51 protein-coding genes and 3 pseudogenes (1 of these 54 only partly in view) are annotated in these 51,854 nt (G+C 41.9%); 25 read left to right on the top strand and 29 right to left on the bottom strand.

What is annotated here, in order from left to right; translation table 11 throughout:
* From HWQ43_RS29415 to HWQ43_RS29425, 3 genes are all read left to right on the top strand, one after another.
* Positions 1-283 carry the final stretch of a GTP-binding protein gene (locus HWQ43_RS29415; RefSeq protein ID WP_292740219.1) on the top strand. 689 nt of this gene lie to the left of the window's left edge, so 283 of the gene's 972 nt are visible here — the last part of the coding sequence; its start codon lies beyond the left edge, outside the window; its stop codon occupies positions 281-283.
* A gap of 93 nt (positions 284-376) precedes the next feature.
* A complete protein-coding gene (locus HWQ43_RS29420; protein ID WP_292740221.1) occupies positions 377-1,435 on the top strand; it encodes a hypothetical protein in 1,059 nt (352 codons plus the stop codon).
* A 78-nt stretch (positions 1,436-1,513) separates the two neighbouring features.
* Complete coding sequence (locus HWQ43_RS29425; protein ID WP_292740223.1) at positions 1,514-1,786, top strand: hypothetical protein; 273 nt, start codon at positions 1,514-1,516, stop codon at positions 1,784-1,786.
* Positions 1,787-1,887: 101 nt separating this feature from the next.
* On the opposite strand, the gene HWQ43_RS29430 is transcribed toward HWQ43_RS29425, so the two are convergent.
* Entirely contained in the window at positions 1,888-2,112 is a 225-nt protein-coding gene (locus HWQ43_RS29430; protein WP_292740225.1) for a hypothetical protein, read from the bottom strand.
* A 3-nt stretch (positions 2,113-2,115) separates the two neighbouring features.
* On the opposite strand from HWQ43_RS29430, the gene HWQ43_RS29435 reads away from it, so the two are divergent.
* Positions 2,116-3,720 carry an NAD(P)H-quinone oxidoreductase subunit N gene (locus tag HWQ43_RS29435; RefSeq protein ID WP_292740226.1) on the top strand — a complete coding sequence of 535 codons (1,605 nt, stop codon included), beginning with the start codon at positions 2,116-2,118 and terminating at the stop codon, positions 3,718-3,720.
* A gap of 73 nt (positions 3,721-3,793) precedes the next feature.
* On the opposite strand, the gene HWQ43_RS29440 is transcribed toward HWQ43_RS29435, so the two are convergent.
* The 4 genes and pseudogenes from HWQ43_RS29440 to HWQ43_RS29455 form a co-directional block, all read right to left on the bottom strand.
* The gene (locus tag HWQ43_RS29440) at positions 3,794-5,197 is read right to left on the bottom strand and encodes an ATP-binding protein (protein WP_292740228.1); all 1,404 of its coding nucleotides are present in this window, start codon (positions 5,195-5,197) and stop codon (positions 3,794-3,796) included.
* Positions 5,198-5,283: 86 nt separating this feature from the next.
* Positions 5,284-5,826: a methanogen output domain 1-containing protein gene (locus HWQ43_RS29445; RefSeq protein ID WP_292740230.1), complete on the bottom strand. Its 543-nt coding sequence runs from the start codon at positions 5,824-5,826 to the stop codon at positions 5,284-5,286.
* A gap of 281 nt (positions 5,827-6,107) precedes the next feature.
* Positions 6,108-6,557 (bottom strand): annotated as a pseudogene (locus HWQ43_RS29450) (FIST N-terminal domain-containing protein); the annotation flags it as partial.
* A 42-nt stretch (positions 6,558-6,599) separates the two neighbouring features.
* A complete protein-coding gene (locus HWQ43_RS29455; RefSeq protein WP_292740232.1) occupies positions 6,600-7,919 on the bottom strand; it encodes a response regulator in 1,320 nt (439 codons plus the stop codon).
* Between HWQ43_RS29455 and HWQ43_RS29460 the strand changes: the two genes are divergently transcribed.
* Complete coding sequence (locus tag HWQ43_RS29460; RefSeq protein WP_292740234.1) at positions 7,908-8,150, top strand: hypothetical protein; 243 nt, start codon at positions 7,908-7,910, stop codon at positions 8,148-8,150. The genes HWQ43_RS29455 and HWQ43_RS29460 overlap by 12 nt on opposite strands.
* Positions 8,151-8,786: 636 nt before the next feature.
* Here HWQ43_RS29460 and HWQ43_RS29465 read toward each other — a convergent pair.
* Entirely contained in the window at positions 8,787-9,482 is a 696-nt protein-coding gene (locus HWQ43_RS29465) for a response regulator (RefSeq protein ID WP_292740236.1), read from the bottom strand.
* Between the two features lie 234 nt (positions 9,483-9,716).
* Between HWQ43_RS29465 and lipA the strand changes: the two genes are divergently transcribed.
* Positions 9,717-10,637 (top strand): lipoyl synthase, encoded by a 921-nt coding sequence (lipA, locus tag HWQ43_RS29470; RefSeq protein ID WP_292740317.1) that lies wholly within the window; start codon positions 9,717-9,719, stop codon positions 10,635-10,637.
* A gap of 187 nt (positions 10,638-10,824) precedes the next feature.
* On the top strand, positions 10,825-10,962 hold the full coding sequence (locus tag HWQ43_RS29475) for a photosystem I protein PsaX (RefSeq protein WP_292740238.1): 138 nt from the start codon (positions 10,825-10,827) through the stop codon (positions 10,960-10,962).
* A 21-nt stretch (positions 10,963-10,983) separates the two neighbouring features.
* On the opposite strand, the gene HWQ43_RS29480 is transcribed toward HWQ43_RS29475, so the two are convergent.
* A complete protein-coding gene (locus HWQ43_RS29480; protein WP_292740240.1) occupies positions 10,984-11,850 on the bottom strand; it encodes a branched-chain amino acid ABC transporter permease in 867 nt (288 codons plus the stop codon).
* A 206-nt stretch (positions 11,851-12,056) separates the two neighbouring features.
* On the opposite strand from HWQ43_RS29480, the gene hrmK reads away from it, so the two are divergent.
* Together hrmK and larE are read left to right on the top strand one after the other, a co-directional pair.
* A complete protein-coding gene (hrmK, locus tag HWQ43_RS29485) occupies positions 12,057-13,886 on the top strand; it encodes a hybrid histidine kinase/response regulator HrmK (RefSeq protein ID WP_292740242.1) in 1,830 nt (609 codons plus the stop codon).
* 164 nt (positions 13,887-14,050) lie between these two features.
* Complete coding sequence (gene larE, locus HWQ43_RS29490; protein WP_292740318.1) at positions 14,051-14,878, top strand: ATP-dependent sacrificial sulfur transferase LarE; 828 nt, start codon at positions 14,051-14,053, stop codon at positions 14,876-14,878.
* Between the two features lie 25 nt (positions 14,879-14,903).
* Here larE and HWQ43_RS29495 read toward each other — a convergent pair whose 3' ends face one another.
* Both HWQ43_RS29495 and HWQ43_RS29500 read right to left on the bottom strand, forming a co-directional pair.
* Positions 14,904-15,260, bottom strand: a complete 357-nt coding sequence (locus HWQ43_RS29495) for a DUF4864 domain-containing protein (protein ID WP_292740244.1) — start codon at positions 15,258-15,260, stop codon at positions 14,904-14,906.
* Between the two features lie 66 nt (positions 15,261-15,326).
* Positions 15,327-16,382 carry an SGNH/GDSL hydrolase family protein gene (locus tag HWQ43_RS29500; RefSeq protein WP_292740246.1) on the bottom strand — a complete coding sequence of 352 codons (1,056 nt, stop codon included), beginning with the start codon at positions 16,380-16,382 and terminating at the stop codon, positions 15,327-15,329.
* 949 nt (positions 16,383-17,331) lie between these two features.
* On the opposite strand from HWQ43_RS29500, the gene HWQ43_RS29505 reads away from it, so the two are divergent.
* A complete protein-coding gene (locus HWQ43_RS29505; protein ID WP_292740248.1) occupies positions 17,332-17,526 on the top strand; it encodes a hypothetical protein in 195 nt (64 codons plus the stop codon).
* Between the two features lie 73 nt (positions 17,527-17,599).
* Here the strand turns inward: HWQ43_RS29505 and HWQ43_RS29510 are convergent, their stop codons facing one another.
* The 6 genes from HWQ43_RS29510 to psaA form a co-directional block, all read right to left on the bottom strand.
* On the bottom strand, positions 17,600-18,505 hold the full coding sequence (locus tag HWQ43_RS29510; protein WP_292740250.1) for a site-specific DNA-methyltransferase: 906 nt from the start codon (positions 18,503-18,505) through the stop codon (positions 17,600-17,602).
* Positions 18,506-18,763: 258 nt separating this feature from the next.
* A complete protein-coding gene (locus HWQ43_RS29515) occupies positions 18,764-19,111 on the bottom strand; it encodes a type II toxin-antitoxin system PemK/MazF family toxin (RefSeq protein WP_292740252.1) in 348 nt (115 codons plus the stop codon).
* Positions 19,111-19,317: a hypothetical protein gene (locus HWQ43_RS29520; protein WP_194142884.1), complete on the bottom strand. Its 207-nt coding sequence runs from the start codon at positions 19,315-19,317 to the stop codon at positions 19,111-19,113. The genes HWQ43_RS29515 and HWQ43_RS29520 overlap by 1 nt, the downstream gene beginning before the upstream one ends.
* Entirely contained in the window at positions 19,307-19,651 is a 345-nt protein-coding gene (locus HWQ43_RS29525; protein WP_292740255.1) for a hypothetical protein, read from the bottom strand. The genes HWQ43_RS29520 and HWQ43_RS29525 overlap by 11 nt, the downstream gene beginning before the upstream one ends.
* Before the next feature lie 117 nt (positions 19,652-19,768).
* Positions 19,769-21,994 (bottom strand): photosystem I core protein PsaB, encoded by a 2,226-nt coding sequence (gene psaB, locus HWQ43_RS29530; RefSeq protein ID WP_292740257.1) that lies wholly within the window; start codon positions 21,992-21,994, stop codon positions 19,769-19,771.
* A gap of 120 nt (positions 21,995-22,114) precedes the next feature.
* Positions 22,115-24,373 (bottom strand): photosystem I core protein PsaA, encoded by a 2,259-nt coding sequence (gene psaA, locus HWQ43_RS29535; RefSeq protein ID WP_292740259.1) that lies wholly within the window; start codon positions 24,371-24,373, stop codon positions 22,115-22,117.
* 538 nt (positions 24,374-24,911) lie between these two features.
* Between psaA and HWQ43_RS29540 the strand changes: the two genes are divergently transcribed.
* A complete protein-coding gene (locus HWQ43_RS29540) occupies positions 24,912-26,612 on the top strand; it encodes a hypothetical protein (protein WP_292740261.1) in 1,701 nt (566 codons plus the stop codon).
* Here the strand turns inward: HWQ43_RS29540 and glsA are convergent.
* Positions 26,589-27,503 carry a glutaminase A gene (gene glsA / locus HWQ43_RS29545; protein ID WP_292740263.1) on the bottom strand — a complete coding sequence of 305 codons (915 nt, stop codon included), beginning with the start codon at positions 27,501-27,503 and terminating at the stop codon, positions 26,589-26,591. The genes HWQ43_RS29540 and glsA overlap by 24 nt on opposite strands.
* A 393-nt stretch (positions 27,504-27,896) precedes the next feature.
* Here glsA and HWQ43_RS29550 point away from each other — a divergent pair, with 393 nt between their 5' ends.
* The 6 genes and pseudogenes from HWQ43_RS29550 (at position 27,897) to HWQ43_RS29575 (ending at position 32,889) form a co-directional block, all read left to right on the top strand.
* On the top strand, positions 27,897-28,370 hold the full coding sequence (locus HWQ43_RS29550) for a hypothetical protein (protein ID WP_292740265.1): 474 nt from the start codon (positions 27,897-27,899) through the stop codon (positions 28,368-28,370).
* Between the two features lie 359 nt (positions 28,371-28,729).
* Positions 28,730-30,244: a thioredoxin-like domain-containing protein gene (locus tag HWQ43_RS29555; RefSeq protein WP_292740320.1), complete on the top strand. Its 1,515-nt coding sequence runs from the start codon at positions 28,730-28,732 to the stop codon at positions 30,242-30,244.
* A 56-nt stretch (positions 30,245-30,300) separates the two neighbouring features.
* Positions 30,301-30,867: pseudogene (locus tag HWQ43_RS29560) on the top strand (HAD family hydrolase); the annotation flags it as partial.
* 123 nt (positions 30,868-30,990) lie between these two features.
* Positions 30,991-31,344 (top strand): DUF952 domain-containing protein, encoded by a 354-nt coding sequence (locus tag HWQ43_RS29565; protein ID WP_292740322.1) that lies wholly within the window; start codon positions 30,991-30,993, stop codon positions 31,342-31,344.
* A gap of 69 nt (positions 31,345-31,413) precedes the next feature.
* A complete protein-coding gene (locus HWQ43_RS29570) occupies positions 31,414-31,737 on the top strand; it encodes a hypothetical protein (RefSeq protein WP_292740267.1) in 324 nt (107 codons plus the stop codon).
* Positions 31,738-31,971: 234 nt separating this feature from the next.
* A complete protein-coding gene (locus HWQ43_RS29575) occupies positions 31,972-32,889 on the top strand; it encodes an RluA family pseudouridine synthase (protein WP_292740324.1) in 918 nt (305 codons plus the stop codon).
* Positions 32,890-33,148: 259 nt separating this feature from the next.
* Here the strand turns inward: HWQ43_RS29575 and HWQ43_RS29580 are convergent, their stop codons facing one another.
* The 3 genes from HWQ43_RS29580 to HWQ43_RS29590 form a co-directional block, all read right to left on the bottom strand.
* Complete coding sequence (locus tag HWQ43_RS29580; protein ID WP_292740269.1) at positions 33,149-33,916, bottom strand: phycobilisome rod-core linker polypeptide; 768 nt, start codon at positions 33,914-33,916, stop codon at positions 33,149-33,151.
* 434 nt (positions 33,917-34,350) lie between these two features.
* Positions 34,351-34,899, bottom strand: coding sequence for a hypothetical protein (locus HWQ43_RS29585; protein ID WP_292740271.1), 549 nt, complete (start codon positions 34,897-34,899; stop codon positions 34,351-34,353).
* Positions 34,893-35,510, bottom strand: coding sequence for a phycobiliprotein lyase (locus HWQ43_RS29590; protein WP_292740326.1), 618 nt, complete (start codon positions 35,508-35,510; stop codon positions 34,893-34,895). The genes HWQ43_RS29585 and HWQ43_RS29590 overlap by 7 nt, the downstream gene beginning before the upstream one ends.
* Before the next feature lie 298 nt (positions 35,511-35,808).
* Between HWQ43_RS29590 and HWQ43_RS29595 the strand changes: the two genes are divergently transcribed.
* From HWQ43_RS29595 to HWQ43_RS29610, 4 genes are all read left to right on the top strand, one after another.
* Positions 35,809-35,976, top strand: a complete 168-nt coding sequence (locus HWQ43_RS29595) for an NblA/ycf18 family protein (RefSeq protein ID WP_292740328.1) — start codon at positions 35,809-35,811, stop codon at positions 35,974-35,976.
* Between the two features lie 277 nt (positions 35,977-36,253).
* Positions 36,254-36,811, top strand: coding sequence for a bleomycin hydrolase (locus tag HWQ43_RS29600; protein ID WP_292740273.1), 558 nt, complete (start codon positions 36,254-36,256; stop codon positions 36,809-36,811).
* A gap of 78 nt (positions 36,812-36,889) precedes the next feature.
* The gene (locus HWQ43_RS29605; RefSeq protein WP_292740275.1) at positions 36,890-37,384 is read left to right on the top strand and encodes a bleomycin hydrolase; all 495 of its coding nucleotides are present in this window, start codon (positions 36,890-36,892) and stop codon (positions 37,382-37,384) included.
* A 205-nt stretch (positions 37,385-37,589) separates the two neighbouring features.
* A complete protein-coding gene (locus tag HWQ43_RS29610; protein ID WP_292740277.1) occupies positions 37,590-38,198 on the top strand; it encodes a HEAT repeat domain-containing protein in 609 nt (202 codons plus the stop codon).
* Positions 38,199-38,239: 41 nt separating this feature from the next.
* Here HWQ43_RS29610 and HWQ43_RS29615 read toward each other — a convergent pair whose 3' ends face one another.
* Positions 38,240-39,181, bottom strand: a complete 942-nt coding sequence (locus HWQ43_RS29615) for a HEAT repeat domain-containing protein (RefSeq protein WP_334702281.1) — start codon at positions 39,179-39,181, stop codon at positions 38,240-38,242.
* A gap of 6 nt (positions 39,182-39,187) precedes the next feature.
* Positions 39,188-39,421, bottom strand: a complete 234-nt coding sequence (locus HWQ43_RS29620) for a hypothetical protein (RefSeq protein ID WP_292740279.1) — start codon at positions 39,419-39,421, stop codon at positions 39,188-39,190.
* A gap of 605 nt (positions 39,422-40,026) precedes the next feature.
* Between HWQ43_RS29620 and HWQ43_RS29625 the strand changes: the two genes are divergently transcribed.
* Both HWQ43_RS29625 and HWQ43_RS29630 read left to right on the top strand, forming a co-directional pair.
* Complete coding sequence (locus tag HWQ43_RS29625; protein WP_292740281.1) at positions 40,027-40,209, top strand: hypothetical protein; 183 nt, start codon at positions 40,027-40,029, stop codon at positions 40,207-40,209.
* Between the two features lie 183 nt (positions 40,210-40,392).
* Complete coding sequence (locus HWQ43_RS29630) at positions 40,393-41,664, top strand: HEAT repeat domain-containing protein (protein WP_292740283.1); 1,272 nt, start codon at positions 40,393-40,395, stop codon at positions 41,662-41,664.
* Between the two features lie 149 nt (positions 41,665-41,813).
* Here the strand turns inward: HWQ43_RS29630 and glgA are convergent, their stop codons facing one another.
* From glgA to HWQ43_RS29650, 4 genes and pseudogenes are all read right to left on the bottom strand, one after another.
* Entirely contained in the window at positions 41,814-43,256 is a 1,443-nt protein-coding gene (glgA, locus tag HWQ43_RS29635) for a glycogen synthase GlgA (protein ID WP_292740285.1), read from the bottom strand.
* A 136-nt stretch (positions 43,257-43,392) separates the two neighbouring features.
* Positions 43,393-44,364: a hydroxymethylbilane synthase gene (gene hemC / locus HWQ43_RS29640; protein WP_292740287.1), complete on the bottom strand. Its 972-nt coding sequence runs from the start codon at positions 44,362-44,364 to the stop codon at positions 43,393-43,395.
* Positions 44,365-44,560: 196 nt separating this feature from the next.
* Positions 44,561-45,298 carry a phycobilisome rod-core linker polypeptide gene (locus tag HWQ43_RS29645; protein WP_292740289.1) on the bottom strand — a complete coding sequence of 246 codons (738 nt, stop codon included), beginning with the start codon at positions 45,296-45,298 and terminating at the stop codon, positions 44,561-44,563.
* 351 nt (positions 45,299-45,649) lie between these two features.
* A pseudogene (locus tag HWQ43_RS29650) lies at positions 45,650-45,790 on the bottom strand (phycobilisome rod-core linker polypeptide); the annotation flags it as partial.
* Positions 45,791-46,144: 354 nt separating this feature from the next.
* On the opposite strand from HWQ43_RS29650, the gene HWQ43_RS29655 reads away from it, so the two are divergent.
* Together HWQ43_RS29655 and HWQ43_RS29660 are read left to right on the top strand one after the other, a co-directional pair.
* Complete coding sequence (locus tag HWQ43_RS29655) at positions 46,145-47,116, top strand: YegS/Rv2252/BmrU family lipid kinase (protein ID WP_292740291.1); 972 nt, start codon at positions 46,145-46,147, stop codon at positions 47,114-47,116.
* Positions 47,117-47,216: 100 nt separating this feature from the next.
* Positions 47,217-48,767 carry a metallophosphoesterase gene (locus HWQ43_RS29660; RefSeq protein WP_292740293.1) on the top strand — a complete coding sequence of 517 codons (1,551 nt, stop codon included), beginning with the start codon at positions 47,217-47,219 and terminating at the stop codon, positions 48,765-48,767.
* A gap of 292 nt (positions 48,768-49,059) precedes the next feature.
* Here HWQ43_RS29660 and HWQ43_RS29665 read toward each other — a convergent pair whose 3' ends face one another.
* The 4 genes from HWQ43_RS29665 to HWQ43_RS29680 all read right to left on the bottom strand — a co-directional run.
* Positions 49,060-50,148: a glycosyltransferase family 1 protein gene (locus HWQ43_RS29665; RefSeq protein ID WP_292740295.1), complete on the bottom strand. Its 1,089-nt coding sequence runs from the start codon at positions 50,146-50,148 to the stop codon at positions 49,060-49,062.
* Positions 50,148-51,005 carry a glycosyltransferase family 1 protein gene (locus HWQ43_RS29670; RefSeq protein WP_366932932.1) on the bottom strand — a complete coding sequence of 286 codons (858 nt, stop codon included), beginning with the start codon at positions 51,003-51,005 and terminating at the stop codon, positions 50,148-50,150. The genes HWQ43_RS29665 and HWQ43_RS29670 overlap by 1 nt, the downstream gene beginning before the upstream one ends.
* 227 nt (positions 51,006-51,232) lie before the next feature.
* A complete protein-coding gene (locus tag HWQ43_RS29675; RefSeq protein WP_292740297.1) occupies positions 51,233-51,637 on the bottom strand; it encodes a sugar phosphate nucleotidyltransferase in 405 nt (134 codons plus the stop codon).
* Positions 51,627-51,854: hypothetical protein (locus HWQ43_RS29680; protein ID WP_292740299.1), on the bottom strand; the 228-nt coding region annotated here is incomplete at its 5' end. The genes HWQ43_RS29680 and HWQ43_RS29675, both read right to left, overlap by 11 nt.

A 51,854-nucleotide genomic window follows, 5' to 3' on the forward strand; every position in this document is an offset into this window, starting at 1 on the left:
TGTGGCTTTAGTAGAAGCAGGTGCAGTCGATGGAGAAAAATTAAACGCTTGGATTTCCGAGTTACTGCGTACCCAAGGCCCAGATATTTTTCGGATGAAAGGCATTTTAAATATTGCTGGAGAAGAGAATCGATTTGTATTCCAAGGAGTACACATGATATTCGATGGCAAACCCGATCGCCCCTGGAAACCAAGCGAAACCCCCAAAAACGAACTAGTCTTCATCGGTCGTAACCTTGATGCAGTCCAACTCAAGCAAGATTTTCTCGCTTGTCTAGCTTAAAAAGCGGGTTAGGAGTTATGAGTGATGAGTTATGAGTTAAAAATTCCTAACTCCTAAATTCTAACTCCTAACTCCTAACTTCTATACATAACTATGAACTCCACAACCAAATCTAAGGAATTTGAACAACACTATTCGGGGACACTTTCAGATTATGTAACTGCGATCACTTGGTCGCCACAAGGTCAAACTTTAGCAGCAACTTCCGCGGCGGGGGAAGTTGTTTTGTGGAATGATGGCGAACTCACAAGTTTACAAACTGGTAATGGTAAATCAGTAGACTGTCTAGCTTTTTCGCCAGATGGGAAATTTTTAGCTGTTGGTGGACAAGATGGACAGGTAAAAATTTGGCGTGACACTGAATTAATCGCCACCTTGGAAAATGCCCCCGCATGGGTTGACAAGCTAGCTTGGAATTACACCAGTAACCAACTGGCTTTTAGTTTGGGGCGTTACGTCCAAGTTTGGGATGCAGATACTCGTGAAATTGTCGTGACACTGAATTTTGACAATTCTTCAGTATTGGGTATAGATTGGCGCATTGACGGACAATACTTAGCCATTAGTGGTTATAAAGGAGTCAAAATTTGGCATAGTCAAAACTGGGATGAAGAACCATACAGCTTAGATATGACTACTGTCAGTTTAGCGATGGCTTGGTCGCCTGATGGCAAATTTCTGGCTTCTGGCAACATGGATCGTAGTGTCACCGTTTTGGAATGGAACAACCCCGATCCTTGGGTGATGCGCGGCTTTCCTGGAAAAATTCGCCAATTAGCATGGTCAGAAGCTACTACAAAAGTGGGTGCGCCAATACTGGCATCTTCTAGCGTTGAAGGTATTGTCGTGTGGGAGAAGTTAGAGGATGATACTTTAGGTTGGGAAGCGCGAGTATTAACAAATCATGTGGGCGTGATTAATGCGATCGCCTTTGCACCTAAAAGCTTCCTTCTCGCTTCTGCTGCTGCTGACGGCTGGTTGTGTTTGTGGAACAAAGCTAAGGAAGTATTCCAAATTATCACAGGTGTCTCAGCAGGATTTTCTAGCCTAGCTTGGCATCCCCAAGGTAAGTTACTGGCCGCAGGGGGTGAACAGGGCGAATTACTTATATGGTCAAAGGTTTTGCGGGGTCAAGGATTCGGGCGTAGTTAAGCAATGCTTGGTAATTAAAATTGAAGCTGGGCAATTTATTAGCTATGCTGTATCAGCAAAGCTATCTTTGTGTGAATTATGAAAATTGTCAAACTGATTTTACTTGCCTGTCCCGCATTTATGGTATTCATGCTGCTGGTAGTCAATCCAGCAAACGCATCTAGCCTAAAATCTGCTTATGCTACCCAAATTATGATGGTGGTATCTACACAACAAATTCCCGATCTGGCAACACCAACTTTGATTCAAACATCAAATCCGATAATTGATCAACTTGGTTGCAATTGTGCCAACTGTGTTCAGTCTAAATTTCAGTCGCTACAAGGCAAGCTGCCATCAGTCGGTTTTTAATAAAGTTAGGAGTTATGAATATTGTTGGGGCACAGCAATGCTGTGCCCTTATTAATTTTATCAGCTTTTTGTACGTAACTATCGCACTGATTGCAGCATAATTATTGATGATATTCGCTAAAAGTCACGCCTGAAAAACGAGGTAGGAAAATTGTTAAGTGAATCCCTGGATACTGAGAAAGCTGCTGGTAAAGTAGTAAGGTTGGTGCAATCGCCATCTGCATCCAAGCTGTTAAGCTCTTGTTAAAAGAGCTAGTCCGGGGATTAGAAAACTTGCTAGAGTGAACAGAGTTAGCCTTAATGTCTAATCGCCAAAACCTATACATCTCATGGATTTTGCTAATATTGCATCCCAGCTAAATGCTGGAACGATTTTACCAGAGGGGATTGTTATTCTCACCCTCTTGGGGGTTTTGATTGTTGATTTGATTTTGGGGCGTACATCCGCGCGCTGGATTGGATATCTAGCGATCGCAGGTTTATTTGCTTCGATTGTCGCCCTATATTTTCAATGGGACTCTCCTAATCCCATCGGTTTTACCGGTAGCTTTAACAGTGATGACCTGAGTATTGTCTTTCGCGGTATTATTGCCTTGTCTGCGATCGCGACTATACTGATGTCAATTCGCTACGTTGAGCAGAGTGGCACCGCTTTAGCCGAATTCATCGCTATTTTGCTGAGTGCTACTTTAGGAGGGATGTTTTTATCCGGGGCTAGTGAGTTGGTGATGATTTTCATCTCCCTAGAAACCCTGAGTATATCCTCTTACTTGTTGACAGGTTATACCAAGCGTGACCCCCGCTCCAACGAAGCGGCGCTGAAATACTTGTTAATTGGAGCTTCCAGTACAGCAATATTTTTGTACGGTGTATCACTGCTGTATGGACTATCTGGAGGACAAACCGAACTAAGTGCGATCGCAAATGGCATTGCCACAGCGAAAGTCGGACAATCTTTAGGTTTAGTGATTGCCCTAGTTTTTGCGATCGCAGGTATTGGCTTCAAAATCTCCGCTGCACCCTTCCACCAATGGACACCAGACGTTTACGAAGGCGCTCCCACCCCAGTCATCGCCTTTTTATCTGTCGGTTCCAAAGCAGCTGGGTTTGCCCTAGCTATCCGCTTGCTGACAACAGCCTTCCCTCTTGTTGCTGACGAGTGGAGGTTTGTCTTCACAGCTCTAGCCGTTCTCAGCATGATCTTGGGTAACGTAGTCGCCCTAGCTCAAACCAGCATGAAACGGATGCTAGCCTATTCATCCATTGCCCAAGCTGGGTTTGTGATGATTGGCTTGATTGCTGGTACACAAGCAGGATATGCCAGTATGATATTTTACCTACTGGTTTACCTGTTCATGAACTTGTGCAGTTTTACCTGCATTATCCTGTTCTCACTACGCACCGGAACCGACCAGATTGCCGAATACTCTGGTTTATATCAAAAAGACCCACTCCTAACACTGGCGTTGAGTATCTCCCTGCTTTCCTTGGGTGGTATTCCACCATTGGCTGGGTTTTTCGGCAAGATTTACTTATTCTGGGCTGGTTGGCAAGCAGGACTTTATTGGTTAGTTTTGCTGGGCTTAGTTACCAGCGTTGTCTCCATCTACTACTACATTCGCGTAGTTAAGATGATGGTAGTCAAAGAACCCCATGAAATGTCCGACGCAGTGAAGAATTATCCACAAGTGCGTTGGGATTTGCCTGGGCTAAGACCTTTGCAAGTCGGGTTGGTAGTAACATTAATTGCCACTACCGTAGCAGGGGTTTTGTCAAATCCACTGTTTACATTGGCTAACAATTCCATCTCCAATACTCCATTTTTGCAAGCAACAATCAACAGTAATGTAAAAGCACAAAATCTCCTGCTTTTACCAAAATTAGATTCGGTTAGTCAGTCTCAATCTTCAGTTGATTCTACTGCTAAGATTTAACCGAGTCTCAACTAAACTTTGTACTCACAGACACGCCTGTTTGCAAATTAGCAGACAGGCGTTGTCATATCTTTTAACTGAAATTTGATGAGACTGATTGAATAGGTATCTTAATTACAAATTCTGCACCTTTTCCTGGAACAGAAAAACAATTAAGTTGCCCGTTATGTTTTTCAACTATAATCTGATAACTTATATATAGCCCTAGTCCAGTACCTTTGCCCACAGTTTTAGTGGTAAAAAATGGATCGAATAGCTTTGAGCGAACTTGTTCATTTATTCCCAAACCATTATCAGCAACACTAACGGCTATCCATTTTTCATTGAGTAGCTCAGTTTTAATTTGAATTTGGGGATTATTATTTATCAGTTTTTGACTTTCAATTTTTTGTGTATTTACTTCTGAATACTGACTCTTGAGTGCCGATGCTTCCAATGCATCAATCGCATTAGCCAGAATATTCATAAACACTTGATTGAGTTGACCAGGATAGCAAGTTACATTCGGTAGTTGACTATATTTTTTGATGACTTTGATTTCTGGGTACTCATGCCTAGCTTGCAGGCGATGCTCCAAAATCATTAAAGTACTATCAATTCCTTCATGAATATTGACTTGCTTAAGTTCTGCTTCATCCAGCCTGGAAAAATTACGTAGTGATTTAACAATTTCCTGAATGCGTTCTGCTCCCACTTGCATTGACTGGAAGAGTTTAGTTATATCTTGAATCAAAAAATCTAAATCTATTTCTTCTACTTGCTGTTGGATTTCTGGAAGAGTATTTGGAAAATTTTGTTGATAAACTTGTACTAATTTCAGTAAATCCTGAGTGTATTTATGAGCGTGGTGAAGGTTTCCATAAATAAAACTCACGGGGTTATTAATTTCATGGGCAATACCAGCGACCATCTGACCTAAACTAGACATTTTCTCAGCTTGGATAAGCTGAGTTTGGGTAAGTTGTAGTTCATTTAGTGTGTCTTGTAAAGCAGTTGTACGTTCCTCAACCCGAATTTCTAGCTCTTGATTCGCTTTCTTAAGCGCTTCCTCTGCTTGTTTTCGTCTCTGAACTTCTTTGGCTAACTCATCAATTTTTTCGTTCAACAGAACGAAATTACTACTGGCTAAAACTCTATTTTCCAAGCGTAAGAGAATTAAAGCTGAAGATTCAGGAGACCAAGGTTGAATAACTGCTCCTTGACTACGACATATTAAGGTTTGTCCATCATTCATTCGTAAAGTCAAAGAGCCAATTACCATTGCCCTACTACTTGAACAAGCTTGTAAATACTTTACAATATCGTTGCTAGACTCAGTTACGAGTTCAAAGAGCATTCTTCCCCGCAGTTCTTGACGGCGTAACCCCAGCATATCTGCTACTGGTTGATTCGTCGCTAACAACTCACCCTCTCCACTTACCATAAGTAAAGGTTCTGGTAAAACTCTGGCAAATTCAAGAAATTGTTCAGGAGTCATGGAGCTTTAACTTTCACGGTTTGACTCTACTTTACATATCTGCACTAAGCTTATATCCTGGAGTTATTTTGTTTGATGCTGAAGATTTACACAGATTCTAGTCCCCTAAAATATTCTCTACCTTCTGCATCTTCTGCCTCTTCTGTAAGTTTTAAGTAAACAATAACTTTACATCCAGAATAACCTTGTGCTATCGTTTCTTGCAATTCTACTTTCGCATATCCTAGATTATTGGCTGCGATCGTTCCAAAAACGTTTGAAGTCATCATGCACATGGCAGGGCGATTAAGTACTTTGTCGCCAAATGGGCAAACACGGTTGCCAAAGACAATTTTTTCATCATTCTGCTCAATGATATAAAAATCGCCCTGGATTCGTTTTTTTAAATCAATCAGGACATCAGCTACCTGCCTACGAGAAAGGTTAGAGATTTCCAGGGCAGATTTATAATCTTGGTTAATCTGCCTTCCCATCCTTTCACCAACAACGCTAATAAATCCCGAAGCTTCTTCTAAACCAACTACATCCTGTAAAGTACCAGATAATTCTCTGATTAGTGTACGTAAAAATATGTCGCGTTCTAAAGAAAGATTAAGCGTAGCTATTGAGTGCTTGGGTACATTGATCATAAATTTTGAGGATACAATTTTGTAAGTACAGTTATAGAGTTCCCCAAAATATCTCTAAAGTAACTACTTAATCTTTTTCTTCTGAGAATTTGATGTTTGTTTTCGATTCTAATGAAAAATAATGTCCATAATAAATTCTGAGCCTTATCATTGTGACAGTTTATGGTTATTGCATAGTCTCTTCTAGGGTACGTCCCCATTACCTGTCTAACCCTCCTTAAAAAGTGGGGAATTAGAGCAAGTCTTAAAAAGGTTAGCCAGCAAAATATTAAGTGTTTCCCAGCTAGCTTTAAGCCATTCAATATAGAGACACCACTAGTTGTGAGGCTCTCTGGATGAGTTAAGCATAGCTTTGGAGGTGCGGTACTTTTTGCTTTCGCTTGCTCCACAGCTTGTTTAGTTGCAGTAATTGGATCGTTTGAAACTTTTCGTCCAACTCCTGCATAAATTTCAACTTCATCTGAGCAAAACAACATCAAAGTGATTGAGTCCTGCTGAAAGTCTAAGACTGAAGAAATTTCTCCATCTGTTGTTCCACCAATCAACTCAATCCCCGAAAAAGCCCGATCGATTTGCTGCAAAATGAGAGAATGATCAAAGTCAATTGCAGCAAAAATAATTCTAGCTTTTGGTATATCTCCTGCAAGAGAAGTAGCACGTTGCTGAAGAACTTATTCAACTGCTGATAGAGAATTTGGATCGTTACTGTGACCTACTACTGCCTTAAACATAAATTTATTTATTATATTAACAAACGCAACTTACTATAATTATTAAATGGGAAGTTTAATGATAAATTCTGAACCTTGCCCTATTGATGAATTTACCTCTAGAGTTCCTCCATGTTTTTCGACAACAATTTGACGGGCAATTGATAATCCTAATCCTGTACCTTGACCCACAGACTTGGTGGTGAATAAATAGTCAAAGATTTTTTGTTGAACATCAGCCGACATTCCGACGCCATTATCTTTAATCCTAATCAAGATATAATTTTTATCTTCAGTGAGAGTGGTTTGAATCAAAATTTGATTAGGATTTGCTTCAATCTCAATATAGGTAAGTCCTACATTAGACTCCTCCAAAGCATCAATAGCATTAGCTAATAAATTCATAAACACCTGATTTAGTTGTCCGATAAAACATTCTAATTCTGGCAATATATCGTAATCTCTAATTACTTGAATATCAGGTCGAACTTCGGATGCTTTTAAACGGTGTTTAAGAATCATAATTGTACTGTCTATGCCATCATGAATATTGCAAGACACTTTGCGATCGCTATCTGCTCGAGAAAAGGTTCTCAAACTAGTACTAATGTTGCGAATGCGCTGAACTCCCTCTTTCATTGAGGTAATTAAATTAGGTAGATCGGCAAGTATATACTTCAAATCTATCGTTGCAATTTCCTCTTGAATTTCTGGAACTGGATTAGGATAGTACTGCTGATAAAGGTCAATAATCTTAATCATGTCTTGGAAATATACTGAAGCGTGTCCAAGATTGCCATGAATGAAACCAACTGGATTATTAATTTCATGAGCAACTCCTGCTACTAATTGACCAAGGGCAGACATTTTTTCTGTCTGTACAAGCTGAAGTTGAGACTCTTGTAGGTCTTTTAATGCTCTCGATAATGCTGATGTCCTTTCTAAAACTCTTTTTTCTAAAGTTTTTGTGAGATTTCGTAATTGAAGATGGGTTTTAATTCTAGCTAATAATTCTTCTTCATGAAAAGGTTTTGTGATGTAATCGACTGCTCCTATGTTTAGACCCTTTACCTTACTAGGAGTATCCGAATTGGCTGTCATAAAAATTACGGGTATATCACAAGTAGCTGAATTTTCTTTCAATCTTTTACAAGTTTCAAACCCATCTATTCCTGGCATCATAACATCTAATAGAATTAAATCAGGAAGTTGGAATTCAACCTGTTTAATTGCTCTTTCTCCATCATTTTCTGTTATAACTTTAAAGCCGACATTAGTTAATATATCGAAGACAATTTCTAAATTAGTAGTAGTATCATCTACCACTAAGATTAAACTATCTTCTGGGGTATAAAGCATTTTTATATCTGGTTGCTCATTCATATATTTAAATTAATTTTATTTATTGTTATTTATTCCCTATTTGCCCTGCGATCGCCGCTAAGTCACCTCTATTTTATTGGCAGACTGACTGCAAATTTATCGTCTGACAACCCTATAGTTCCCAAAAAGTCTGATAACAGCAACATTCTCACACTAAATTATCTACAGCTTTTTGCTGAGGCGATCGCTAATGGACATCAATCACCAATTTTAATTTTCACCAAAGTTTAAAATCCTTTTTTATGAAGGCGATTGCTCTGAAATTACTTACTATTACCCTTGTTTTTTAGAAAATTAGCGCTAAGAACAATAATTTATATTGTCCATTTTCATCCCATCTCAATAAGCATGTTGATGGTTTATGACTGTTGATACATTGGGGTTAGTGCTGCGTGTGTTCGTCACTCTGCCGCCAGTGTGTCAGAGCGGTCAGGTGGCAAACAATTACTCAAGCGTGTCAAAAAAAATGAGTGACAAAGTTTCTCGCTTGACGCCTCAAAACTTTTCAAACATCCTGTTATTTCCGCGCAAAGACTATCCTCATCATGGAATAGGATTTTTTTGTTTAATTTGTATTAGAAAATATGACTTTTAATATATTTTTTTACTCAATATCTGAATCTTGAACTGTAAAGTTTCCTTATCAACTTAAGTACATATCAAAACCTCAACTACAACCCTTCTCCGAACTTACGAAAAGGGAAGATAAAGCACAGCTTTACTGGGCTAAGGTAAAGCTGTACCTCACTAAATAATGATGATTTGTCAACATAAGTGTTTTTGAACTAACTATTTTTACCCGCTTTTAATCGGACACCAGTATATATGGTGTATTTTTGGCTGCGATAATAATAACGAGCACAAATACTACTTGATTTTTTGTTTAATAAAAGTCACAACCTGAGTTAGCTGTTTCTTCAAACCATCAATTTCTGCTTGCATTTTGACAATTTTCTCATTCAATGCATTAATTTCTGCCTCGGAGACTCCTCCAGTACTGGGGGTTACGACGCTAGGGGTTACGACGCTAGGGGTTGCGATGCTAGGGGTTGCGATGCTAGGGGTTGCGATGCTAGGGGTTGCGACACTAGGGGTTACTACCGTACTATTGGCGACACCAGAATTTAATGATGTGCCATTTTTTACAGAAGCTCCTGCTCCTACTGAAACTAGTTCTGGGCGTGGCTGTTTGGCCTTAGCCATAGCTAACTTAATCGCGCCAATTAATTGCTTCTGATCAAAAGGCTTGCCCAGAAATTCAAAATATTCAAATGGTTCTGTGATTTTCTCAGTCACCTCTTCCTTGCGACCAGACATAATCACTAAAGGAATTTTCCTTAATTCTGGGTGGGCTTGAACTTGCTGAAAAACTTCCCAGCCACTCATTTTGGGTAACAGGAAATCCAGCATAATCAGGCTGAGTTTTTCCTGAAGGATGAAATTCAGTCCTTCCACACCGTCTTTCGCTTCCAGTACCTCAAAATTGCCCGGAGGCAACATTTCTCGTACTTTTACCCTGACAACTGTAGTGTCATCGATAACTAAAATCTTGTTGCTTGCCACGACTGTTTGCTCTAACAGAAACTATAAGTGTAAATAGCGGCTTTGCCGATTGTCCTTGAGAATCCTCCCACTATATACAAAATTTCTAGCAATTGGGGGATAGTATATTTCGGTATAAATGACATTACTAGAGGTGTTTTGTAAAACTTTTGCTCGCGCTCTTTTAAATTTGTGTCATTGTGATATTTAATCAACAGACCACTACATCTATATCCGCATCTTGCTTGGATGTCTATGATTTCGTCAGAACAAGCCGAACTAAAGTCTGAAATTAAGGCAATGCCTAGCTGGTTACGTCGCCCGATTGGCAAGGCCAGTGAAATCTCTACGGTACAACGCATTATTAAGCAGCGCCAAATTCACACGATTTGCGAAGAGGGTCGCTGTCCCAACCGGGGGGAGTGCTATGCCCAAAAAACTGCGACTTTCTTACTAATGGGGCCGACATGTACACGGTCTTGTGCTTTTTGTCAAGTAGATAAAGGTCATGCACCGATGCCTCTTGATTTAGAGGAACCCGAAAAGGTCGCCCAGGCGGTGCAGCTTTTGGGATTGCGTTATGTGGTGCTGACTTCTGTAGCTCGTGATGACTTGCCCGATCAGGGTGCAAGGCATTTTGTAAAGACGATCGCGACTATTCGCCAATTGAACCCAGAGACTCAAATAGAAGTGCTGACTCCAGATTTTTGGGGTGGTGCTGGTGTTGGAGAGTCAGGTCAACGCCAGCGGATAGGGATGATTGTCAAAGCTAAACCAGCTTGTTTCAACCACAATATCGAGACAGTGCAACGGTTAACTGGGCCAGTGCGCCGGGGAGCCAAGTACGATCGCTCGCTCTTGGTGCTGGCTATGGTTAAAGAAATCGATCCGACAATTCCCACCAAATCAGGTTTGATGCTGGGACATGGAGAAACAGTTGATGAAGTGATTGAAGCAATGGCTGATTTAAGGGCTGTGGGGTGCGATCGCTTGACTATTGGGCAGTATATGCGTCCTTCTTTAGAACATTTGCCAGTCCAAAAATATTGGACTCCAGAGGAATTCGATCGGCTTGGCAGATTAGCATGGGAAATAGGATTCAACCATGTTCGTTCTGGGCCTCTGGTTCGCAGTTCCTATCATGCTGGAGAGGAGGGAGTGGAGAATGAGGAGTAGGGAGCAGGGGGAGCAGGGGAGGCAGGGAGAGCAGAGAAAAAATAACTAATGCCCAATACCCAATGCCCCATTCCCCAATGCCCAATGCCCAATTTCCAACTTCACACAAATATTCTTAAAGAATTTGGGTATTTGGTACGCCAGTTTGGTATTTCTTAAAAAGTCATGACATAAGGAGAATCGCATTATGACTGCTAAAGCTAAGAATTCGCCAGTTGCCGACAGCGGAGCTAAACCTCCCTACGCCTATCGCACAGGCTGGGCACTATTCTTATTGGCGATCAATTTCCTGGTAGCAGCCTACTATTTCCACATTATTGAATAATTAGAAGTGGAATGGTGCTGCTCAAATCGTTCCTTTGAATAAACCTTTGGGACGAATGAGCAGCACCAAAATCATGATCAACAGTGCGACACCTTGTTTATACTGGGAACCCAGCCAAGGGGTGCTGACTTCTTGGACAATGCCAATGATAAAAGCTGCTGCGATCGCACCGTAGGGATTGCCAATTCCACCAAGTATTACTGAGGCAAATAATGGTAATATTAGGAACCATCCCATATTCGGGCGCACGGCTGTAATTAATCCATACATACTGCCGCCCAATGACGTAAGAGTGCCAGCAATTACCCAAGTCCAGAAAATTACTCGATCGACATTGATACCTGAAACTCTGGCTAAGTCCAGATCGTCGGCAACTGCTCGCATCGCCTTACCAATTTTGGTATTTTGCAGCAGGTAATGCAGCGCCAAAATTGCTAGCACCGCCAATCCTAATACCAATAATTGATTTTGCGGTATCTTTAAACCCAAAATATCTAAAGCCTGAGTAACAGGTAAATTATAATTTTGGTTCTTACCACCCCAGATAAAGATAATTCCATTGCGAAGAAATAAGGCAAGTCCAATAGAAATAATAATTAGCGTAGTCGAAGTAGCACGAATAGAGCGCATCTTTGACCACAGTAACTTTTCCGATAACAGCATTGCTGCTACTGTTCCCGCCGCCGCTAGGATCATCGACAGCCAAATATTGACTCCAATGGTGTTTATCAGCCAAGTCAGATATGCTCCTAAAGTGAGAAAGTCACCATGAGCAAAGTTCGATAGCCGTAAAATGCCATAAGTAAGAGTCAGTCCGACTGCGGCTAAAGCAATAATGCTCCCCACCGCAATCCCATTAACGATTAGTTGGGCGAATTGTGTATCCATAAGTCTTCAGTTGCGTTTAAAAATTTTAGGTTAGTGGTTCATACAATAATTTTTTTTGGACTAGCAGCTAAACTCGACATCATAAGTTATGGTTTATAACAACATAAGTTGTAGTTTATAAATAAAAAAGAATTGTCCGCTAATATACATAAAATCCTGTTGGGATTTTTATGCGAAGCTAAACTTGTTCAGCGGTCTAGTTGACCATGCAGCAGTATTCAAGCTTACCAGACCAGAACTCACTGATAGATGCAACGCCAAAACTTTTGATAACAATTGAGCAACTTCGCGCGCAGCTGTGGCTGGAGAGCAGCTTAAACCAGTTGCAAAGTCGCCTTAATGATTGCTTGCTTTCTGCTTGTAACACTGTCCCACAGCCAGAAATCGCACAAGCGGAAATTTTCCAAATCGTAGTTAACGAGATTAACAGTGCTGTTCATAGCAGTAATCTGGCACTTACAGAATGTGCCGTAGGCATCGCTATGTGTCAACCACAAGAAGCTGTTGCCACAGTTTGCTATGTTTCTCATTCTCCATCCCCAAATTCACCACCTTTGTTTCTAGAAGTGCTTACAGCAGAAAACAAGCTGCTGTTGAGATTGCAAGAAGTCATAAAACTTGAAGATTTGCAACAACTTGAGAATCAACAACTACCGAGCGCTTGGAGGTTAGCTGATGATTCTGGCAGTGTTATGGGCTGGCTAATTATCGCTACAACGCCCCTAAGCTCTCATTGTGAGTCGCTTGTAGAATCACAAGTTCAACTCAGATCGCAATTGATGGCAAGGTCTGCCAAATGCTGTACTACAGCCTTAATACAACTTAGACACATCCTGTCTTGGCCGCAACGATGTCAACAGTTAAGTAACTCTAATCAAGAATTGGAGCGCACTAATCAACTGAAAAATCAATTTCTGGCAAACACCAGTCACGAAATTCGCACACCGCTTAGTTCCATTATTGGTTTTACCCATCTGCTTTTAGCTCCAGGGTACGAACCAACTAAAGAACGTCAGCAAGAGTATTTAAATATTATTCAGTCTAGCGGTAAACACTTACTAGCTTTGATTAATGATATTTTGGATCTCTCCAAAATTGAAGCAAATCAGCTAGAAGTACAGTGGGAAACAGTAGATGTGCCACTCCTATGTAGCAATGTTTTAGCATTGGTGAAAGAGAAAGCCGCTAACAAGGGTTTGAGACTGTGCCTAGAACTTGAACCTGATATTAAAACTCTAGTAGCTGACCCCTTACGACTTAAGCAAATGTTGTTGAATTTACTCTTCAACGCCCTAAAGTTTACCAGCAAAGGAAGTGTTGGCTTACAGATTGCTTCCAAAGGTGTATTTGTGCATTTTACAGTTTGGGATACTGGCACTGGCATTTCCCAAGAAGACCAAGTTCAACTGTTTCAACCATATTTCCAAATTGCCAAGACCGTAGCAGATGGTATTGAAGGTACTGGTTTGGGTTTAGCAGTGACTCAGAAACTCGCCCAAATTCACGGTGGTTCGGTGAAAGTAGAATCGGAAATAGATCGTGGCTCCCGTTTTACTCTTGTACTTCCCCTTAAGCAAGAACTGGGAGTAGGAGGAGATGAGGAAGATGAGGAAGCAGGGGAAGCAGAATTTTCCTCATTTCCTCCGCCTTTGACACCTAGTTATTCTGTAGAAGTTTTGCTGGTAGAAAATGATTTACCCAGTGCCAATTTGATACAAATTTATCTACGTAATTTGGGATATCAAGTGACTTGGGTTAAGAATGCTGCCGAGATGTGGGAAGCTCTAACACAGTTAGATCCAGCAGTAATTTTAATGGATGTTTGTCTGACAGATGGAAATGGTCTTAACTTGGTACAACAACTGCGAGAAAATCAGCAATATCGGAAGATTCCGGTAATTGTTCAAACAGCAATGGCGATGAAAGGCGATCGCGAAACCTGTCTAAATGCCGGAGTAAATGACTATATTTCTAAACCAATTGATTTACCACTTTTAGCCAGTCTGGTAGCCAAGTACAGCAAACCGGCAATATAGAGAGGCAGGGAGCAGGGGGAGATGAGAAAGCAGGGGAGGCAAGGAAGGCGAGGAGAATAAATAACCCATTCCCAATGTTCAATGCCCAATGCCCAATGCCCCATAACAAATGACTACAATATAAATTGTTGGGTGCTGTAGGGTTTTGGCAGGATTGGAAAATGATGCTGACAGAAAAATTTGAGCAATTAAGAGCCTTATTTAGAGAAATGGAGCAGGCGTTGATTGCCTACTCTGGTGGTGTTGATAGCACTTTGGTTGCCAAAATTGCTTATGATGTGTTAGGCGATCGCGCTTTGGCTGTGACTGCTGTTTCTCCTTCACTGTTACCAGAAGAATTGGAAGACGCGAAAATTCAAGCTGCAACAATTGGGATTCCTCATAAAATCGTCCAGACTCACGAGATGGAAAATCCCAATTACACTTCTAACCCGGTTAATCGCTGTTATTTTTGTAAAAGTGAGTTGCACGACACTCTCAAACCTTTAGCTTTAGAACTGGGTTATCCTTACGTGGTAGATGGGGTAAATGCCGATGATTTGCATGATTATCGCCCAGGAATTCAGGCGGCTAAGGAAAGAGGGGCGCGATCGCCTTTAGCAGAAGTGGGTGTCACTAAAGTTGAAGTTCGCCAACTTTCGCAACAACTCGGTTTACCTTGGTGGGATAAACCTGCTCAACCTTGCCTCAGTTCCCGGTTTCCTTACGGTGAAGAGATTACTGTCACTAAGTTGCAACGAGTCGGCAGAGGAGAAATTTATCTGCGAAAGCTAGGTTGGCAGAATTTACGCGTGCGATCGGAAGGGGATACAGCACGTATTGAATTACCACCAGAACAAATCAAAGAGTTTGTCTTAGCTAACGATTTACAAACATTAGTTTCGGCATTTCAAGATTTTGGATTTATCTACGTAACCTTAGATTTAGAAGGTTATCGTAGCGGTAAGTTAAATCAGGTTTTAAATAGGGAAGCCTTGGGCGTTAAAGTATAGTATTTTAGTTCTATAAATATAAAGTTTATTTACCTTCTAGAGAAACTAGAAAGCAACCGTTAATCCTCCAGATATTATTGGGCTGTTTTTCCATAAAATATAAAGCCCTCAAGGGAACTCCATCAGGAGCAAGTAGCAGCACTGGTTGAGTTATGTTTTCCTGGATGGTTGTTATCTTCTCAAAAAAGACAGAACGAGGACGGTATACTGCTGGGTAGCTTGTCTTTACCATCTGCATAAAATTTTCTGGCGTTCCTAATTGCGCCTGAATCGCCGGGCTAGCAAAGGCAAAAGCGCTTTGGGCATCATCTTTTTTAAAGGCTGCCAATTGGTATTCAATTACAGAACGTATGTTGATGGCGTCAGTATCAGTAACTTCCATAAATTTAAAAATTGCGTAGGCGCAGCCCGTCGTAGATATCGCTCCAAGTGTCGGCAAAGCGATCGCTCAATTCTCACGCTGAGTGAGTTTGTATTCTATCTGCTGTAGTGCTGTTCGCCACACATCATATCCTTCTTGAGACAGGTGCAACCCATCTGTGGTTAATTCTGGGCGCAAATTGCCTTCCATATCGGTAAACCAGCTATAAATATTGAGATAATTAGCGCCTTCTTGTTTGGCAATCACGGTTAGCTGGATGTTGAGGTGACGAATACGGCTATTGGAAATTTTTGGTAGACGAGTAGGCAAAATTGATTGGACAATGATTTGAGCTTTGGGGTGAGTCTGGCGTAAACGCCGGACAATCCGGCGATAATTATGCAAAATTGTTTCATCACTAGCACCTTTTCGTAGGTCGTTAATCCCAGCCATGATGTAAATAACATCTGGCCGCGTTGCTGAAAATGCCCCCAATCTTTTTAAAACGCCAGTAGAAGTATCTCCAGATATGCCTTGATTCAGCCACAATTTACCAGCAGGCAGTTTTTCTCTCGGAAACCACATGCTCAAAGAATCACCAACTAAAATACTTAGATGATTGGCACCTTGACCTTGAGCGATCGCTCTAGCTTCTAAAGCTAGTAAACTTTTCCAGTCGTCGTAAGTTAGTTGACGTTTCTTGATCGACTCCCACAATGATTGCAAATTATCACTATCTACGCGTGTATAAATCTGACCTGTTTTCAGAGCTGCCAATCTTTGGTAGTAAAGTTGATTTCCAGATGTCAATAAGAGGCTAGTTGCTTGGGTGCTGGGGTTGAGTGATGACTCTGTTGATACTGGTAATGCCTGACTGCTAAATTCTGGTACGCTAGGGACGTTTTTCTCACTTACTATTGGCCGCGAACTTTTTAGGGGTTGGAACGCTTGGCCGCTGAGTTCGGGTAAGGAGAGATCAACGCTGGGGATAATTTTTGTACTGACTATTGTCTGTGAACCTTGTTTTAAATCCCACAGGAATCTAGAACTTTCTGGCAGGACAATTGACAGATGTGGAAGAGCCGATGCTGGTATTGCTAATCCTGTTAACAAGCCTGCTGCCAACAGATAGGGGTCCCTCATCGCTTTCTCTCTCCTCTACTCACTGCTTTTCCTTATGACGGCATTAATTGCCTGTATTCAGGAAAATTTTACTTCGGTTAAGTTATTATTCTTATTTACGCTGTATAGTTCTGTAAAGCGTGTTCATGAGATTATATTTGACAATTTACGATCTCTTTAAAGTACGGTTTTCCCGGTGGTATACAAGTCTCGTTTATGTGAATACTTCTACTGAGGGCACTGTTTTCTTCAGCCGACTACTTTTCATAACTCAGTTGTCACAAATATTGCAAGTCTTTGCAAACTAGGCGATTAGTGAGTGATTTTTGAGGATCTCAGGACAGAGGTTTTTGCTTTTGGTATTGCTAATATGTGAAATAAACATCAGATTTTAGGTTTCTAAATTTCAGTTAATTGTCGCGATCGCGTGAGAGTTGGCTAGACCGAGAACGCTAGGGGAATACGTATACATTTTCGTTTTGTCATCTGAAATTAAGCAGTGCATTTGCACCAGTTATTAAAGATGTGATTAGTTCAAATTACAGCTTCGAGAACTAGCACAAGTGAAAGTGTGGTCACTAAAATAAATTTCCGACCATTATAGGGTAATTTGCAGCACAGTTACAATTTATGCGCGTCGTCACAAAACGACAACAGTTGACTTTCCTGCTATATCCAAATTAGCTCATATCTTTAATATGCCGATTGAGGACTTAGTGGAAATTTAGGAAAAAATAGGCGAAATTTTAACTGTTGATATTATTGATATCATACGATAACGTGTCCTCAATGAGCAAGTATCAGGTTTGCCATACTGAGAATTTGATAACTCACTAGACGTAATTTAAAATTTATGTTTACTCATTGAAGTATGAGTTGAAACACATTTAAATTAAGTTTTAACTCTAGAGAATAACCTCATTGAAAGTGCTAAGATTTAGGCTGAATCATTAGTGTTTCCTTTTCTTCTGTGGCAAGAGCTAGTACAGCGATTGGTGTCAGTCCCATTATTAAAGAGATTGTGCAAAAACAGGCACATTCCACACGTTTGACCCTGAAAGAAGTTATTCTCATGGGGATGTTAGCTATTGATAAACTCGATGATCGAGGTCGTCAAGAACTAGCAGATCAAGTTCATCAAATGCAGGTGAATGGAGAAATTTAATTGAGTAGTTATGAGTTAAGAGTTATGAGTTATAAATTTTAACTTCTCACTCCTGACTATTTACTTAATTTGGTTATTGGCTAAATCGATAACGACTTCCCATTACATAATGCTCATTAATTTCAAAAGATATCCATCGGCGTTGCAGAGTTTCAGCAACAAAGCCGGTTGTATTAGAACCTGCAAATGGATCTAATACCATATCACCTTCATCAGTTAAGAATTTGATAAAGAACTCAGCGAACCCTTGAGGAAAACGTGCTGGATGGGGTCTAGTTTCTGCTGTTTTGCAGCGGCGTAAATAAGCACTATTAGATTCAGTATTAGCAATTTCTAGCAAATTTGGCGGGATTGCACCCTGGTTATCCTTTTGGAATTTATCAGAAATATCATGTCCGCTAGGACGTATTTTTGCTTTATAGCCATTTTTGAGTAACTGTTTCATACTTTGGCTATAGGGCTTTAAAACTTTTCTGTTATCTGCTTTAGGATGGGGTGTTTTAGACAACCACCAAACTGTATTTACTGAATCTTTCACACGAATCCGCCTGATTGTCACCCACTCCGCAGGGCTTGGCAGTCGAGCCGGATTATAGTGGTAAAATTCTTGAGCAAGAAAGAAACCTACTTCTTTGCATAATTTGACTAAAAGTTCGTATTGATAGATACTTCGCACGGGATTGCCAGGTAAGTAAGCGCCGCCTAAATCTAATACGAATGAGCCATTATCTGCCAGTACTCTTTTAAATTCATAAGCAAAAGGTAGGAACCACTCAATATATTTGTCAGCAGTTTCGTTACCGTATTCTTTTTTGCGAGTGAGTGCGAATGGAGGTGAGGTGATAATTAAATTAATACTATTATCATCAATAAATTTAATAAGTTTAAGGCTATCACCTAAATATGCGGCTCCGTTCTGCTGGGTATAAAAAGGATTCAAATTTATTTCTTTTGGTGGTGTTATTGGTTCTTCTTGCAAAATTTATAAAATTAACTTGTTTTGGTATTGTTCAAGGATTTAATTTTAACAGTTATTTTTTTAACGCAAAGGGACACAGAGGAAAGCGCCAAGTAACGCAGAGGGGCATATTAACTTTGGATGCCTTGATGGACGGTTTCCCGTGACATATATATATTTCGGGGTTCCATAATGCGTTCTTGTCACTTTCTCATCGTTAGGTGATGCATACGGCGGTAAACTACGCAATTTTCCCGCTTCTTCATAACACACTTGAGATTACGTCAATTTCAGAGCTTGAAGAATTACTGTATTCAACTGCTGGACTTGACTTGCTCCTAATTTACCTATCCTTCTGGTGATTAGTCTACGCTCTATGGTAGTTATTCGAGTCACCCTAACTTTAGAAGCAACCCGTAATCCAGTACTAGTAAAATCTGAATCTGAAGGTTTTAAAATGAACTCTTCTGGACTCAAACTACTTATATTTTGAGATGAAATAAAACATAAAGTGACATCATCGCCTATAGTGTCTATCCATAAAACTAAACCAGGGCGTAGCTTTGTTCCATTCAAGTCTGTAAATGGAAATGGAACCAAGACGATATCACTTTTTTGGAGAGACATTAGATAGGTTCTCCATCGTCAAGTGAGTATATATCTGGTTCATTTTCAAGAAAGTTAAAGGCTCCTCCAGTCTGGGCAAGTTGCATTAAGTCACTGGTTAAAGGCTCTGATAAATCGAAAAATAGTTTTTCTTCCAAAAGCGATCGCTCATCATTAGAGAGAGATAATATAACTTGCAACAGTGATTCAACAAGTTTAGTGTTCATTTCGTATTTCGGTTTGTTTTACATACATTTTTTCTATTAACTCCCTTTCATTTTTTCCTTTTGGGATATGTATGAGAGATAACGAGATACCGATTTCTTGTTCATCTTCTCGATCAAGTGATTCAAATTGCGTGAATTCATCCTCCATTAAGAAGTAACGTGCTTCTTCTTCATTAGAAAATGTGTATTTAGAACCATCACAATCTAATATTTCAGCGGATAAATCATCGTAAGTTCTTAACCTTGCCCAATTTAAGTTAGGAAAACTACATGACATCAGCCACCAATTTTCTTTGATAATTAGATTTTTGTTTGAATTGCATTTTCTTTCCATTTATTTTTATAGCACCTTCAACTTCCATTACTGTAATTTTATTAACTAATTCTACAAAAAATCCCCCACCTTGCGGCAGGGGATTTTTGTTACTTATCTACAAAACTAGGAGCCGAATTAACCGAACTTACCAGCAGTAGAAGCAATCAAGAACGCGGCGTAAGTCACGACGTAGCCAACAGTGAAGTGAGCTAGACCAACTACACGAGCTTGAACGATGGACAGAGCCACGGGCTTGTCTTTCCAGCGAACTAGGTTAGCTAGAGGAGTGCGTTCGTGTGCCCAAACAAGGGTTTCAATCAACTCTTGCCAGTAACCTCTCCAGGAGATTAAGAACATGAAGCCAGTAGCCCAAACTAGGTGTCCAAATAAGAACATCCAAGCCCAGACAGACAGGTTATTCACGCCGTAGGGGTTGTAACCGTTAATCAACTGAGCAGAGTTAGCCCAGAGGTAATCGCGGAACCAGCCCATGAGATATGTAGAGTTCTCATTGAACTGAGCTACGTTGCCTTGCCAAATACCTAGATGTTTCCAATGCCAGTAGAAGGTCAACCAACCAATGGTGTTGAGCATCCAGAATGTAGCGAGGTAGAAGGAATCCCATGCTGAGATGTCGCAAGTACCGCCACGACCGGGGCCGTCGCAAGGGAAGGCATAGCCGAAGTCCTTTTTATCGGGCATCAGCTTAGAACCACGGGCATCCAAAGCACCTTTGACCAAAATCAAGGTGGTGGTGTGGAGACCTAAAGCGATCGCATGGTGTACCAAGAAGTCGCCAGGGCCAATTGTCAAGAACAGGGAGTTAGTACCAGCATTGATGGCATCTAACCAACCTGGAAGCCAAACGTTAGCGTAGTTAGGCCATGCTGTGTAAGCAATACTATCGGGGTTAGATAGCAATGTATCTAAACCGTACAATACCTTACCGTTAGCAGCTTGGACAAATTGAGCAAACACTGGCTCAATCAAGATTTGCTTTTCAGGAGTGCCGAAAGCAACTACCACGTCGTTGTGTACGTACAGACCAAGGGTGTGGAAGCCTAAGAAAAGGGATACCCAGCTAAGGTGGGAAATAATCGCTTCTTTGTGCTTCAACACGCGCTCAAGGACGTTGCCCTTATTTTGCTCTGGATCGTAATCACGAACCCAGAAGATTGCTCCGTGGGCAAATGCACCAAGCATCAGGAATCCAGCAATATACTGGTGATGCGTATACAACGCTGCCTGAGTTGTGTAGTCCTTCGCAATAAATGCGTAGGAAGGCATGGAGTACATGTGCTGCGCTACCAGGGAGGTTACAACACCTAGCGCTGCTAAGTGCCAACCCAATTGGAAGTGCAGGGAGTTGTTGTAGGTGTCGTAGATACCTTGGTGAGGTAAGTTGAACGGGCCTTCAACAGGAATACCAAAGAAACTCTTGGCATTCAAGGCTTCCTTGAGACTGTGACCAATCCCAAAGTTTGTCCGGTACATATGACCAGCAACGATGAATAAAACTGCGATCGCTAGGTGGTGATGAGCTATGTCAGTCAACCACAAAGCTTCTGTCTGGGGATGGAAACCACCCAAGAAACTCAGAATTGCAGTTCCTGCACCTTGCGATGTCCCGAAGATATGTCCAGGAGTGTCAGGGTTTTGAGAGTAAACACCCCAGTTGCCTGTAAAGAATGGTGTTAAACCTGCTGGGTGGGGTGGGGTATTCAGGAAGTTATCCCAACCTACGTGCTGACCGCGAGATTCGGGGACAGCAACGTGAATTAAGTGACCAGCCCACGCCAAGGAACTAACACCAAACAAACCTGCTAGGTGGTGGTTTAGGCGATGTTCAGCGCTCTTAAACCATGCCAAGCTAGGACGGTACTTGGGTTGCAAGTGCAGCCAACCAGCAAACAGTAATACAGCAGCGAATAACAGCAAGAACACTGAACCGTTGTACAGTTCGCCGTTATTCCGCATACCGATGGTATACCACCAATGGTAGAGACCAGAGTAGGTAATGTTTACCGGATTGCTAGCACCAGCTTGGGTAAAAGCTTCGATTGCTGGTTTACCAAAGTGGGGGTCCCAAATCGCATGGGCGATGGGACGGATGTGAAGGGGATCTTTAATCCACTGTTCAAAGTTACCTTGCCAGGCTACGTGGAACAGGAGGCTGGATGCCCACAGGAAGATGATTGCCAAGTGACCGAAGTGAGTTGCGAAAATCTTTTGGTAAAGATTTTCTTCCGTCATGCCATCATGGGTTTCAAAATCGTTGCCTGTAGCGATCGCATACCATATCCGACGAGTCGTCGGGTCCTGTGCGAGATCCTGGCTAAATTTCGGAAATTTTGTCGCCATAGGTTTAATAAATCCTCTGACCTTTAGCCATCAAATACCAGCGTCTAGAGTCCTGAGTTCTGAGTACCAAGTTTTGAGTATTTTCTCAGCACTCAGCACTCAGCACTCCACAACTGATTGCTACCCTACTGAAAGGATGTGTGCATGGAAGAATGCCCAGGTTGTGGCAATTCCTCCCAAGAGGTAGTGAGCTACCCCTACAGCTCGACCCTGAATAATGCTCAGGGCGCGAGGCTGAATTGCTGGTGCTACCTTCAGTTTGTTATGCGCCCAAACAATGGACTCAATCAGTTCTTGCCAGTAGCCGCGACCACTGAACAGGAACATCAAGCTGAATGCCCAGACAAAGTGAGCGCCTAAGAAGAGTAGACCATAGGCAGATAGCGCGCTGCCATAGGAATTGATGACTTGTGTAGCTTGTGCCCACAAGAAGTCTCGTAACCAACCGTTGATGGTAATAGCACTTTGGGCAAAGTTACCACCAGTGATGTGAGTTACAGTCCCATCTCCATCTACGGTTCCCCAAACATCTGATTGCATCTTCCAGCTGAAGTGGAAAATTACAATAGACAGGGAGTTGTACATCCAGAAAAGTCCGAGGAATACGTGATCCCAACCAGAGACTTGACAGGTACCGCCACGACCAGGGCCGTCGCAAGGGAAGCGGAAGCCCAAGTTTGCTTTGTCTGGAATCAGACGAGAGCTACGGGCGTACAGCACACCTTTGAGCAGAATTAGGACGGTGACGTGAATGGTGAAAGCGTGAATGTGGTGAATTAGGAAGTCCGCTGTACCCAAAACAATGGGTGCAGCTGCCACTTTACCGCCAACAGCCAAGACACCGCCGCCAAAGACATAGCTAACTGGTTCTAGGGCATTGGGTGCAGTTGTACCAGGAGCCAAAGCGTGGATATTTTGTATCCACTGGGCAAATACTGGCTGCAATTGAATCCCTGTATCAGAGAACAAGTCTTGAGGACGACCCAATGCACGCATTGTGTCGTTGTGGATGTAAAGTCCAAAGCTATGGAAACCGAGGAAAATACACACCCAGTTCAGGTGAGAAATAATCGCGTCACGATGACGAATCACCCGATCCAGCAAGTTGTTTTGATTCACAACTGGATCGTAATCCCGCACCATGAAGATCGCAGCGTGAGCTGCTCCACCAACAATCAAGAAGCCGCCAATCCAAATATGGTGAGTGAATATGCACAACTGTGTAGCGTAATCAGTTGCCAAATATGGATAGGGGGGCATCGCGTACATGTGATGCGCGATGATGATGGTTAGCGAACCCAAGAAGGCTAGGTTAGTAGCCAACTGAGCGTGCCAAGATGTGGTCAGGTTTTCGTACAGACCTTTGTGACCTTCACCAGTGAAAGGGCCTTTGTGGTTTTCTAGGATCTCTTTAATGCTGTGACCAATACCCCAGTTGGTACGGTACTGATGACCAGCAACGATAAAGAGAACTGCGATCGCTAAGTGGTGATGAGAAATATCAGTCAACCACAAGCCGCCTGTTACCGGGTTCAGACCGCCCTTGAAGGTGAGGAAGTCAGCATACTGACCCCAGTTCAAGGTGAAGAAAGGTGCTAAACCAGCTGCAAAGCCAGGGTACAGTTCGGTCAACAAGTCTTTGTTCAAGATGAACTCGTGGGGCAGAGGTATGTCTTTGAGAGCAACACCTGCATCCAAAAGCTTGTTGGTCGGTGCGGACACGTGGATTAAGTGACCTGCCCATCCCAAGGAACCACAACCTAGCAGTACTTGCAAGTGATGATTCAGCATCGACTCCACATTCTGGAACCATTCCAGTTTGGGAGCGCGCTTGTGGTAGTGGAACCAGCCGGCAAATAGGAACAAGCCTGCTAATACCAATCCACCAATCGCTGTGCAGTAAAGTTGGAAGGAGTTTGTGATTCCCCAGCCACGCCATACTTGGAACAAACCGGAGGTGATTTGAATACCGTGGAAACCACCGCCAACATCACCGTTTAGAATGTCTTGTCCGACAATGGGCCAAACGACTTGAGCGCTAGGCTTAACGTTTAACGGGTCACTTAGCCAAGCTTCGTAGTTAGAAAACTTCGCGCCGTGGAAAATCATCCCACTCAACCAGATTGTCACTACTGCCAAGTGGCCGAAGTGGGCTGAGAATATCTTGCGGGAGATGTCTTCTAAATCGCTTGTATGTGTATCAAAATCATGGGCGAGTGCGTGCAGGTTCCAAATCCATGTGGTGGTTTTGGGACCTCTGGCTAAGGATCTGTCAAAGTGTCCAGGTTGCGCCCATCTCTCGAATGAGGTTGGAACTGGATCGTTATCGACGATTACTCTTGCCTTTTTTTCCTCTCGCTCCGGAGGACTTATTGTCATTCGACCTCCTCTCTTGATAAGGAATGAGGAATCATGTATACCACAAAATGAACCATTACCGCATACTCCAGAATTTTACTGAAGCCGCGATCAAGACCCGATGTGGAGAGTTGTTTCTCGTTGAATTATAGAGTCTTCACTTGTACATTGTTGGAGATATTTTAACAATAATTCAAACTTGCTCAAATATTGCTGAAATTCATGCATTAACTGGCTTTTAAATTCAAATTTTTTGTCCAAAAGTCAATAGTTTATCTATTTAATTTACAAAGAATAACAATTCGTAAAATTTATGGTTTGGCTGTATGTAGCGAATGTCGCAGCTTTTACTCTTATTACTCATGAACATTTATGTCATATTTCAATTTTTGCAAGTAAAACGCTGTAAAGAATATGACTTATTTTAGAATTTTATGAGAATACCAAGGAAAATTTATGTGATGTGAGGCAGATTTCACCTTTTGGGCTATAGTTCCAGATGGACAGTTTGAGCCAAAATAATCTGTCAATTGTCGAAGACTATCACTGGGTGCAACACATGAACTCGTGCCTGAAAAGGGTGTTAGAGAAATTTCTCCCTGAGAGGTTCTCGATTCTCAGGTGGGTAATGACATTGGTGCTGGTATTAAGCTTGACCAGTTGCGGCGAGAAAGCCGACAGCCAGGAAGTATCTACTGGCTATAAAGAAAACTCCCCAAAGATTTCTCAAATTTCAAAGCAATTTTCGGAAGTTTCCCCTCCATCTGTTATTCAAGAACTGCGTCAAATTTTGGAAGTTTATCAGCCACAAGTGACAATTGTTACTCCAAAATTTGATGAAGTTCTTCAAGACAACAAAGTTACAGCTAGTTTTCAGGTTAAGGATCTACCAATATTTAAAGACCCACAATTACAACTGGGACCACATTTACACGTAATTCTGGATAATCAACCTTATATACCTGTTTATGACCTGAATCAGCCCTTGGTTTTGCCAGACTTGTCTCCAGGTAGTCATACCCTGCGCGTCTTTGCCTCTCGTCCTTGGCATGAAAGCTTTAAGAATGAAGGCGCTTATGCCCAAACAACATTTCACGTCTTCACTAAAACCGACGACAACACCCCAGATCCTAAATTACCCCTGCTAACTTACAGCCGTCCTCAAAGCAGCTACGGAGCAGAACCAATCTTACTGGACTTCTACCTAACTAATGCTCCTCTCCACCTCGTCGGCAAAGAAAACGCCAATGACGAGTTCAGTGATTGGCGCATCCGCTCCACTATTAATGCTGAAAGCTTTATTTTCGATCGCTGGCAGGCAGTTTACCTTAAAGGCTTCCGTCCAGGGAAAAACTGGGTAAAGCTAGAATTTCTTGATAATCAGGGAAATCCTGTCAAAAATGCTTTTAATACTACAGTTAGATTGATTGACTACCAGCCAAATGGTAAAGATACTCTGTCGAGAATTGTCAGAGGAGAACTCACAGCAGATGAGGTACGCGGTATTGTAGACCCGAATTATAAACTTGCACCTAAACCCACACCTTCTGTTGAAAAAACACCCCAAACCCAACCGAAGGTAGAAAAACAGCCTATTCCTGAAACTGAAGTTCCAGAAAAATCCAAAACACAGCCAGAAAAACCAAAATTAGAAGTTCCAATGGCTGCACCATCTCCTAGCGTATCCCCGACACTACCAGAAATTATTGAGTCCCCAGCATCAGAACCACAGCCGGAGGTAATACCAACTCCCGAATCAACACCGTTACCCGAAAAAGTAACGCCTCAGCCAAGAAAACCTAGATTTGGTGGATTTTTTAACCGTGGGGCTGGTAAAGTTCCCACCCCAGAAGCACCAGTTGCACCATCTCCTAGTTTGCCACCCACACTGCCAGAGATTATTGAGTCTCCTGTACCAGAAATTATTCCGCCAACACCAGAACCACAGCCAGAGGTAACGCCAACTCCTGAATCAACGCCGTTACCCGAAAAAGTAACACCTCAGCCAACAAAATCTAGATTTGGTGGATTTTTTAATCGTCTAACGGGTAAGACACCGACTCCACAAGTAACAATTGCACCATCTCCTAGTTCGTCACCTACACTACCAGAAATTATTGAGTCTCCTGTACCAAAAATAATTACGCCACCAGCAGAACCAGAGCCAGAGGTAACGCCAAATTCTGAATCTACGCCGTTATCTAAAACAACTGCTCCCGATCCAGAAAAACCAGAATTAACCAAAAATACTCAACTGTAACTCTTGCGCTAAAGCCTCAACAAATGCGATCGCTCCTACAGGATTTCCGATATTATCCAAACCAGGACTGTAACAAGCGATCGCTCCCTCTCCTGGTACTATTGCTACAAGTCCACCACCAATGCCTGATTTCATCGGTAAACCAATTCTGACTGCAAACTCGGCAGAAGCTTCATAAAGTCCACAAGTTGACATTACAGCGTTGACAATCCGGCGATTTTGTGCTGATAAACAGCTATTTTCACAAGCTAGGAGTTTTCCTAACAGGGCTAAATCTTCAACTCGCCCAGAAATACAGCATATTTGCTCATAAGTATCAAGTGCTGTTTCAATATTTTCTAGATGACCGGCTTGGGCGAGATAATTAGCGATCGCTTCATTAGCTGTTGAACGGGTTAATCGCACTGAAGCCAGCATTACCTCATCTAACCTTAGCTGGCAACCTGCTAATTGGTTCAGCCATTGACAAAATAAGAAAGTGCGATCGCTAGCGTCCTTTCCTGGTAACTTATCAGACAGGGTAATTGCCCCACTATTAATCATGGGGTTGCGGGGATGACCGCGATCGCTAATTAATTGTTCTAAAGAATTGAAGGGTGCATCTGATGGTTCCACCCCAACCCAGCCGAAAACCTTTTCTGCTCCTAGATGTTCTAGCAGATAAAGTAGAGAAAATGTCTTGATGGCGCTCATTAGCGGGAAAATACAAGCTGTATCCCCAAAGCTAATAGTCTGCCCCGATTTACAACAGATATGAACTGCAAACCAAGCAGAATCAGCTAAAGCTAATTGCGGAATGCGATCGGCAACTTGTCCTCGTTCAACTTGGGTTTTAGCTAGCTGCACCCAGGCTGATAACTTCGTAGTAGTTAGTTTTTCAAGTCCTTTCAAAGTGTAAACTTTTTAACAATTTCTTTTTTAAACGGCAACTAACAGTCTAGTCTGATGTTAATCAAGGCTGACTTTGCCCCTAAGTGGTTACGCAAAATTAAATTATTTATGTCATTGCGAGCGGAATGAAATGTAGCGTTCGCGGTAGCGTCTCGTAGAGAAGCAATTCCAAAGTGCAAGCGAATTGCTTTATTTTGCTTCGCTTCATTCACAATGACAAATGTATATAGCGTTTCCTAAGCAACTGAGGTACACCTAAATCTTTTCTAACAAAATAAGCAGCTTTAAAAACGTACCTCACCAGGTCGGAAACCCCGGTATTTAATTTTACACTACCACTTATCACACCTCAGCATTGTCTATAAACAAGAGAACTGTATTGGAGGTAGGTTTGTGAAATTATCTAAACTGTCCACAATTCTAGGTTTAACAGCAGCATTTGCAATTTCATCACAAGCTACGTTGCTAATTCAACAAAACAAGGCTCTAGCGGTTACTGGTATATCTATCCTTACATCTCTTAAATCTATCCTTTATACAGGCGAATACTTATTCGCTGCCACTAATCAGTATTTGATTTCACCTAATGGGGTATATAAAGCTATCCAGCAATCTGATGGAAACTTTGTTCTTTATGCTGACAGCACTCCTCTGTGGGCATCAAACACTTACAACATAGCAGTTTACTACACCGTCATGCAAACCGACTGCAATTTAGTCAGCTATAATTATAGTGAAACCGCTGTGTGGGCAAGTAATACAGCTGGGCTTGGTTCTAATTGTCGTCTCGAAGTTCAAAATAATGGAAACTTGGTAATTTATACAGGTTCTAATGTTCCTGTATGGGCAACAAATACCAACAGATAAGCTGCTTTGTTGATACCATTTCTTTCTGAAGCTGCATAGAAATAACCCCAAGGCCTGCGTCATATCCCCGATGCTTTGAGAGAAATTAAACTGGGCTTTATGGTATATTTTGAGACTTTTAAAATATCTTTTTAACTCGACTTTATCCAAAATTAAGAACTTGGTTTTGCTTAATAAAGCAAAAAACCTAACTTTTTAGCAAAAACTTTTTCTATATCACTGATTCACGGTGAAATCGAATAGGTAAAACTAATACCCCATATAGGTTTTAGCATTAGCGTTCGTGCAACGACTCCGCAGGAGTATCGCGTTGCTAGAAAATGGATAAAGTCGAGCTTAATTACGAATTACAAATTAGTATGATTCCCCGTGTTAGAGCGCCAGAATTACCGCAAAATTACTTTTGGCTCAATACCGATAAACCATTGTCTCTTAAACAACTTAAGGGTAGAGTCGTAATTTTAGACTTTTGGACATACTGCTGTATAAATTGTCTGCATATTCTGCCAAACCTGAAATATTTAGAACAAAAATATAAAGATAGTCTTACTATTATCGGCGTTCACTCCGCCAAATTTGACAACGAAAAGGAAACAGAAAATATTCGCCAAGCTATCCTGCGCTATGACATTGAACATCCAGTTATAGTTGACAGAGGTTTTCGGATTTGGGAAGAGTATGCTGTGCGTGCTTGGCCTACGTTAATAATTATTGATCCAGAAGGTTACGTGATTGGCCAGATTTCTGGTGAAGGAAACCGTAACACTTTAGACGAGTTGATTCAAAAGTTAATTCAGCAACACCAAGACAAAGGCACAATTAATTTCCAAGAAATCAGCTTAACTTTAGAAAAACAGCGCCAACCATTAATCACACCTCTAGCTTTTCCTGGTAAAGTTCTAGCTACTCAAGCAGGTTTGTTTATCGCTGACTCTGGACATCACCGCCTAGTTATGAGTAGCTTCAACGGACAAATTTTACAGTTGATTGGTACTGGAAAATCTGGCTTAACCGATGGTGCTTTTCACGAAGCGCAATTTTTTGCACCCCAAGGAATGGCTTATGATGCCGAAAATCAGATTCTTTACGTTGCGGATACAGAAAATCATGCACTGCGGCGAGTTGATTTAAAGGGCCAAGTAGTTGAAACTATTGCGGGAACTGGTGAACAAAGTCGTAATATCCATCCTCATGGCGGTGCTGGTTTAGAAACCGCACTGAATTCACCTTGGGATTTAGTGAAAGTGGGAAATACCTTATTTATTGCAATGGCTGGGCCGCATCAAATTTGGCAAATGGATTTAGAAACTGGCATCATCAAAACTTATGCTGGTACTGGTGCAGAAGCGTGTATTGATGGTTCACTTACTGAATCTGCTTTTGCTCAACCTAGTGGTATTACTAATAATGGGCAAGAATTATATATTGCTGATAGTGAAGTTAGTTCAATTCGTGGTGTTGGAATTGTCGAACCGTATCAAGTACGAACTGTTTGTGGTAGTGGCGGTTTATTTGGTTTTGGCGATGTAGATGGACAAGGTGAAGATGTCCGTTTACAGCATTGTTTAGGAGTGGAATACGCTCAGAATTTTTTGTGGGTAGCAGATACCTATAACCATAAAATTAAATTAGTTAGTCCTAGTGGAAATTGTCAAACAGTTTTAGGAGATGGTTCTGCTGGTTTACAAAATGGCCAGGGTAAGAACACTCGGTTTTTTGAACCTTCGGGATTGAGTGCTTTGAGTTCTTATTTATATATTGCTGATACTAATAACCATGCTATTCGTTGCGTAGATTTGGATAGCTTTGAGGTGACAACGCTGGAGTTTCCTGGTTTGTGTTCGCCAGATGTTTGTATTCCGCCAAATTTATAAAATGAGAATCTCACGCAAAGGCACAAAAAAAACAATATTGTTGAGCGATCGCTTGTATGCAATTAGTCGTTTTTGATATTGATGGGACACTAACAAATACAAACAAAATTGATGGAAATTGTTTTGTACGTGCTTTTGAATTGGAATTTGGAATTTTTGGTATAAATACAAATTGGACTGAATACACATACACCACAGATTCTGGAATTACCCAGCAAATTTTCCAAGAAAAATTAGAACGTCTTCCTTCAGATGAAGAGTTAATCAGAATCAAAGCGCGTTTTGTTAGTCTACTTCAGAAAGCGTTTATTAATAACCAAGATTTATTCAGCGAAATTCCTGGTTCTGCAAATATATTAGCTAAATTACAGCTAGACTCTGATTGGTGTGTTGCGATCGCAACTGGTGGTTGGCGTGAGTCTGCTAAACTAAAACTTCAAAAAGTTAATATAGAAATAGAAGGCATTCCATTGGCTTCAGCTAATGATGCACTTTCGCAAAAAGAGATTATTAAAACAGCTATTATCAAAGCAGAGAATATTTATCAAGTTGAAAAATTCCAGAAAGTTGTTTTTGTCGGTGATGGTGCTTGGGATGTAAAAGCAGCCTATAAGTTAAATATTGCTTTTATTAGAATAGGTAATAATAAATTAATAAATATAGGCGCTACAAAAGTTATTCAAGACTTTACAAACTTAGACGAATTTATGACAATATTACAATACGCAGAAATTCCTAGATTTTCTATGAACACCATTCTCCATATTACCAAACGTCAACAATGGGAACAAGCAAAAAATCTTGGTACATATCGTGCTGATTCGTTAAACAGTGAAGGTTTTATACATTGTTCAAAATCAACGCAAATACTCAAGGTTGCAAAGAGATTTTTTGATAATCAAAAAGAATTAGTACTACTTTTGATTGATTCTGAAAAAGTCCAAGCTGAAATTCGCTATGAACCTGCTGAAATAGGGGAATTATTTCCTCACATTTATGGTGAGTTAAATATTGATGCTGTGTATCAGGTGATAGATTTTGAAGCTGGGAAAGATGGTTTATTTGAGTTGCCGCAAGAAGTTATAGATTTAGAATTATGAACCACAGAGGCGCGGAGGACGCGGAGGTGGAAAAATGCAGAGAATTTAAACCAGGACTTACACAAAATCATGAAAAAACGAACCGCATACTCCTACGGAGAAGCAAGCTACGCGCAGCGTCTCGTTATTGAAATTGATGTCACCTCTAAAACCCAAATTAGTGCCTACGAAGCGTTGAAAGTACCTGAAATTTGGCGATATGAAAGCAAAAACCTAGAAATTAGCTTGCTGCAAGGTGAGCAATATGTGAAGTATCTTATCAGCCCCACATTCCCTACTTTTTCTATTACAGAACTTATTCCTCGATTTGTAGAAATGGCGCGAACTATAGGAATGAGTTCAGCACTTAGCGCGTTTCGACAATCGGTAAGAGAACAAATACAAGACAGCTAAGGTAATGAAATTCGCGGGTACACGAACTCTCGTTCGCTAAGGTAAAATCAAGGTTTTGCCTCGGTAGACGCGATTTATAACGCCCTTTTAAAGTATTTCGCGCTTTACTTAAAGAACGGGAATTAATCTAGAGCAATTGTGACCGAATTTAATTTACAAATCCAAGAAAATAGCGAACGCTTATCAACTCCACTGGAGGATGCTTTACCTAGCTTGCTTCCCCTTAAGAGTACGATACACTGCATTAACACCAAGGGCGATCGCATCGACCGTTACCTTTCCCAAGAATTACCAGACTTATCCCGTTCCCGCATCCAACAGTTAATCGAACAGGGCAACGTCCAACTTAACGATCAAGTTTGTACATCCAAGAAGATCAATGTCAAGGTAGGCGATCGCATCACTCTGGAAATACCAGAAGTTCAACCTTTAGAACTGCAAGCAGAAGATATCCCTTTAGATATCCTTTACGAAGACGACCAGTTACTTATTCTCAACAAACCCGCAGGCTTGGTTGTCCATCCTGCACCCGGTCATCCAGATGGTACTTTAGTAAATGCTCTATTGGCTCACTGTCCCAATTTACCAGGAATTGGCGGAGTACAACGTCCAGGAATCGTCCATCGATTGGATAAGGATACTACAGGCGCGATCGCGATCGCTAAAACAGATATTGCCCACCATCATCTACAAGCACAACTCAAAGCAAAAACTGCACGACGAGAATACTTGGGCGTAGTTTACGGTGCTCCAAAAACTGAAAGTGGCACTATCGACTTGCCTATTGGTCGCCATCCCCAAGACCGCAAAAAAATGGCTGTTATGCCTGTTGAACAAGGCGGACGAGTCGCCGTCACTCACTGGAAAGTATTAGAACGCCTTGGTAACTTCACTTTAATTCACTTTCAATTAGAAACTGGACGCACCCATCAAATTCGTGTCCACAGCGCCAAAATGGGTCATCCCATTGTCGGCGACCCAGTTTATAGTTCTGGCCATTCCGTTGGGGTAAATTTGCCTGGTCAAGCATTACACGCTTGCCGACTCAAATTGCAGCATCCCATATCTGAGGAGTTGATTGAAGTGACAGCTACTCCTCCCGCCCACTTTACAAAACTTTTGGAGATGCTAAAAAGACGAACTACACTTTAACCCCATCCACACCAGAAAGCAACGCCATTTCACAGACATTAGGTAGGTATTGATAAAAAACTATCTTCGATGCCCCATGCCCAATGTCCCATGCCCCATGCCCAATGCCCCATACCAATTAACAACTAGCGTGCATTAGACATGGGATAGAGTCTGTTTCACTTAGTTCTATCTAAATAAAACTCCTACATAACCCAAGACTTATGCACGCTATAAAACGATCAAATGGATGTACTAGCCAGCCACCGACCAAAAATCGTTATTTAATTCCTGCCAGTTGCCGATAAGGTACAGACTTTTCGATATCGATGTTGTATGGCGAGATCCGTTGTGGAGCATTGCCAGTTGCATTGATATTTTGTGCCATACTCAGGAATAGAGATGGATCTCCAGCCTTTGCTTTTTGCTCTTGTGGGAGGAATCTGCGTACTTCGACCTGCCAAATGATTTGGGGGAAACCCAGTTTGGCACGGTGATAATCTTCGTATCGCGGAGATTTGATGTTGAATGGCAACTCACCCGCAGATTGGGATGGCAGTATCCGACGGCGCTGATAAGGCACTGTGGAGTATCCAAAATTGCTCAGGTACTCTTCAGTGTTGAGCACTTCATCAATAAAGCCTACAATACCCTTGGTAGCGACTACAATTGACCAGGCGATTTTTTCCCGCTCGTTGTATGGATCGCGTCCTAGAACCCGCTGAATTACTTGCTCAACAAAGCGATAATTATTGTTGAGGTCGTAGAAGCTTTTCTTAAAGGTATTGGAAAGCACCAATCCACGAATAAAGTCCCGTACTGTAATTTGTCCATTACGGAGTTGAGACTCTAAATATGTTTCGCGATCGGCAGCAAAAGCGTAAAAGAAAATTTGACGATATGCTGCTTCGATCAGATCGCCTAAATCTGACGGAGAAAGTATATTGTCGGTATTAAAAATCCTGGGCTGTTCATCACCCGGTACTTCGTATCCAGCTACACGCTGGTTTTGACTTGAAGGTTCATATTCTAACAGAGGAAGTGGCACTCTAAAGCCTCCATGTTCTTAATTAAAGTTAACAACTTTTAATCACATATTAAAGGAGTAGTTGTATCAGAACTTCAGATTCTGATAAAATTTCACGAAACTTAACCAAGGGGAATTGTAAGTATTCGTAGGATAAATGATTAAGCTACTGGATTCAACCCATAGCTAATCAATAAATAAGGATTTGGGCTTTCAGCTTAATGACTACGTAAATGATTAAAAAATTTTATTCACATATTTTAGATTAGGAGATTCAGTTTCACCTTTTTGAACTGAAGCAATAATTTTTAACATTTAGCAAAAGAAATTAATGGGGCATTGGGCATTGGGCATTGGGCATTGGGCATTGGGCATAAGAGGCAGAGGTGCAAAGGTACAGAGGGAAAATTTACTGCAACTTCCCCTGCTCCCCTGCTCGCTTGCCTCCCTCGGCGTCAGCGACCTATCCAAAATTCCAGAGGATCTATGGTTGATTTACAGTAGGGCCAGCTACGCAAAGTTGCTTCCATTCCTGCCTCCCAGTAGGGTGGTTCCAATCCCAGTCCTAAGCATAGATGAGATAAGATGCTAGCAAACTGCTCATTATGACCAAACTCTCCTAGATGGGCATGGGCGTATTCATGGACGACTACACCAAACCAATCTCTAGGTGCAACTCGACCAACATCTACCAAAATAGTGATTGGGTTTGTGAGAATGTTGCACAGCCCATCTATGCCGAAGGATTGAGCTATGGGGACTGCAAAAATTTGGATTTGGCGACGCTGTTGGGGATGAAAGCACTCATGACAAACCTGTAGATAGGAGTTGATCTGAGCGTTTACGGCGTTAATATTCTCGCCGATCCAAGTGCAAATGGGGATGCGATCGCGCAGGTTATCAAACACATCCACCATACCCGGTTCTAGGGCAAGTCCCTGTACCAGACGCAGATAATCTTGCCCACGAGTAAAAGCATCGCTCTGCTTGAGATAATTCACCACCCCAAAACTGAATAAAACTGTCTTTTTTCCAAAATATCTGGCCCAAGTTTTTCCGTTACTTCTTCTGGGCTGGCAACCTCAACAGAAGTTTCAATACGGCTTTCAGTACAAAACGATGCGGTGCTAAAGCCGCCAAACCGTTTGACTGTACTGGTTCGTAGTCGCATATTTGGGCTGGCGAACCAGAATCGTTCAATGGAACTCATTGTTTCGTATTCGGTTGTCAACACCAGTCCATCTTCATCATCCATGTGAAAAAGACCGACTACAGGCACGATTTCGGCGTAGCCTCTTTCGCGGAGTAATTTGCCTTGCCTTGGGTTATCGCCATCAGGCACGATCGCAAATATGGTTTTCCCCTGATGATTCTCCTCGTCCTCTCGATCCCAAGCCATTGTCCCTAACCAACGCACGCGCGAACCACCGACTGAAAGGCTGGGGTCAATCTCATGATACTGGCACAGTTCAATGATTTCTGGATGATCGGCATCCAGAGTTTCTACTTGTATATCCGATTCTCCTGTCTCTGAGCGCTTGAACGCCAGATGATGAGTTGCACGTTGCGATCGCCACTTACCAGCACTTAGCTGAAAAAATTCCATTGCGTCTATCAATCTTCTGACTCCTACTTATTACTCCTGCGGATGATGTTTTACGAGTTCTTTGTTTTTAGAGTAGTTGGTATATAAACATTCTAAACATTACAGCGATTAGTGGTCAGCTTCAATAAACACCCTAGAAAGGGGGAAGATTGACGTGTTGTTATCTAATTGTAAAGTTTTATGAGTGTGATTTATTCTAGCTTGACAATGTGGACATTTTAATATCCGAGTGCTAAAATTACTAAAAAGCGATCGTCTTCCACTAACAACGAATAACCTTCGATTCAGTCAATCACAGGAGTGAATGATGGACTTTCCAGTCGAATTAACTTTAGAACAACAATTTCGCTTACAAAATTTGAAAGACCAGGTAAAAAGTTTGAGTCAACAAGAGGCTCAAGAATTTTTACTAGAAGTTTTACGGCAGATGATGGTGAAAGATAATTTGGTCAAACATCTGTTAAAAGAAGCTTGATAGAGTAGAAAACAAAATTTTTTCCTTAAGACTTACGCAATGGAGAGTTCCATAAAAATGCGTAAGTCTTAATTTTTTGCCCAATTTCGGCTAAATTTTGATTTTTTGATCGGGAAAGCCAAATTATAGGTAAATATTACAGATTATTACTTTGTCTCTCATAGTAAAGACTAGGGTACTATTGATCCCCTATGTTTTTGTTTGGCTACTCGCAGTTAACCTGATCGAGAACACGCCAAAAATAATATCCGCCATTTGTGAATATTAAGGAGAACTCATGGTTCTTGATGCTTTTTCCAGAGCTGTAATTGCGGCTGATGCCAAAACCGCTCCTATCGGTGGTACTGACTTGGCAGCCTTGAAGTCTTTCATCGCTGAAGGCAACAAGCGCCTTGATGCAGTGAATGCGATCGCCAGCAACGCTAGCTGCGCGGTTTCTGATGCTATTGCTGGGATTGCTTGTGAAAACACAGGTTTGATTCAATCTGGTGGTAACTTGTACCCCACTCGCCGGATGGCTGCTTGTTTACGTGATGCTGAAATCGTTCTGCGCTATGTAACATACGCGCTGTTGGCTGGTGATTCTTCCGTATTGGATGATCGTGCTTTGAACGGTTTGAAAGAAACCTACACAGCTTTGGGCGTACCCACTGGGTCTTCTGTACGGGCTTTCCAAATCTTGAAGGCTATTAGTGTCGCTCACATCACCAACACCAATACTGAAGCTAACGCTGGTAAAAAATTCCGTAAACAAGAAGTTGTTCAAGGCGACTGCTCTGCTCTAGCTGCTGAAGCTGCTAGTTACTTCGATCGCGTTATTTCTGCTTTGAGCTAATCACTCATGGCTAAAGGCTATTAGCCAAGCAAACTGAAATTAAAACTCGATCAAATCTAATCTGGAGTATAAAAAGCAATGAAATCAGTTATCACTACAGTTATTGGATCTGCTGATGCAGCAGGTCGTTTTCCAACCACCTCCGATCTAGAATCAGTTCAAGGTAGCATTCAGCGTGCTAATGCTCGTCTAGAAGCTGCTGAAAAGCTAGCTTCTGGCATCGATGCCGTAGCTAAGGAAGGTTATGATGCTGCGTTCAAGAAATATCCTTACCTAAGCCAAGAAGGTGAAGCTGGCGACACTCAAGTTAAGAAAGACAAGTGCCTGCGCGACATCAAGCACTACTTACGCTTGATCAACTACAGCTTAGTTGTGGGCGGTACTGGGCCTCTAGATGAGTGGGGTATTGCAGGTGCTCGCGAAGTTTATCGCTCTTTGAATCTGCCCACCGCTCCCTACGTTACCGCGTTGACTCATACTCGCGATCGCGCTTGCTCTCCTCGCGACTTGTCTCCTCAAGCGTTGGTTGAGTTCCGCAATCTCCTCGACTACGTAATCAACTCCCTTTCATAGTAATAGGGATTGACTAGACGTAAACGAGCGATCGTCATACTCTAAAACTCAGGGACTCTCAGTCTGTTGCTTTGCCTGTATCAGGTTGAGTGATTGACCAAGAGTCCCTCTGTTGTTAATAATTCGTAATGACGCTCCTGCGTCGCTAACGTAATTTGTAATTAATGATTGAACTTGGGGGATTTAAACAGGGAAATTTTCTTTTATGACAATAGATTCTCTATTTGCACAGTTAAAACACCCCAACCCCAATTTGCGGGAACGAGCCTTGTGGGAACTGGCTGATGTCCGTGATGAGAATACCATTCCTCGGCTGATGGGTATTTTAGATGAAGAAGATGTCACCTATCGTCGAGCTGCGGTAAAAGCACTGGGTGCTATTGGTACAGATGCTGTACCGCTATTGGTAGAGTCATTAGTAAATAGTGATAATGCCACCATTCGAGGTAGTTGTGCTAAAGCTCTAGCACAGGTTGCTGCTAATCATCCTGATGTTCCCTTCCCCAATGAGGGCTTACAAGGATTGCAAACAGCGCTCAATGACCCAAATCCCGTTGTTTATATTGCATCCGTAATGGCACTGGGTGAGATTGGTTCTCCTGCCTTTGAGATTTTGACTGAAGCTCTGAAAAAAATAGATAATGTTGCGGTGGCTGTGGCGATCGTCAATGCACTCGGTTCGATGGGTGATATGCGCGGGGTGGAAGTGCTGACGGCATTGACAAATGATGAATCTGTTGATCCGTATGTTCGAGAGTCAGCGGTGAGCGCTTTGCCCCGATTAGATCAAGTGATGAAATATAACGGAGAGTAGCGATCGCTAATTATGCGCTCAAATTGGAAATGTCCATCGCCTTATTCCCAAGCTTCTTCCTCTAACTGCCTCTCAATTTGAGAAATCGCCAACTTAATCACTGCCTGAACCCCCGCTTCTTCTTCCTCAGTTAATGCGGCTTGCAGGGGTTCTAAAGCAGCACCGTCGCCAATCTTCATCAATGCCAAAGCCGCTGCTTTTCGAGTTTCCCAATCGGGATGATGTAGTAATTCCACAAGGCTAGGAATTGCCGAACGATAGGTCAGGCTACCCAAAGCAGCTGCTGCTTCACACCGGACAATTTCAGATGGATCGTTGAGGGCATTAATTAAAATATTAAATGCTCCTTCTTGAGTGCCTTCTTGAGCAATTTTAGCGATCGCACCCACCACCGCAGCCCGAACTTCAGCGGAGTCGGAGTTAATCTCTCGATATAAATGCTCCTTCGCTTCTGCCCCAATAAATCCCAACGCCCATACTGCATGACCTTTGGCACTTTCTGGATACTCCGTTGACGCTAAGATTTTCAGCAACGCTGGCACAGCTGCTTCACCTATTTTGGCAAGCCCCCCCACCGACGAGGTTTTGACCACCATATCTTCATCATTTAACAGGGCATTGACCAAAGTTGGAACTGCGATCGGGTCAGCAATGAGTGTCAAAGTTTTAGCGCTGGCTCTCCGCACAACTGGGTTGGGATGATTTGCCACAGCTTCCATCAATAAAGGGGTTGCTGGTTTGCCGATTTTACCCAAAGCCTCTGCAAAACTCAACCTAACCATGCCCCGTGAGTCCGCCATACTCTCAACCATCCGCTTTAGTAGCTCTTGGTCATCTGAGTTGAAGATGTTTAAGGCTAATTGCTCACTCACCGCTTTAAATAAAGCATCGGTTTCTGCATGGGATAGATTTAACGAATCTTCCCCAGATTGAGTTTCGGAGTTGAGCATATAATCTCCAGCTAAATTATCAAGATGAATCACTAGTTGCTACGCACTCAGGGCAGCCTGTTGAGCGCGGAGTTCCTGAAGGGCAGAATCAATCTTGGCAAGCTCAGGCTCCAGTTTTGCCATGACGCTTACTCTCATCAACTTAGCCCGTTTTGCTGTTTCCGTAGTTTCTTGAACTAGACGTTCCCGATATTGCTCAAGTTCTGCAATCACTTCTGCTACGTCTTGAGCGGTGACGTTATTGGTTGTTGTGAATTCTGAGGTTTCATCCATAAGTTTTGTTTCCTAAATGCGTGTTTATATGAATGATGTGTGGTGAGTGTTTCCAAGAATGTTTGTATTTGCTTACTCGCTAAAGACTAGCACTTAGCTGTTACATAAAACGGAGCAATTTGCAAGAGGTAACTGAACTAATAGCTGACAAACGCATATATTATGATCTTCTCAGATCGCGTTACCACTGGTAAAGCTTTTTGACGCAAATCTTCAAAAGATAAACCCAACTACATTTTTGATAAGTCTTTTAAGCTTTTTAGATTGCAAGTGTGTAGGTATAGAATAGTTTAGCACTTTGCAAAAACTGCTCAAGATGTTTCCTCCAATCGTAAAGTGCCTCCCCGCAAGTATAAGCAGTCGCTATCTTGGTTAGGATTTAGAATATGAAGAAATAATTGATTTGGGCATTCCTATGGCAAACCCTTACAGTGACAGCGGAGGTCAAGTTAATGAAGTAGACAAAGATTCGTCTCAAAGCCAGGTATAAAGTCTGTTTTACTTCTGACTCCTGAATTCTGAATTCTGCTGTATGTCCTAACCAACGTAGCGGCTGCAATGGTAATAAAAACAGCAAAACTGTTTAAACATTCTGGAAAAATATCGTGGAAACGACAAGAAACAACTCACTAGATATGCGCCACATTAGTCCTACAGTAAGAGAGCTAATTAAGCAGTACGCTGTTGTAAATAACTGTACGCAGGCTGAAATGCTAGAGCGTATTGTTTTAGAGTGGAACACCCAACAAAGCGACAGCGAACGACCATCAGGAGATGAAGATGAATAGCCTTTTTGTACAGCTTTTTTGAGGACAATGATGCTTTCTTTTGGTTTGTTTGGCTCTACCTCGGCCAAACATTTTTATTTTGTACTCGCCCCATCTTCCCAGTCCCCAATCACTAGTAGCCAGTCCCTAGTACGATAGTAAAAGTGACCTGCAAGCAATTATCCAAGAGCCATTTACAGATCAATGGATAAACGTTTTTTTAAAATGTTTGGGCTAACAGAAGAAGAAGCGATCACAATTATCGATACACCATTAGAACAACTCGAAGACGCTTCTGATAAATATATTGCTGTTTCCCATTTAATTAACTTCCCCACTGAGCAATCGATCGCGGCTTTGGTGCGCGCGATTGAAACCAGTAACCCTGATGAGCTAGACCACCGCATTGTTCGACGCAAAGCTGTAGAAAGTCTGGGGCGATTACAGGCACAATCAGCTTTACCTGTAATTCGGCAATGTCTTAAAGATGATGATATTTATACTGTTGAAAATACCGTGTGGGCAATCGGGGAAATTGGCACTAAAGAGCCAGAAATTCTCGAAGAAATAGCACAACTGCTTGATAAACCAGGTCAAATCTATCGAGTCATTATTCATACTCTAGCTAACGCAGACTATCAACCGTCTCTAGAACGTGTACTAAAATTTACTTTATCTGAGGATGAACCTACCCGTAGTGCAGCGATCGCTACAGTTTGCCGCTTTACAGATGACTACTCTCAAATTACTGAGGTGATGGCGCTGCTGCAAAGTTCTAGCGTCAATGCACGGCGCGGTTGCATTCAAGACTTGATTGATTCACGCTATTACAAAGCCATTCCAGAAATCGCTCGTTGTCCTGTATCTTTAGTCTTCCGGTTGCGAGGATTGCGGATGCTTTTGGATGCAGGCGTTCCTAGTGGTGAAATTACCTTTACAGAAATTCAACCTTACTTAGAGCAAGTACTCTACGATCATCCCAACGACCTTGATTTAGTACATGAGTATGATGCCACCCCTGTTCTAGATTTTGTGATTAATGAGCTTTACGAAACTGATTTTGGACGTTGCTATTTGGCGACAAAAACCTTACTGGATATCTATTCACAAGAAGCACCAGCAGCACTCTTAGCAACTTATGGAGATAAAGCATATAACGATTATGGCGCTCATTATCATGTCATGAAACTTTTCGGCTGGCTGAAATATGCTCCCGCCTACGATTTATTAGTAGAAAACCTACACAATCGTGAACCTCAGTTTCAGAAATCTCGTGCAGCTTGTGCGATCGCTCTTAGTGAATTGGGCGATTCACGAGCAATTCCTGAACTTAAAATTTGCCTCAATACGCCAATTTGGGACTTGAAATACGCTTGTTTATTAGCGCTAGACCGCTTAGGAGACTCCTCTGGTCGGGAAATTTGTACTGACGATCGCGACTGGCTAATTAGGGCGAAAGCCATGAGTAACCGATAGCGCTAGCGACTGGAAGTCGCGGCTATACAAACATAGACGCTTTGCGGCTTCCCGCAGGGTAGTCGGCCTCCGCGGACTAAGGAAAGATTGAGGTTTGCAACCCACGGAGGTGGGTTTTGCTTGTGTAGACGCGGTTTCTAACCGCCTTTTTACTTGCTACTGGTGCTAGTGACTGCTTCGTTTAAAACTAACTTTGGTTTTGGTGTCTCTTCTTCTTCTGGCAAACCGTAAATTGATCTGTACAACTTCACGTACTGCTTGGCAGATTGATACCAACTAAAATCTTGACTCATGCCGCGTTTTTGTAGTTCTCCCCATTGCGGTTTAAAACGGAAGCCTTCCCAAGCCCGAATCATTGAGGTGAAAAGGTCTAGCGGTTCATAGCGATCAAAGCAATAACCAGTACCAGCAGCATTTTCAGGATCGTGATGGGTTACGGTGTCAACTAATCCACCTGTGCGGCGGACAATGGGCACAGAACCGTAGCGCAAAGCCATCATTTGGCTAATACCGCATGGTTCAAAGCGGCTAGGCATCAAGAAGGCATCAGTACCAGCGTAGATCCGCCGAGACAAGGCATCGTTATACAGCAAGTAAGTTGCCATACGTCCGGGAAAGCGCGATGCTAATTGCCACATCTGAGTTTCATAGTAGCGATCGCCTGTCCCTAACAGCACAAACTGGGCATCAGTATAAGATAGGAAGCGATCGAGGATTTGCAATATCAAATCAATGCCTTTTTGTTCCACTAGTCGTGTCACAATCCCAATTAAAAAGGCTTTGGAGTTAACTTCTAATCCTACTTCTTGTTGCAAAGCAATTTTGTTGGCTTTGCGTTGATCTAAAGTATCAGCAGTAAAGGTTTGAGCAATATATTTGTCATTTTCTGGATTATAAACCTCAGTATCAATACCGTTGATAATCCCGGATAATTTACCGCTAATAAAAGATAGCAAACCTTCTAATGTTTCACCGTAAGTAGGAGTCTTGATTTGCTCGGCGTATGTAGGCGAAACTGTATTTACCTTGTTGGCAAATTGTACAGCCGCCGCCATGACGTTGTGTCCTTGCATATACCAGGGACACCAAGTAATTTTCTCTAAATACCAACGCCACGGTCCTTGATAAGCCAGGTTATGAATGGTGAACACTGTGGTGATATCAGGATCTTGGTGCATCCACACGGGAATCATCCCCGTATGCCAATCATGACAGTGGATAATGTCTGGTTTCCAGTAATTCCAGGCAAATTCGGCTGCACCATTGGAAAAAAAGGTGAACCGCCAGTCTTCATCATCTCCAGAATAAATCCGGCGGGGTAGGAATACAGGATGTCCAAATAAGTACAAGGGAACATCAGTACCAGGCAGAATGCTTTCATAAACAGCAAATTCCTGGAACATGGCAGATCCCCGCCAGATGGGTTCTTGGGGAATTTCCATTTTGTCTGGCAGGAAGCCATAGTAAGGCAAGAAGATCCGCACATCATGCCCCATTTCTCTCAGAAATTTGGGTAATGCCCCGACAACATCACCCATTCCTCCTACTTTGGCAATGGGTGCTGCTTCTGCTGCAACAAATAGAATCCGCATGGTAATTTTTGCTTCCCCGAGTCTATATTGTCAAATTAACGTTCTAAATCCCGACCAACGCGACTTGTCGCGTCTGGCACATCTTGAGTGCAACGGCGATCAATTCTTATCTAATCACATTGGCTTGCCCAATTGCTTAGGAACCGCGCTGAATCACCGCAAAAATTTCTTCGAGAATTTCTTGCGCTCCCTGTTGTCGCAACAGTTCTGCTAGTTCTGTGCCTAGCGCTTCGGCGTTGTTGGCAAGTCCGGTGACGGTATCTTTGACGAACTTTTGACCATCTACACTGGCGACTATCCCTGTTAAGGTCAAATTCTCACCAGATATTTCTGTATTTACACCTATAGGTACTTGACATCCACCCTCTAAAGAGCGGAGAAAAGATCGTTCGGCGAGACAGCGATCGCGTGTTTCGGTATGTTCAATTGCTTTGAGTAGAGATAGCACTTCACTATCATCAGCACGACATTCTATCCCTAAAGCACCTTGTCCAACGGCATGGAGGGAGATTTCTTTGGGTAGAACTTGATGAACGCGATCGCCCATTCCCAATCTCTCTAACCCGGCTGCTGCCAAAATCAAAGCATCGTATTCGCCTGCATCCAGTTTTGCCAACCGTGTAATTAAGTTTCCCCGCACATCCTTAAAGGTAAAGTGAGGAAAATGATGGCGTAACTGTGCTAAACGCCGTAGAGAAGATGTACCAATTATCGCACCTTCTGGCAACGTATCGATTTGTTTATCTTTGTGCTTTTCATGCACCACTAATGCATCTGCTGGGTTTTCTCGTTCAGTAATTACTGCTAACGTTAACCCTTCTGGTAAGTGAGTCGGCAGATCCTTGAGAGAATGAACCGCAAAGTCAATCTCTTGATTGAGCATTCCGAGTTCAAGTTCTTTAGTAAAAAGTCCTTTATCGCCAATCTTAGCTAATGCTACATCCAAGATTTTATCGCCTTGGGTAGACATGGTGTGGACTTCAAAAGTGATATTAGGATAGCTTTTCTGGAGCTGCTCTTGTACCCAGTAGGTCTGAACCAGAGCAAGTTGGCTTTTGCGCGAACCAATCCGAATAGTGCGTGGGGGACTAGAAACAACTGAAGTCATAAAACAATATATCAAAGGAGGCGATAAATTCACTCTCATCTAGACTACCGTAGTCAGGGACTCATGCGAATCTTGGGTTTTGGATTTGGGTTTTTGGATTACAATTCTTTACCAAAAGCTTGTTTGAGGAATTTTTTTAAATAATAAAATTTTTATGCACTGAGGATGTTGCGATCGCAACATCCTCAAGTTTCAGCTAGTACCCACCAAATTTTGGCAAATAACCAAATGTAGTCAGCAAACTAAACAAGACAATCAGTGCCAGTGTCGAAGCTAATAGCAATAACACCACATCTCTGTCAGAACTGCGTAAGAAGGTTTGTAAATTAAAAGGCTCAACCTGCTTTCTTGTCATGGGAAGCGGTAATTTATCGCGATAATCTTCGCCATAACGAGCCATTCTGGCAAAAGGTAATTCCCCTAGAGAGTGTCCTTGTAAAATCCGTCGCCGTTGATAGGGAACTGTATTGTAACTAAAGTTACTCATATACTCCTCACTATCTACCAAATCGTCGATAAACCTGTGCAGTCCTTTACTTGCTAGCACAATTGACCAGGCTAGCTTTTCGCGTTCATTGTAAACCTCGCGACCCAATAAGCGCTGTACGCATATCTGCACAAAGCGGTAATTGTTGTTGCTTTCGTAATTGAGTCGCCGGAATGCGTCAGATATTGCTAACCCTCGAATGAAATCTCTGACTGTAATTTGACCAGTTCTCAGTTGGGATTCTAGACAGGTTTGGCGGTTGCTATCTAGCATCTGTTGTTCGTGGAAAATCTGGCGATAGGCTGCCTTAATCAAGGCATCCATTTCTAGTGATGATTGCAGATATTCGGCTGTATAAATTCTAGGTTGCTCGTCGCCAAGAATCTCATATCCAGATACACGGTGATTTCGAGATGAAGGGGAATAGCTTAACAAAGGAATAGGCATATTAGAACTATAAATTTGAAGGGATTGGGCATTATGTATGAGGCAAAACAGTTCCGAGTCCTGAAGATTCCCAACTCAGCATTCTTGAAGGGAATTTATTGTTGCTTTTGTCTCCCTTATCCCCAGTTTCTAGCCCTTTGAGTTGTTTAATTGCCACAAAAGAGACTAGTAGTCTGTCAAATTTAAGTTCGTAGTAAGGACTTCAGTCCTTATTTTCTAAGCACTAAAGTGCTTACTACAAACCTTCAAGATTAACTTAGACATTGTACTAGTAGGTTGTAGTGGAACTTTACAATACCTTTAACAAGTTGCTCAAGCAACTTGTTTGATTAATTGAGATGGTAGCTGGATTTACGCATTGATGGGAGCGCAACTAAAAAGATGCCTAAAGTTCAATTCGATTGCCCGATAACGAGGGCAACTGCTAAAAAATAGACAACAATACAACTCAAACTTCGCTACCAAACGGATAAACTTGCGATCGCTGATTTCACTTTGCTGAAACTACGACTCAAGACCAGTAATTTGCTCACTTCCCATAATATAGGAATTTCCTAAAACCTGTCTATATACAATTCTGATAATCGCTTTAAATTTTTCTACCGACTAACTAAATAACCTTCCAGTTGAGTGAGTCTTTTTAAACAGGCGGCTAAAAATAGACTTCTTTGGGAATGTTTTAAAGGTTCTTGCCTTTTCTTGGTGGTATGATGCGATCGCACATCGCGCTCAACTTAGTCAATATATCTAGAAAATTCAGCCCCAAAAGGGAAGTTGAAAATTTACAGGAATGCTAAGAATAATTTGTTATCTTCATTAGTTATCCAAGCTTAGTTATTATACATTATGAATCGTTCCGCCTGTCTCATCTTCAATCCTGTTGCGGGTCAGGGCGACCCAGATACAGAGCTAGCAGAAATTCGGGCAATATTAGAGCCAGATATTGATCTAGATATTCATTTTACAACTGAAGAAATCGATGCTGACCAACTGGCATATCAAGCTGTAGAGCGAGGAGTAGATGCAATCATTGCTTCCGGAGGGGATGGTACTCTCTCAATAGCGGCGGCAGCTATTGTGGGAACTGATATCCCATTTGGGATCATTTCCAGAGGAACAGCAAACGCTTTTGCCACAGCTTTAGGAATTCCTGACACGATCGCAGGTGCGTGTCAGACAATTTTGCAGGGAGCAACTACTCATGTAGACGTAGCTTATTGCAACGATCGCCCAATGGTACTTTTGGCAGGTATTGGCTTTGAAGCTGACACTGTAGAATTGGCAGACCGAGACGCCAAGAATCGCTTTGGGATGATGGCCTACGTTTTGGCAGGAATCCAGCAATTAAGAAGCTTACATAACTTTGATGTTGAAATTGAAACTGAAGACAGGATAATTAAAGCTAGTGCCTGTGCAGTAACGGTAGCCAATGCCGCGCCTCCAACTTCAGTTTTGGCCCAAGGCCCAGCAGGTCTGATTTATGATGATGGGTTATTAGATTTAACGATTGTAGCTCCAGCTAACAAGGCAGGAGCGATCGCAGCCACGTTTCATCTATTTCAAACGGCTTCGACAGGTAACGCCGTTGACCGAGATGATATTGGTTTCTTGCGAGCCAAACAATTTAAAATTACCACTGAGCCACCACAAAAAGTTGTTCTAGATGGTGAAATAGTCGGCACAACACCTGTAGAAATTAAGTGTGTACCAGCAGGCTTAAGAATTTTTGTGCCATTAGTAGAAGAAGTTGAGCCTACCGAAAAACTAGAGGGGCTACCTAATCTGACTATTGAGATGAAAGACACAGTAGAAGAATGAGGGTATGGGGCATTGGGCATGGGGCATTGGGGATTAGGAATAATTTCTGCTCCTCTGCCCCCCTGCTCCCCTTCAATTGAAAACTCAGGAGTAGGTTGCATTGAAACTTGTATCTGATCCAGCGATCGCTAAGAAAATTCGGAAAATGAATCAGCGGGTGCGGTGGCAAGATCCGTTAATTGTGGAACGGGATATCGACCAAACCCGGCTGGTATTGGAAGATGGTCAAACAGACAATTCTGAGTTCTCATTTTTAGTCATAGGTGATAGTGGTTCCGGTAGACACAGAGGACACAATCCTCAGCGACAAGTAGCGGAACTTATGCTGCCCCATCACAACGAATCCCGTTTTATGCTGCATACGGGGGATGTGATCTATTTAGTGGGATCGAGTGAATATTACCAGCAAAATTTCATCCAGCCTTACCGAGAGTTTCTCTTGGGCGCAGAGCATCGCAAACGGATTGCTTATGACCAGATGGTTTTTAAGCTGCCCATTTTACCTGTGCCGGGAAATCATGATTACTATAACTTGCCAATTTTATTGAGCTTGGCATCTCTAACAACATTACCCATTCGTCACCTGTTGCGATCGCGGTTAGACCTAGATGTGGGCTTGCATGGCTCAGGATGTGGTGACGCTTACGCAAAGGCATTTCTCGACTATCTTCAGGCGTTTCAGCTTCCAGGAGAGTTAGCCAGTCACTTAGATCGGCACTACACAGCCAAGACAGATACAGGTCGTTGTCTTTCTTATCAACCTGGGCAATTTACCCGCCTTCCCAATCGCTATTACACTTTTCGTTATGGCGGTATTGATTTCTTTGCTTTGGATTCTAATACATTTAACGATCCACCACCGCTACCGAAAACAAAAAAAGGTGATGCCGATCGCAAACTCTTAGAAAAACGCCGTGAAGATTTCGAGCAAGAAAAGCAGGAAATTATTGAAACTTCAGCCAAACTTCGCCCAGAAAATCCGAATGAAGCCGATCAATTAGACGACTTCCATGCCAAGCTGTCACAAATTGAAGAAATTATTGTTGATATCGATAAGCAACTAGCCACTAATAAAACAACGCTGACTGACATTGAACAACTGGATTGGTTCAAGCAAAGATTAATTGAATCTTGGAATAATCCTGAAGTTCGGGGAAGGATAATTTATTTCCATCATCCTCCTTATGTAACTGAGGCGACGAAGTGGCAACAAGCACAAACTCTAATCGTTCGCGATCGCTTGCGTGGCGTGTTGGATGCGGTAGCTAAAGAAATCGGTTCCTTAAATCAGGGTCGTCCTTTGGTCGATTTGGTATTAAACGGTCACGCCCACTGCTTGGAACACCTGGAAACAATGGATACGGGACACGCTGATTCTCATATCCACTGGATTGTTTGTGGTGGTAGCGGGTTTAGTTTGCGACGCCAGCGGATTGAGGGAGCAGATTTGATGGAGGAGAATAGATTAGTGGCGCGATCGCATCTCTTCATTGGTCGCAACGGTCAAGGTTCTCAAAAGCGACGACCTTATTCAGGTTTACGTATTGACGTTAAAGGCGATGGACAGCCTAAGTTTATTATCCGTCCTTTGGTTGCCGAATGGCATCAGCGGCAATGGCATAATCATGAACTTGAGCCGCTGATCATCTAGTAATATCATGTCCGGTAAATTAGTTCTAATATGTCATTGCGAATGGAGCGTTCGCGGTAGCGTCTCCAAGAGTTGCGTAATGAAGCAATCGCAATGGTTGGGATTGCTTCACTTCGTTCGCAATGACTGTAAATATTTTTGTTCAGCTACTTACCCTCACCTCGTACCTGGATAAGTGCTTACAAGAACCCAGTCTAAATTAACGTGCGCCTCCGTTGGAGACTCACGTTAATTTATGCTGCATCAGCTTTACAGCATCTTAATTCCTCTTTAGTTTTCAAAATCGGCGAACCTACCGGAACAAGACTTCGGTGGTTGCTTTTCCTGTTTTTTCCCAACTGAATTGCTGAGAGTGAGTGATACCTTGGCTAGAAAGGCGCGATCGCAACCCCAAATCAGTTGCAACAGCCTGCATCGCCTCTGTAATTTCTGCTGTGTTGTAGGGATTGATCAGAATCGCTGCATCGCCAGCCACTTCTGGTAAGGAGGAGAGATTGGAGGTAATGACGGGAGTAGCACAAGCCATTGCTTCTAAGACAGGTAAACCAAAGCCTTCCCAGAGACTAGGGAAAACGAGAGCGATCGCTTGATTGATGATTTTTGGTAATTCGCTATATGGTACATAGTCAAGGAACTTTACTTGATTAGTTAAACCCAATTCTGCAACTTGCACTTTTAAAGCAGGGGTGTAACGCGAATCAATTGGCCCTACTAACCATAGTTCATAGTCTTTGCAGTTAGGTAAGGCAGCAAAAGCACTAATGAGTCGCTGTATGTTTTTGTATGGGTCTTGGCGACCAATGTAGAGAAAGTAGTTGCTGGTGGTGAGATTGAGATGATGGAAGTGAGTGCGATCGTGAGCCAGAGGTATAGGAGTAATTTTGCTAGTCGGAATGTGAAAAAAATCTGTGATGTCATTAGCAGTGGACTGGGAGTTGCAGATAACGTGTTCGGCTTGGGTGATGACTTGGGGAATGTAGTAGCGATGATAGGGAGTCAAAGGTGAGAAGCGTTTGGGAAAGCGCAACGGGATAAAATCGTGAACCATCACAACAAAACGACAGTTACCATACAGGGGTGCTTCTGGAAGTGGGGAAAATAAAAGGTTAGATTTAAGATTTTTATAGATTTGCGGTAATTGAAATTGCGTCCAAAATAGGCGGTGAATATGACCTTTTGTACCTTGAGCAGGAGTCAGATTATCTGGAACTGGGTAACAGTTAAATTCGGGGTAGCTTTCGGCAGTTAATAAAGTAGGGTTAAGAATTTTTAAATAAGGAAAAATATTTTTGGCATAGTTACTTATGCCTGTTGGTCGAGAAAAAAGAATGGATAAATTTATGATTAATGTATTAGAGGAATTACTATCTACCATCTTCATTAAATAATGCTTCTATAAGCCTTTAAGGTTTCCTTTGCTGTTCTTTCCCAGGAAAATAATTTTGCTTTTGCTTTACCTTTCTCAATTAAATCTTGACGTAACTGGGAATCACTAATTACTTTCAGGATCGCCTCAGCAAGTTGTATGGGGTCGTTAGGATCAATTAGTATAGCTGCATCTCCTGTAACCTCTGGTATTGATGAAGTATTAGAGGTGACTACGGCTGTACCCAGCGTCATTGCTTCCAATACAGGCAAACCAAACCCTTCATAGTGAGAAGGATAGACGAAAACATCGGCTTTTGAGTAAAACAATGCTACTAATTCATCAGATAAGTAGTCAAGATGATGAATTTGGTTTTTCCAATGGGAATTTTCAAGAGCCGTGAATATTGGTTCGTACTTCCATCCCTTCTTCCCAATCAATATTAATTGATGCTCAATTTTATATTTTGTCTTTAAAAAATTAAAAGCTAAGATGACAGCATTAATATTTTTTCTTGGTTCTATAGTGCTAACAAAAAGTAGATATGGTTTAGAAAAATCATATTTAACTTGCTTTTCTGTATTCAGAATATTTTCCGCAGATAAGTAATTAGCATTGTAGCGACTAGCTAGAGGAGTAACATATATTTTTTCTGGCTTAACTTGAAAATATTCAATAATGTCTTTTTTAGAACTTTCGGAAACAGTTATAACTAAATCTGTCCATTTTAAGCATTGTCTAATACGGTCTGTGTAACTTTTAACTATCCAGTTAACGAAATTAGGACACTTTATATAAGTCAGATCGTGAATTGTCATTATTTTTAAGCTTTTAGCGCAGGGATATACTACATGATCTGTGCCATGAATTATATCTGGAAAGCCTAAATATTTTTAGTAATAAGAAATAATTGGATTAGGGAACTTAGATAAAATATGAGAAACACTAACTGGAACAGGTAATGTATAAATTGGAGTATCTAAATTTATAATATTAGGTGCTATTAATCTACCTTTCCTGATAAGCACTATCTAAATTCCGCATGAAAGTGCGTAAAGAATGAGGAAGTAATAGTTTCAAAACTGAATACGCCATAAATTTAGCCCATCAATTTAGCATAATTTTGCAAAATAAATCCTTCAGCCTGAACAAAGGAATCAGGAGTACCAATATCTAGAAAAGGTGCTTGCACAGTATGTACTCGCAAGCAAACGCCCCTATTAAGTAAATATGGGAAGACTTCATTCTCAAAACTTAAAGGCAAGCTTGTAGAAAACTCTTTTAGTAGAGAATTTCGGAATAAGTATACTCCAGCGCTAATAATCCCACTTCCTGGGCTTTTTCCTGCAAAGTTCTGTAGGTTATGAAGTTGATTACAAACTAGAGAACCATATCGTGAGGTATCATTAACTGATAAGCCAACAATTACACCACTAACCGTAGAGTCTAATAAATGAGTTGTGAGTGAGATTAGGTTGGTAAAAACTAAAGAATCACCATTCATTACTAACCAGGGAAATGGGGCGCAGAGGTGTATCTTCAGTGCAGAATTTTCCAGACTCACCAATGCCATAACCACTATTTGTAACTGGCATGAGGATTTTTTGCTCTTTGCTAGCTAGATGGCAGAGCATATTCACGGCATCAAAGTTAATAGACCTCTTGCAAAAAAAAATTGTGATATAGTTAAGGGTTAAAATTTTTGAAAATCTAACAACTAT

It is taken from the genome of Nostoc sp. JL31, from assembly GCF_017114965.1.
Taxonomy (GTDB): Bacteria; Cyanobacteriota; Cyanobacteriia; order Cyanobacteriales; family Nostocaceae; genus Nostoc; species Nostoc punctiforme_A.

Coding starts and splice junctions, on each gene's coding strand:
- HWQ43_RS29420 (WP_292740221.1), top strand. CDS start 377: ATGAACTCCACAACCAAATCTAAGGAATTTGAACAACACTATTCGGGG.
- HWQ43_RS29425 (WP_292740223.1), top strand. CDS start 1,514: ATGAAAATTGTCAAACTGATTTTACTTGCCTGTCCCGCATTTATGGTA.
- HWQ43_RS29430 (WP_292740225.1), bottom strand. CDS start 2,112: ATGTATAGGTTTTGGCGATTAGACATTAAGGCTAACTCTGTTCACTCT.
- HWQ43_RS29435 (WP_292740226.1), top strand. CDS start 2,116: ATGGATTTTGCTAATATTGCATCCCAGCTAAATGCTGGAACGATTTTA.
- HWQ43_RS29440 (WP_292740228.1), bottom strand. CDS start 5,197: ATGACTCCTGAACAATTTCTTGAATTTGCCAGAGTTTTACCAGAACCT.
- HWQ43_RS29445 (WP_292740230.1), bottom strand. CDS start 5,826: ATGATCAATGTACCCAAGCACTCAATAGCTACGCTTAATCTTTCTTTA.
- HWQ43_RS29455 (WP_292740232.1), bottom strand. CDS start 7,919: ATGAATGAGCAACCAGATATAAAAATGCTTTATACCCCAGAAGATAGT.
- lipA (WP_292740317.1), top strand. CDS start 9,717: ATGATTTCGTCAGAACAAGCCGAACTAAAGTCTGAAATTAAGGCAATG.
- HWQ43_RS29475 (WP_292740238.1), top strand. CDS start 10,825: ATGACTGCTAAAGCTAAGAATTCGCCAGTTGCCGACAGCGGAGCTAAA.
- HWQ43_RS29480 (WP_292740240.1), bottom strand. CDS start 11,850: ATGGATACACAATTCGCCCAACTAATCGTTAATGGGATTGCGGTGGGG.
- hrmK (WP_292740242.1), top strand. CDS start 12,057: ATGCAGCAGTATTCAAGCTTACCAGACCAGAACTCACTGATAGATGCA.
- larE (WP_292740318.1), top strand. CDS start 14,051: ATGCTGACAGAAAAATTTGAGCAATTAAGAGCCTTATTTAGAGAAATG.
- HWQ43_RS29495 (WP_292740244.1), bottom strand. CDS start 15,260: ATGGAAGTTACTGATACTGACGCCATCAACATACGTTCTGTAATTGAA.
- HWQ43_RS29500 (WP_292740246.1), bottom strand. CDS start 16,382: ATGAGGGACCCCTATCTGTTGGCAGCAGGCTTGTTAACAGGATTAGCA.
- HWQ43_RS29515 (WP_292740252.1), bottom strand. CDS start 19,111: ATGTCTCTCCAAAAAAGTGATATCGTCTTGGTTCCATTTCCATTTACA.
- HWQ43_RS29520 (WP_194142884.1), bottom strand. CDS start 19,317: ATGAACACTAAACTTGTTGAATCACTGTTGCAAGTTATATTATCTCTC.
- HWQ43_RS29525 (WP_292740255.1), bottom strand. CDS start 19,651: ATGGAAAGAAAATGCAATTCAAACAAAAATCTAATTATCAAAGAAAAT.
- psaB (WP_292740257.1), bottom strand. CDS start 21,994: ATGGCGACAAAATTTCCGAAATTTAGCCAGGATCTCGCACAGGACCCG.
- psaA (WP_292740259.1), bottom strand. CDS start 24,373: ATGACAATAAGTCCTCCGGAGCGAGAGGAAAAAAAGGCAAGAGTAATC.
- HWQ43_RS29540 (WP_292740261.1), top strand. CDS start 24,912: ATGAACTCGTGCCTGAAAAGGGTGTTAGAGAAATTTCTCCCTGAGAGG.
- HWQ43_RS29555 (WP_292740320.1), top strand. CDS start 28,730: ATGATTCCCCGTGTTAGAGCGCCAGAATTACCGCAAAATTACTTTTGG.
- HWQ43_RS29565 (WP_292740322.1), top strand. CDS start 30,991: ATGAACACCATTCTCCATATTACCAAACGTCAACAATGGGAACAAGCA.
- HWQ43_RS29570 (WP_292740267.1), top strand. CDS start 31,414: ATGAAAAAACGAACCGCATACTCCTACGGAGAAGCAAGCTACGCGCAG.
- HWQ43_RS29595 (WP_292740328.1), top strand. CDS start 35,809: ATGGACTTTCCAGTCGAATTAACTTTAGAACAACAATTTCGCTTACAA.
- HWQ43_RS29600 (WP_292740273.1), top strand. CDS start 36,254: ATGGTTCTTGATGCTTTTTCCAGAGCTGTAATTGCGGCTGATGCCAAA.
- HWQ43_RS29605 (WP_292740275.1), top strand. CDS start 36,890: ATGAAATCAGTTATCACTACAGTTATTGGATCTGCTGATGCAGCAGGT.
- HWQ43_RS29610 (WP_292740277.1), top strand. CDS start 37,590: ATGACAATAGATTCTCTATTTGCACAGTTAAAACACCCCAACCCCAAT.
- HWQ43_RS29620 (WP_292740279.1), bottom strand. CDS start 39,421: ATGGATGAAACCTCAGAATTCACAACAACCAATAACGTCACCGCTCAA.
- HWQ43_RS29630 (WP_292740283.1), top strand. CDS start 40,393: ATGGATAAACGTTTTTTTAAAATGTTTGGGCTAACAGAAGAAGAAGCG.
- glgA (WP_292740285.1), bottom strand. CDS start 43,256: ATGCGGATTCTATTTGTTGCAGCAGAAGCAGCACCCATTGCCAAAGTA.
- hemC (WP_292740287.1), bottom strand. CDS start 44,364: ATGACTTCAGTTGTTTCTAGTCCCCCACGCACTATTCGGATTGGTTCG.
- HWQ43_RS29645 (WP_292740289.1), bottom strand. CDS start 45,298: ATGCCTATTCCTTTGTTAAGCTATTCCCCTTCATCTCGAAATCACCGT.
- HWQ43_RS29655 (WP_292740291.1), top strand. CDS start 46,145: ATGAATCGTTCCGCCTGTCTCATCTTCAATCCTGTTGCGGGTCAGGGC.
- HWQ43_RS29665 (WP_292740295.1), bottom strand. CDS start 50,148: ATGAAGATGGTAGATAGTAATTCCTCTAATACATTAATCATAAATTTA.
- HWQ43_RS29675 (WP_292740297.1), bottom strand. CDS start 51,637: ATGAATGGTGATTCTTTAGTTTTTACCAACCTAATCTCACTCACAACT.